The sequence below is a fragment of the Priestia megaterium genome (genome assembly GCF_046599315.1).
Lineage (GTDB): Bacteria > Bacillota > Bacilli > Bacillales > Bacillaceae_H > Priestia > Priestia megaterium_F.
The window spans coordinates 166262-222180 of record NZ_JBKIKC010000001.1 but is presented as its reverse complement, the minus strand read 5'-3'; the positions used below and the strand labels follow the sequence as shown (position 1 = coordinate 222180).

Below are 55919 nucleotides of genomic sequence, written 5' to 3'. Positions count from 1 at the left end.
TACGTATTTGTTCAGTAGAAGTATCTTTAGGCGCAAGGACTTCAACTGTCCCATACCCGTCTACTTTTATTGCAAAAGAGGTTCGGTTTTTATATCGTATTTCGTAATGGATTGTCTGATTTAAAAAGGTGTGTACCATTTTATCCTCTATATTGTACCGTTAAGCCTCTTAGGAATTTTCGTGCAAAATTCTCTTTGCACGCTTTATAATTTTTGTGGCCTTTTTTTCTTAACAAAGCGCCTAATTCTCCTTTAGACACACGTATTCCACCGTCGTCAAATATTTCTAACATCTCTTCACTTGTTAATGATAAAGCAATTTTTACTTTCTTTAACAAGACGTTATACATATTTTGATTGCTGTGAACCGGCGCTGGAGGTGCTTGGCCTGGTTTAGGGTCTTGTTTTCCTCTTTTAAAGGTAATAAAACCGTTTAAAAAAGAATCTAACATACTGTTCGTGCACGAGATATGTTCGTCGGCATGAACTGCATCCTCATCCTCCTCGTCAGGTGTTCTTGTAAGGATCTTTAATACGTCTTCTTTTGTTACTTCCACTCCTCCAAGATTAAAGATCTCTACTATTTCTGTATTTTTTAAATCAAGAGCATATCTTAATCTAATTAGAATATCGTTATTATCCATTCTTGCTCCTCCTATAACTTGCTTGCTATATGTAAAAATCGTGTTTGCCACAATCTGAACGGACTTTATGAATATCAGTACAACTGTAGGAACAGGTTCCGCTGAAATTCTAGGTTATTCCATTCACTTCTACAAACATATAACTTCTCATATTTATCAATCTTCGTCAACTCTTGAAAAAGAATACGTTGCTTGCAGTATGCCCAAACAGACTCTTCATCATAACAAAAATCAGGAGGTGCAGTCTGGTAGAAGAAGCTCTATGTGCTGCTAGAATTATATACCTTACTAAATAAATAGTTTTACATATTTATTTAGTATCTAAATAGGAGTATGATAATAGTAAAAAAAGAAAGAGGTCAACAGATGAATTCAACATACTCACCAAGAGAATCAACCAAAATCAAAGCTTTATCTATGCATGCACTTTTTATTGCATTGACGTTTGTAGCTACAATGTTTATTAACATAAAGCTTCCAATCATGGGTAACGGAGGCCTCATCCATTTAGGCAACGTTCCTCTTTTTATAGCAGCCTTTATTTACGGTAAAAAAACAGGAGCCATCGCGGGGGCTTTTGGAATGGGGTTATTCGATCTCATCTCCGGCTGGACAGCATGGGCGCCGTTTACGTTCATTATCGTAGGGGCAATGGGCTTTTTAGCAGGCCTTATATCCGAAAAAACACCTGGTAAAAGAGTACTTGTCAACACATTGGCAGTTGCCGCTGCGCTGATTGTAAAAATCGTAGGCTACTATTTTGCCGAAGTAATTCTTTACGGTAACTGGATAGTTCCGCTTGGCTCTATACCGGGAAATGTGATGCAAGTTGTCATAGCCGGTATCATCGTCGTTCCGCTTGTAGGTCGCTTAAAGAACAGAGCTGTACAAATTTAATCGCTCAATCGTAAGTCGTTTTATCACGATTTTATCCTTAAGTGATATACTTGATAAAGATTCATCAAGTGAAAGGAGCGGAACACACCATGAAATATCTAAAATCACAGATGAAACAGCTTATTAAAGAAAATCAAGAACTGCAAGGTAAGCTGAATGGATTGATGAAAGAGCACAGCCTTGAAAAGAACTTTGCTCTTAAAGCTCTGTACCATGCAGAAGTTGCTGAAGGCGGAAAATATCAGCTTGCCTATCAAGCATTGGACGCACCGAAAAAATAATGGCCTTATTGCTCATTCGTATATTTTTTCACCATAAAAAGGCAGCCAAATAGCATATTTGGCTGCCTTTTTTATCAAATAGAATGATATAGAATCATATTTGTGTTTGCATGACTTCTTTCTAACTGCTTAAATCTTGATAAATAGGGTATGTAAAAATAAATGCTAGCTATCGTTCTAATTATATAAGAAAAGAGGAAAATAGCGATGACCGTACCTGCTTTAGAACAAGCAAAAGTAGAATTATCAAATGGAGAAATAGTAAATTATCGAATGAAAAAGGGCGGAAAAGAGATACTTTTGTTAATTCACGGAAACATGAATTCTTCCCTTAACTGGGATGTATTAATGAATGAACTTCCAGAACATATTACAGCTTATGCAATCGATTTAAGAGGATTTGGAGACTCCACTTATCATACGCCTATCCACACAATCAAAGACTTATCAGATGATGTCAAGCTGTTTGCAGATGCTTTAAAGCTGTCTGCTTTTACAATAAGCGGCTGGTCACTAGGAGGAGCAGTCGCCATGCAGTATGTAATTGATTATCCCCATGATGCCAAAAATTTAATTCTTTTAAGCTCTGTCAACATCAAAGGCTATCCCATCCCAAGAAGAACTTTTCTAGAACTGCCTATTCCTAATAACTTTATACAAACTAAAGAAGAAGTAAAAGAAGCATTTAGAATGGTAGAAAACGCGAAAGAAACAAAAAACACGTGGTTTTTAAAAATGATGCTGCGTCAATTTCTATATACAAAAAATAAGCCGTCTGCTGATCAATTTGAAAAGTATTTACAAGAAACGATCAAGCAGCGAAATTTAATTGACATAAACTACGCACTCATGAGGTTTAATATTTCAAATGATTTTAACGGTGTTGTTCAAGGAACAGGAGAGGTAGATAAAATTACGATTCCTACTGTGGTTATTCAAGGAGATGAAGATAAGATGGTTTCTACAAGAGATGCATCTGACATCGCCGAAGGAATAGGGGAAAATGCAACGTTAAAAATTATGAAAGGTGTCGGTCACTGCCCATTGTTAGATGATTTCAGTAGTTTAATGGACTTATACAACTCTAATTTGAGCAGGGCGTAGTAAAAATCAAATTCCATGCTGAAATGCTGCCGAATAAAAAAGTTTTTTTATTTCTAAATACAGTATGTTCTAAATTAACACAAGAAAAATAGGCTGGTTACGATTTAGTTACTCTACTTTCTTTTGATGAAGCAGACAACCAGTAAGGAAAACAATCACAAAAAACGTAAGGTCTTTTTAAAAAGGCTTACGTTTTTTTGAGTGCACTTACTATATTTAATGTTGCTTTTCAAAATAAAGAAACAGATTAGTGATCCATTTCGATAGCAGCATCACGCTGATATAGAACACGAATAGATGGCCGTAAGTGACCCATTCATGCAGTTGAGAAAAGCCTAGCATTTCTAACAGCGGTTTAAAAATAAAAGCGAGAAAAAGGCAAAGAGCAGTTGTATATAAATAGTAATTTTTATGATGATTAATTATCCATTGATAAAGAAGCATAAAAGTAATGGGAATAAGCGAAGCATCTAGGCTAAAGCTTACGGGTATAACGGTATTCATTTGATAAGGGTATGTCCAAAGCCCGTTATAAACGCCGGCGGTATCACTATAGTAAAACCAAACGTGCACGTTAAAGTCGCAAAACCCTAACCCTAAATGAAAGGCTTTTTTTCGATCAATTAAAAAATAGAGAATAACTAAAGGTAAAATGAAAGCGCCAAAGGTAACCCAGAACTGCCAAGAGCCTGGGCTGAAGTAGTGATGCTAATATTCAGCCTGCGTTTTGGCTAACTTTTCCTGTTGAGTTATTATTATCTTTCTGATGAGAGATTGTGTTTATAACACATTGCACGTAAATCAATATATGTATTCGGGATTGTATGGATGCTTTCATCGATTTTGTTACTCGGAGCTGCCGTTTATCAGCTTATCATTTAAAGTTAAACTAACTGCTTTTTTCCATTTTTATGAAACTTCCAGCGGCATTTTTACGTATAAAAGGTATAAATAAAATGGCAGGAAAAAGGAGTGGTTTTTTGTCTGAAGGCAAGAAAGAGACAGATTATCTAGGAGTAGGGTTAGGTCTGGGCGTTGCAATGGGAGTTTCACTTGGAATGCTGACGGACAATCTTGGATTTGGTATTGCAATCGGGACATCATTAGGCGTTGTTTTTGGAACGACAATGAATCAAAGAAATAAAAAAGAATAAAGTTCTGAGAGAAGGAGTGTAGAATGAAATATTTTGAAGAAGCAAGAGAACTATGGTTAAAATATGTCCCGAGAAACGGGCAGTCGGATGTCGTAGAAGGAGAGGCCATTCGAGCCATTGAAAAGCTTCGCTGTGAAGCTCAAGGCAACGGAAATGCTAATTGGGATAAAGGATTTGAGATGCTAGTATTATATATGCTAGAAGTATTAAATGACCCAGCGGTATTTAGCCCAGATGTTTTAGCAGAAATAAAAGCAGATGTTCACACTTTGCTTACCTCTGCAGAAGATCCCTATTTAGAAGATGACGTATATGATCGTTTAACCGACCGTGTCATTGAGTGGCATATGGCCAAAGGTGGACCTATCAAACGAGAAAAAAATCCCCACTTATATAGATGAACATGAAAAAGGAGCTGTTTTAAAAGAGCTCTTCTTTTTTTTGTCTCTCAATTCCTTCCTTAACCAATAGATGTTTAATTGCATCATGTGCTAAATAAATATATATAAAGAAAATCAGCGGTTTACATCACAGCAGTGTAGCATAGACTTCATAAAAAATCGATTTCTAAATACTTGAACATCTGCTGACCTCCATAAAAAGTTCATAACTGACGCTGTTGCAAACACATACAGTATTGTATCTTTTACTCAATAAGGGATAAAGGAGAAATGCTGATGTATATTCCAAAGCATTTTAAAGTGAATGATGAACAAAGCATGTATGATTTTATTAAGGATAATGGATTTGCCACTCTGTTTTCGTATCATAACCAAAAGCCCTATGCTACTCATTTGCCTCTGATGTTAAACCGAAAAGAAGGAGCTTTATACGGGCATTTTGCTCGTCCGAATCAGCAGTGGAAAGATGCTGAAAGTCAAGAAATTCTGGTTGTATTTCAAGGACCTCACTGTTATATTTCACCGTCTTGGTATGAAACGAACCAGGCTGTACCTACGTGGAATTATGAAGCTGTTCACGTGTACGGAAGCATGAAATTGATTGAAGACCCCAAAGAGCTGTTTCGGCTGCTGAGTAAGATGGTGGAAAAATATGAAAGCCCGAATAGTACATATACAATGAATGACGTTGATCCCACTTATATAAATGGCCTAAGCAAAGGAATCATTGGTTTTAAAATCGATATCACCAAAATAGAAGGAAAACAAAAGCTAAGTCAAAATCATTCAGTAGAGAGACAGCAGTTAGTTATAGAAAAGCTAGAGCACACGTCTCGTGAAAATGAAAAGAAGATTGCCGAGCTGATGAAACAAAATGTGCAGCGTGTGCTTAAAAAGTAAGTGCTGTTTGAAAAGATAATCTATTCGTTAGGGCAAAGTAAAAAAGAAACTAACTATGTTTTTAGTTTCTTTTTTATGTTTATAATAATTTTCTTGTTATTGACAAATGCACTGTCTATCCGTTAAAATTATCTTTAATTAAAAATAATTTAATTAAAGATAATTTAATAGAATTTAAAAAGTGTATATATTATGAAAAGAGGCGAATCAGATGGAATTGTTAGGGTTGCACCATGTATCTATTTTGACGGGAAAAGCTGAGAAAAACTATCAGTTCTTCACCAAAGTTTTAGGCATGCGATTAGTAAAAAAAACGGTGAATCAAGATAATACCCAGTCTTATCACTTGTTTTATGCGGATGGAGAAGGGACACCAGGAACGGAAGTAACGTTTTTTGATATTCCAGGTCTTGCAAGAACGCATCAAGGTATATCCGACATTTCGACTGTGTCGCTTCGCGTTAAAAATACGGCTTCTCTCCATTTTTGGAAAGAGCGCTTCGAGCAGTACGGAGTGGAATATGAAGAAATAGCTAAAAGAGCTAATCGTGATACATTAGCATTTAAAGACTTTGAAGGTACACGCTTGCTTCTTGTCGCTGACAATGGTGAAAAAGGCGTAAGAGCAGGCGTGCCGTGGAAGCGTGAAGATATTCCATTAGAACATGCGATAGTTGGCTTAGGGCCAGTCACGCTAACGGTGGGCACGGCAGAACCGACTGTTGACGTACTGACAAACATTATGGGATTTCGCTACGTGAGTTCTTATCCCTCTCTTGCAGGAGATTATGAAGACGTTTTGGTTTATGCAACAGGTGAAGGCGGAAGCGGAGCAGAAGTGCATATTGAAACTAGACCTGATTTGCCAAGAGTTCGCTTAGGACGAGGTGGAGTTCATCACGTTGCATTCCGTGTTCCAAATGAAGAAGAATACAATAAGTGGGCAAGTCGGTTAAACGAAAACAACTTGCCGAATTCTGGTAAAGTAGAACGATATTATTTCAAAGCACTTTATTTCAGAGAACCAAACGGCATTTTATTTGAATTATCAACGGACACACCTGGGTTTGCGACCGATGAGCCGCTTGAAACGATGGGGCAAACATTAGCGCTTCCTCCATTTTTAGAGCCTAAGCGTAAAGAGATTGAAGAAAAGCTGAGACCGCTAGATTTGGACGAAACGCTATAGAATTTATAACGCGTTTGCTGACTATTAAGACATTAAAAACTCCAGTATTTATACTGGAGTTTTTAATGTCTAGATTAACAATCATCGTGACAGAAACCGAAACCACATGCACCAATAATAATGAGTAAAATAAACAGTACGATGATAATGGCAAAACCATTACATCTGTGGTGAGGAATCCCATATCCACATTCAGGAATCAAATATCCATAATCCGGCATTGCATATCCGCAATCTGGAATCATATGCCCATAAGCAGGGGCTGTATAGCCATGGTGAGACATAGCAGGTGAGAACGGCATATTCTCGTGAGAACTAAACGGTGCGTTTACATTATCATGCATTTCATATCTTCCCTTCGTGTATAAAACTTTTATAAAGCTTTGATAAATTATTCATATGTTCCAAGGCCCTTACGTGAAGCTTATTCACAGCCCAATTATGGTTGATTGACTATATTTTATGGTGAATGGAAATGACGTAATGAGTTTTACGATGGGGTTCATGTTAAAGCTTCACGCGGCTTGTGACTGCTTAAATTGTTTCGGAAGGGAAAAGGGAAGGCTGTTCAATCTTTTTTAGTATATAACCGATGCTTCTAGAAACGATTATTATGAACGTTTCAATTACGAAAGCAGCTTATATCCAAGAGGTAAAAATGCTACTGTAATGCCTGCAAGATTTTACATATTTGCGTATCAAACAAACGATCAATGTATTGTTGTTACAGCGACTCTTTTAAGAGCTAGGAGAGGTGTAATGAAAAAAGCAGGCATATGCCTGCTTTTATTCATTATATAGTATAGTTAATTACCAACTGGATACATGGTTGTTACACTGTAGTCGTAGTCCTTGCCTCTGTAGTCGGTATACACAACTCTGACGTACTGATTTAAAGAGCTAACATACTTTTCTTTGACGTAATTGCCAGATTTATTATTGGTACCTTCTTCACCTTCGTTGATGACTTCTTCGGCAATAGACATCGCTTGTTTTTCATTTAAATACTTGCTGAATTGACTTTTACCATGGTAATTGTCCGCGCCTGGTTTTTGCATATGAGCGAGAATGTGGCAATATCCGTATTTATCATTTCCTTCTTGTAAGACAAGTTCTTTGCCGGTAAATAACCTGTCGCTTTGAGTCTCGGCAGAGCATTGATTGCTTGATGTAGTGCCCGATGTATTACTCGATGTGCTGCTTGAATTTTCATGCTGTTGAATGAGGGAAATGGGCGAGTTGTTGGTAAATACAGCAATGAGGGCAATAACAAGTGCTACAATGGTGTATACTATTTTGCTGTTTTTAAAGAAATCCATTACTTCATGCGTCTCCTTTTTGAATCAAAGTTAAAATCAAATCCACTTTCTTTTCTAGCTGATCAATTAAGTTTTGTTTCACTTGTTCTGATTGTAATAAAGCGCTTCTTAGTTCATCCATATCTTTTTGCATATATGCTCGATTTTCTTTTTCTTGCTGCAGCTCTTTTTGAAGAGCGTGTATCGTGGACAGCAATTCTTTATCTTGGTTCATTTCTACGTTCACCGCCTCTGTGTTGATAAAAAGCAACTTATGCCCACTATATAAAATACCACTATCCCAGATGTAAATCGACTATTTGTATAGGAAATGAGTCCTCTTGGGGAATATTTTAGCAGGATATTGCTAGTTGAGAGGAGTATAGTATGGTTTATGATGTATATAGGAGCTAGACAGAAAAGAGGGAAAAGCATGTTTCCGGAATTAGAGACACGACGGTTGCGGTTAAGGGAAATTGTAGAAAACGATGTGGATGAGATTTTAAAGTGCTTTTCTGATGAAGACGTGCTGCGCTATTACGGGCAAAAAACTTTGGAATCGATTGTTCAAGTGAAGCAGATCATTAAGAATTTTTCCAGAGGCTACGAAGAAAAGCAATTGATTAAATGGGGAATTCAGCTAAAAGGAAAGGAAAAGCTGGTTGGAACAATAGGGTTTCAAGAGTGGTCTTCAGAGCATAAAAAAGCAAATGTGAGCTATGCTCTTTTTCCAGAGTACTGGAACAAAGGATACGCAACAGGAGCCGTTCATGAAGCGATCTCTTATGGGTTTAACGGGCTTCACCTGAAGCGAATAGGAGCGGTTGTGTTTACGCAAAATAGCGGATCTATTACACTGTTAAGCAAATTAGGATTTAAAAAGGAAGGGACGCTAAGAGAGTACATGTACCAAAACGGCATCCCGTTTGATACATATGTTTATTCGCTACTGCGAGGGGAAGCAAAGATATAATTGTAAGCATAAAAAAAGGAACATGGGGAGATGTTCCTTTTTGCATTTTCTTAGTTGTTATTAGAAAGTACGTGCAGCTTCTTTAGCGCGAGCAATACCGTCTTCTTTAATTTCTTGTGCTTTGTCTGGCATTGCAGCTTGTCCTTCTACAAATAGGCTTCCGATAGAAGGAACACCGAAGAAGTTCATCATAATGCGCATATAGCGGTGGCCCATTTCTAGTTCACCAGCAGGACCGCGAGAGTAGATACCGCCGTTTGCTTGAATATGATACGCTTTTTTATCTGTTAATAGACCAACAGAACCTTCTTCTGTATATTTAAATGATTTTCCAGCTACTGCTACAGCATCTAAATAAGCTTTCATTACTGGCGGGAATGAGAAGTTCCACATTGGCGTAACAAATACATATTTGTCTGCTTGAGCAAATTGGTCACTTAACTCGTTTAAGCGAGCAACTTTGCGCTGTTCTTCAGGAGTAAGCGCGTCAAATTCTGCGCCACTTCCAAGTTTACCCCATCCGCTGAATACATCGCCATCCATGTGAGGGATATACTCTTGATATAAATTAACGTGAACAATCTCATCCGTTGGGTTTACTTCTTTATACTCATTAATAAATGCATCTCCTGCAGCCATACTGAATGATTGCGTTGCATCGTTAGGGTTTGCTGTAATATATAAAACTTTTGCCATAATTCTTTTCACCTTTCTGTCTTCAATATATAAAGTGTTGCTTAATGAATTAAAGATAGTATGTTTAAAAACATCTACTACGTTATTAATAGTAACTTACGTAATGAATTTAGTCAAAGGTTTTTTATCGATTTTTATCATATTCACAATTTTTTAAGAGGATTACACTTTTTAGTTTTGTAATTAAAACCTTTATAAATAAGGAGATATTTGGTTTTGAAGCGTAATTTTAAACAATATATTTTTAGGGAAAGTAGATTATTAAAAGATAAAAAAACATACATTTACATAACCTACGTTATTAATAGTAACAAATAATAACAGGACTCTACCTTTCGTTTAAGGTGTATTTTCAGCATAAAACGAGCCGAAAGGTGATAATTATTTCAAGGGAAATATAAGGCAGGGAAGAGGAGAGAAAAGAAAAAGACCTCGGTCAGCTTCGAGGTCTTTTTGATTCTTATTGAATTTAAAACGTTTTGGCCATTGAATGGGCTTTTTGGATGGCGTCTTCTTTAATTTGCGGAATTTGATCGGGGAACTTTACTTGCCCTTCAATAATAATGCTTTCAAACGCTTCAATTCCAAAAAAGTCCATCATAATTTCTAAGTAGCGGTGACCCATTTCTCTTGCCATTTCAGGGCCTTCTGAATACACGTCTCCGCGGGATTGAATGTGAAGCGCTTTTTTTCCTTTGAGCAACCCCTGTGCGCCTTCTTTTGTATATGTAAAGGTTTTACCTGACACGGTAATCGCATCAATGTACGTTTTCATAATCGCAGGGACGGAGAAATTCCACATTGGCGTAACAAAAATATATTTGTCCGCGAGTACGAACTGTCCGCCTAGTTCGGCTAATCGTCCTACTTTTAATCGTTCATCCGTTGATAAATCCTGGATGGAAGAGTGAGAACGAAGCTTTTTCCATCCGTTAAATACGTCTGCATCTAAGTATGGAATATCTGCTTGATATAAATCTAAATGCACCACATCATCTTCCGGATGTGTTTGCTTATATACGTCAATAAATTCTTTCCCTACGGCCATGCTAAGCGATTCATCTTCAGCTAAAGGGTGCGCAGTAATATAAAGAACATTTGCCATGATGCTCATCCTTTCTATGGAGTAATTTTAATCCTAAACTTTAATCTTGGACCCAGCTTTCGGCCCACTGGCTAATCGGTCCTAATATTTTGCCTAACTCTGTTCCTTTTTGAGTCAGCGAATATTCAGAACGGATAGGGCGATCCGGGATGACATTTCGGACAACGATTCCGTGATCTTCAAGTTCTTTAATCCGTTCTGTCAACAGTCTTCTGCTTAGGGCTGGTATACTTTCGTTTAATTCACTAAAGCGTTTAGGACCGCTCATAAGCACATAAATGATAAGCCCTGTCCACTTCTTGCCAATGAGTTCGAAACTTTTTTCTACTTTAGGTTGAATATCTTTTGGTTCGTCCATATTACGTATCCTCCTTCAAACAATATGGATGAAAAATAACTTATGCATTTATTGTAACAGAAAAAGCGTAAAAACATGTGGAAACTTTGGATGAAGCAGGGTGAAATGAATAATTTCACTAATATTTCTACCGTGCTGCTAGCTTATTAAAAGTTTTTCACACATAGGCTTGTCACAACATACGATGTACGAATCCAGTTTAAGAAAAGGTGGTATGAGCATGGCAGGAGTTATTAACATCTGTAACACGAGAATTAATGGTATGGCGAGAAACGGATCAATGAATTTTGGGGAAGTTCTTCACAACGGACACACAGCAGATGTTAAATCTGTTGGAATCAACTCAACGTATGGAGATATTTCAGCTGCCTATGCCCGAATGAAAAATACGAATTTGGACCCTGATATACTTGATCAAACAGATTTGGCGAACATTGATAACGCGTATGGAAATCAGATATAAAGGTGAGCTGCTTATAACAATTGACGTTGTAGGCAGCTTTTTAGTGTCTCTTCTTTCTAAGCGCATACTGGACAAGCCTCTGCTTTTTTCCATTCTTATACGATAAAACTAATTCCTTTATCTTAACACCAATAAAATAGTAAGGTATGACATGTGCAAAAAAGAGGCGAGACTATAAAAAGAGGTGCTACAAGAACAGTATAGGGATGCGCCATCTGTGTGAATCTAATAAAAATTGGTAAATAATGAATCTTTTTTGCCACTGGCTCGTATTAGTAAGTAGATTAATTATTTTGATGAGGAAAAGAGGTAGTCCATTGAAAAACAAAGGTTTGATCGCTGCGATCATTGTGTTAGTGATTGTTGCAATTTACGGAGTGAGCTCTTACAATAGCTTCGTTAGCGCAGAGGAAAATGTAGATAATAAATTTTCCCAAGTAGATAATCAATTAAAAAGACGATCTGATTTAATTCCTAACTTAGTGGAAACCGTCAAAGGCTATGCTAAGCATGAACAGGAAGCGATTGATTCAGTAACTCAGGCAAGAGCTCAGTTAGCTGGAGCTAAAACTCCTGAGGCCAAAGCAGACGCTGATCAACAACTAAGCGGCGCATTAAACCGCTTGCTTGTAGTGGTTGAAAAGTACCCGGATTTAAAAGCTAATGAAAACTTCAGAAGCTTAATGGATAGTTTAGAAGGGACGGAAAACCGACTTGCTGTAGCACGTAAAGACTATAACGATGAAGTCACACAGTATAATAAATCCGTTAAGCGATTTCCTAAAAACATGTTAGCGCATACGTTTGGCTTTGATGAAAAACCATATTTTGAAGTAACAAATGAAGAAAAAGAAGCGCCGAAAGTAGATTTTGGGAGCGATAATTGATGAAATTTCTTGCTTCGTTTGCTTTATTATTGTCTCTTTTATGTAATACAGTAAGCGTTGCTTTTGCTGCACCTGATATTCCGAATCCGGTAGGCGATATTTACGTTCAAGATTTTGCTCATCTTTTAAATGATCAGGAAAAAGCTGATATAAATCAAATGGGCAGAAAGTTAGATGATGAAACCAAAGCTCAAGTAGCCATTCTTACCGTGAATTCATTAGGTGATTCGGATGTAGAAGAGTATGCAAATGAAGCTTTTCGAAAGTATCAACTTGGTGATAAAAAGCTGAATAATGGCGTTCTCATTTTGCTCGCTAAAAAGGAACGGAAAATCCGGATTGAAGTAGGGTACGGGCTAGAAGGAGCTATTACCGATATCAAGTCTGGAGAAATTTTAGATTCTTATGCCATTCCTAATTTAAAAAATGAAAAATACGATACGGCTCTAGAAAGTACATACAAAGCTGTTTATAACCAAGTCGTGAAAGAGTATGATTTAGGAACAGATTTTGAACAAAAAGTGCCAAAAGCATCCCCGCCTTCTGATAGCGGCGTTCATTTAACAACACTTCAAACGCTGCTAATTGCAGCTGTTATTGTAGGCTTGCTTATCGTCGACTTCGTCTTTTTTAAAGGAGCCATCACTCAATTTCTGCTAAACTTCCTTGTGATGTTTGGAGGAAGAGGCGGCGGTGGTGGCAGCGGCAGCGGTCCTCGCGGAGGTGGAGGAGGAAGCTCTGGAGGCGGCGGAGCGAGCCGAGGCTGGTAATAAAATAACATAAAAAAACCAAGCTGGTGATAGAATCTGCTTGGTTTTTTTGCTTTGCGTTGGCTATATCTTAAAAAAATAGATTTTTCCACTGTATAAGCATAATTAGAAAATTTAAGGGAACTAAGAAAAAAGTTAGAGATTTACAAATAAAAAGGAAGGTTTTGTATGAATATATTTAAATGGATAGCTGCAAGGAAACAGCTCTCTCCTCGTGCTTTTAAAGATGAGTTAACTAGTCAAATATGGTTTAGTCCCTTAATTTATGCTTTTTTTTCTGTTCTTTTAGCTGCATTGACGCTGTTTCTCGACTATTATTGCAAAGTAGGAGAGAAAGTTCCTTCATTTTTTTCAATCAACATGAGTTTAACCAATACGTTAGTGAGTACGATTATGCCGGGCATACTGTCAATTACGACGTTTACTTTTAATTTAATGCTTGTTGTGTTTACATCTTTTGCAGCTCAGTTTTCTCCTCGTGTGTTAAAAAACTTCGCTTCTTCTAAATCTACTCAGCGAATTCTGGGGATTTTTATAGGAAGTTTTTTATATACACTATTTGTCTTTCTCTTTTTAAACAGTTCGCAAGTAGACGGGTATTTTGCTATCCCATTTGTGACGACAGCGCTATCGGTTTTTAGTGCAGGCACTTTTGTCTACTTTATTAATCATTCTGTTAAGTGGCTGCAAGTAAATCACATGACTCAATCGATGAAAACAGCGTCTATAAAAGCAGTTAAGACGACGATCCGCGAAGAACTCGAGATTCATCGAACGCAGTCTAGTTATAATGAACAGTTTTCTTTTCCTGAAGGAGAGAAAAACCCGGTATATATTCAAACATCTGGATATATTCAAACGGTGAACTATAGCCGATTGATTCACTGTGCCAAAGAGCATAATTTAGTCATAAAAATGGAGCGTGAAGTAGGGGATTATGTGCTTAGCGGAACCGTATTGTTTTACTATTGGTATAGAGATTCTGTAGAGGATGACGAAATTGATCACACCATTTTTCATCAATATGTCCATGTAGGGAAATCTCAAACTGATATTCAAGACACTACGTATATTATTACAAAGTTTGTGGAGATGGCCATTAAATCATTAGGAAATGATGATTTCAAAACCGCGGTTAACTCCATTCATCAAATCAGTGATATTCTTCGGGAAATTTGTGACGCTAGTCAATTTTCTTCTTATTTAGTGGATGATAGCGGCATCATACGAATGGTAATACCGGAGAAGAAGTTTGAAGATTTTTTGTATGATGGGTTCGCTAATATCCGGCACTATGCTAGACGTAATATTATCATTACAATGGAACTGCTCAAAACGCTCGGAAATCTAGCTGAGGCCATTGGCCCAGCTTATTACGACGACATCTGGGAGTTTGCTGTATACATTTCTATAGGCTTTGAAGAAGAGCATCTATTTGTTCAAGATAAAAAATATTTTTTACATATTCTTTGCGATTTAGCGGTTTCTACAAAGAAGGAAAAGCAATATGAACAAATCGCTAAACAAATGAAGGAGTAAAAAAAAGCCGAAGTCAACGCGTGGCTTCGGCTTTTCTATTATTTATTTGAACGTTTTAAGATGCTTTTAGCATGTGAAAATGTATCAAAGCTTGCTTTTCCGTGATACGCACCCATTCCGCTGTCACCAACGCCTCCAAATGGAAGGTAGTGAGATGTCATATGGTTAATTGTATCGTTAATAGAACCGCCGCCGAATGAAACGCTGTTTAAAATGTGATCTTGGATCGCTTCATCTTCAGAGAAAAGATAAAGTGCTAATGGTTTTGGGCGCTTCACGATTGCCTCGATTACTTCTGAGATTTCATCGTATACGATTACTGGAAGAATAGGTCCAAAGATTTCATCTTGCATCACGTCGTCTTCCCATGAGATATTGTCAAGAACAGTTGGCTCAATAAACAGACGAGAACGGTCCGTTTTGCCTCCTATCACAACATTTCCATTCGTTAAGAAATTGCTAAGGCGATCAAAATGCTTTTCGCTCACCACGTGAGGGAAATCTAGATTTTGTGAAACATCTTCACCGTACGTGTTTGTTACCACTTCTTTTAATTTCGCTAGCAGCTTGTCTTTTACATTTCGTTGGACAAGAATGTAGTCTGGCGCTACACAAGTTTGGCCAGCATTTGCAAATTTTCCGCGCGCAATGCGTGTTGCTGCTTCTTCAATATTTGCATCTTCGTGTACAATTGTAGGACTTTTTCCGCCTAGTTCTAGCGTAACAGGAGTTAAATGTTTGGCTGCCGCTTCTGCCACAATTTTGCCGACCATTGTACTTCCTGTAAAGAAGATATAATCAAAGTTTTCTTTTAGTAAAGCAGTGCTTGTTTCCACTTCACCTTCGACTACAGTCATGTATTCTTCAGGGAAGTTCTCATTAATCATTGAAGCAAGAAGGCTTGACGTGTGAGGTGTTAATTCAGAAGGTTTTAACACCACGCAGTTTCCTGCAGCAATCGCGCCTACTAGCGGTGATACAGCAAGTTGGAAAGGATAGTTCCAAGGTGCAATCACTAGAGCTAAACCGTACGGATCTTGATAAATATAGCTTTTTGCTCCCGCGTGAGTAGATGGGGTTTCTACTTCTTTTGGCGCTGCCCATTCTACAAGATTAGTAAGCGCAAAGTCGATTTCGCTTAGCACAAGGCCAACTTCTGCACGTTTTGCTTCAAACTCTGGTTTATTAAGATCAGCTTTTACTGCTTTTAAAATGTCGTCTTCATGACGTACAACAAGTCCTCTTAATTTTTTTAGCGTCTCGATACGGAATGCAACGTCTTTTGTTTTACCGCTGCGAAAGAATGAAAGTTGTTTTTTTGTAAGTTCTTGATAGTTAGTCATCAGAGAGTCTCCTTTTAATTCACATTTTTACGCAACTTAATTTCTTTTTGCTTATTTCCAAGTTGTAACTGTATCGACCGGTAAACGGTAAGAAGCATGGCCTTCGCTTGCAGCTTTTCCGATTGAGATCAGCATAATTGGAATATAACGTTCTTTATCTAGACCGAACGCTTCTGCGATTACTTCTTTTTCGTATCCGCCGATTGGATTTGTATCATATCCGTGAGCGCGAGCAACAAGCATAAGCTGCATAGACACAAGACCTGAATCAATCAAAACGATGTCTTTCATATCTGCTTTTGGCATGTTTTCATAAATTGGCTTGAAGAAATTCAGCTGCTGTTCTTTAATGTCTTGAGGCATGTAGCCAAGCTCTACTGCTTTGCCGAAAATTTCGTCTGCATATTCGACGTTGTTCATATCACCAAACACGGCAATAACAGCTGAAGATGTATTAACTTGTTCGCTGTTAAACTTCGCAAGTTCAGCTAATTTTTCTTTTCCTTCCGGTGTTTCAATCACAACAAAGCGCCATGGCTGCATATTAACAGAAGAAGGAGCGCGCATAGCTTCTGTAAGGATCTCTTCCATTTCCTCACGGCTAATTTTTACTGAAGGGTCATATTTTTTAATTGAACGACGCTTTAAAGCAATTTCATTAAAATCTTTTATAGGCATAGTAATTATTCCTTTCTCCTGTGGGTTTAAAAACAGTTATTGTGCATTTTTATATTTTAATTGCGAACAATTGTTTGATATATCAATAATTGATACATCAACAATATAATACATTGATTTGAGAATTGCAAGGGAAAAAGTTTAACCTTTTTTAATAGAACAAAATAAAAGACCTCGGAATATTCCGGGGCTTTTTTGTAATAAATGCATGAGGTATTTACCAAATATTGAAACTTTTGTTGAAGTGTTACGTATATAAGCTAACAACTAATAAAGGGCGTGTTGATATGGTGCCAAAAACGATTCAACAAAAAGTAGATCAATTTAAAGATTTTTATATAAGCTTAAAAAATGAACTTAAATGGAAAGTGGCAGATCCAAAGCAGTTTATGGCTATCGCTTCCACATATGTAGTGAAAGGAAAATCGCTCCAGCTTCCACATTATATCGAGTTAAGTGACTATATTAAGAATCAAGTAGGGATGTTTTCTACATTAAAATCATCACAGCGTTTTACGATAGCAGCCATGTTAGATACTCGCTATGAGAATCCTAAAGAAACGTTTCATGAATTTCTTGACGTATATGATCAATTAGTACAAGGGGGGGTTAATAGAGGAGCATTTACGTATATTGCGGCTTCCGCTATGCTGTCGAATCAGTCTAGTCAAAATCATAAAGAAATGATTCGAAGGTCTGTAGAAATTTATCAAGGCATGAAAAAGAAGCATCTTTTCCTTACATCAAGCGGTGATGTACCTCTTGCTGTGTTATTAGCTGAAACGAGCGAGTCCGTTGATGATTTAATGCATGAAATTGAACACTTCTATACTACGTTAGGGCAGTATGGATTTAAAAAAGGAAATGACCTTCAATTTCTAAGTCATATTCTCTCAATTGATAAAACTTTAGATGCAGATGCACTTATTGAAAGATGCCTATCAGTAAAAGAAACCTGTGAATCCGTAGGTATTAAAGTAAAAGCAATGCATTACCCGGTTGTTGGATTATTAGCGCTGTTTGAGAAACCAGAAAATGAAATCGAAATTATCTATCAAGTGGTGAAACAGTTAAATGCAGACAAACTTTTTAAGTGGCATAAAGACATCAACGTTATGCTGGCAGTTAATTTGGTTATCAGTGAAAAACTAAACAATTCTAGACTGGTCGAAACGGGCATCTATACAACGATTGAAACGATTATTCAAGCTCAGCAAGCCGCTATGCTCGCAGTTATCGCGAGCACTTCAGCAGTTACTGCTACGACTACTACTTGATAAATTAAAAGGCTATAAAAAGAGGCTGGGACAAAAGTATGTTAGTTGAAGGAAGATCCAAACGATGAATCGTTCAGATCTTTTTATTGGTAAGGTGAAGGTAGGCTTACTCGATTTAGTTGATTCTAGCTGTTGATTGGAGGGCAAGGCGAAGACTCCTGCGGAAAAAGCGGAACAGGTGAGACCCCGCAGGAGCGGAGGCGACGAGGAGGCTCACCGGCCGCCCGCGGAAAGCGAAGCCTTGCACGGAAATCAACAAGCGGTGTCATAAACGATCCATACGAACTCATTTCTCCGTCTTTAGAATGGAATGATTTCGTTATGTCTGAATCTCTTTTACTTACAGAGTATAAACTTCGCCATCATCTGGAACAAAGACGTGAGACGACATGTCTTTTTCTTTAATAAAGCTTTTTAATTCTTCTCTTGATAACGTCCAGTGATTCACAGCTTCCATATGGATAGAAATAATGGTAGCTTGAGGAGCCGCTTTGTATACTTCGTAAATATCTTCTTTCCCCATCACAAGAGAACCGCCATCTAAAAATTGGTTATCTCCTCCGTTCACAACAATGACATCCGGTTTATGTGTGTTGATTTCTTCTCCAACAGCAGGATACCATACCGTATCGCCAGCTACATAGAGCGTTTTTTCGCTATCGTGTTTAAAAACAACTCCGCATACTAAACCGGCAAGTTTTAAAATTTCTCCTCTTCCGTGCTCGCCTTTTGTTTTGGTTAATTGGATGCCTTTAAAGACTGTATTCTTTGTTAGTATTTCTACATTTTTGAAACCAGCATCTCTTACTACTGCGGCATCTTCTTCATTTTGAACAAACATTTTGATGTCTTTTGGCAAAGCCTGCTTAGCCGCATCGTCAAAATGGTCTAAATGAAGGTGAGTGACAATAACTGCATCTACATTTTGAATAATCTCTTCAACGGATATCGGCAAACTTACTAAAGGGTTGTTTTGATCCTGTCTGATCGAATTTGGGAAAGGAGGGTACGTGCCTTTCTCAGCTAACATGGGATCAATTAAAAACGTTTTGCCTGCGTATTCGACAATTAAAGTGGCATTACGAATATGTGTAATCTTCATCTATATCTCTCCTTTTTTTAATCTACATCTAGTTTATAGGGTGAGCTATTTGCAAATACATAGATAAAATCAAGTCTTTTAGCACTTTTACTTGATAAATGAAAGAATGTTAGTTAAAAGCAAAAAGAACCAAAACAGTGCTGTTCAGGTTCTTTTTAGGATTTCTTTTTTCTCTTCATACACACGTACTTGGTTGCGTCCGTTTTGTTTGGCAGAGTACAGGGCGATATCTGCTTTATTTAAAAGGTCATCTAATGTTTCATTTTCTTGTTTTGCTGCTTGTGCTACTCCAAGACTGAGCGTAACAGAAATGGTTTCTTCATTAATTAGTAAAGGCTGAGTCTCAACGTGCCTGCGAAGCTGATTGGCAAGGACTTCAGCTTCTGGTGATGTATAGCCCTTTAGCGCGAGTACAAACTCTTCACCGCCGTACCGAGCAAAAAGCGCTACTTGCGGTAATATGGACTGACAGGCTTTTACGATATGTACAAGCACTTGATCGCCAGCAGAATGATCATACGTATCGTTCACTTTTTTAAAATAATCGATATCAATTAAAAGAAGCGTAAAAGAAGATGCGCACTTCTTTGCTTCATCGAATGCTTGCTTACTGTGCTGGAAAAAAGCTCTGCGATTATAAATTTGCGTCAGCTCATCGTAATAAGCTTGATTTTCAAGCTTCAGCTGAAGTCTTTTTAGCTCCGTAATAAAAATAAGCATCAAGCCGTGACTATTGTTAGCATACTGTAAAGGGGAGGTGCGAACTTGATACGTATACTGAGATTGATCCGCAGAAAAAAGCTGTAGTTCTTGACTGCTTATTGTATTTTCTAATGTAAAAGGAAACGAACTGCCCGATAACATTAGCCAAATATCAGAAAAACGTTTCCCGAACATCGATTTTTTCAGCTGCGGAAACATGTTCTTAGACGCTAAGTTAAATTCAATTAATCTGTAAGCTTCATCAAGCACGATAACACCATCATTGATGCTGTTAAATATCGCATCTTTAGCAATAGGCATGACCGTAAACATACGAGACGAGTTAATAGACCATAAATATAAGAAAGAAGAAACCCATAAAACCATAGGCACTGGATCAATTCCCTGCGGCGTAAAGCCCATTAAATAGATAAAAGCTGTGACCATAGGGAATAATTGCCCGACCATCAATGCGATTAGCTGCAGGCGGTAAGCTTTTGCTGTTTCTTTCCAACGGTAAACAGCAAGCAAAAAAGCAACAAACATAGATGAAAAGATGAACATTCCATGAATCATATACCATGTCCCAATTTCTTGATGAGTGTAAGGAGCACCTAAAACTGGATCAATTGCAAACACTCGGTAGTGAAGATGATGCCAGGCGTTTGTTGCGACCATAATCAAACTAATAAAAGGAATGATAAAAAGTGCCAAAATATGTTTTTTCCTTACCTTTATGCCTACATACTGCATAACAAACAGCAGTCCTGCAGGAGGTGAAAAAGGCATCCCTATGTATTGAATGACGGTCCAAAATTTCATTTCCTCGAGGTTAACCGATAGTAAGCTAAACGCCGCGCCAATACAATAAACGGTGGTGAAACCTGTATGAAGAATAAATAAATGCGCAATGTTGGCTTAGTGATGTCGCTTAATAAATACATAAAAGCACAAGTATAAATTAAGAACACCAGACGTGCAGATAAGCGTGATATAAGCGGTTAAATCTAAATTCACAATTGCATACCTCATTAAGAAAGCATTTTTACTTAAATGTAGCACAGTTGAAAATAAAAGTGGATGTTTTATTATTCAAACTAATTGTTATATGGAGTTATGAGGTATAACTAATTGTTTTCAAATCTATAGATAACCTAAGCGATAAAGAGTAAGAAGTTATGAGTACTAGCAAATTTAAAAAACTGTCCTTTTGATACTTTCTAGCGTCTAAAGTAGGGATTCTTAAGCAGTAAAATCACCTTTAACTTCTTTAGCTGTGTATCTTTCACAAAGATACCACCTGCATTTTTTTCTGTCTAAAAAAGACCCAATCTGTAAAACCTATTTCTTTAAGACGCTTTTTTACCAATTCAAAGTCGTCGCCAATACGCTCCGGGTCATGAGCATCAGAACCGAATGTAATGTGTACCCCGTAGTACAGTGCTCTTTCCAAAATATCGTCTGCAGGATACCAGCCTCCGCAGTCTTTGGTTTTGCCTGATGTATTCACTTCTATGGCAATATCATGTGCTGAAATCACTTTTAGCGTCTGATCAATTACATCCGTCTGGATAGAAGAAAAAGAAGGATAAAACCCTTTCATGGCATCGATATGTCCAAGAATCTGAAACATCTTACTCCGGGCGGATTCTTCGATCAATTGATAATACGTTTCTTTTGTGCGCTGCTTTTCTTGTTGAGAAAGACCTTCCCAACGTTTTTTGTGAAAGATGCTGATTTCATCAACTTGATGGACAGAGCCGATTATGTAATCAAATGGATATTTTTCATAGTTGCTTTGGTATATTCCCGCATGCTCGGGAAAGAAATCAGACTCCACACCTAACAGCACTTCAATTTTCTCTTTATATTCTTCTTTTAGTTTCAAAATCTCAGCTACATATCCGGAAAATGCGCTTTTTCCCATAGCAATGTGAGGATACGGCTGGTCTTCTTCGTTCGCAAAGTAAGGAGAATGGTCTGAAATCCCAATGATATCAAGGCCTTTATCAATAGATGCCTCTATATAATCTCGAATCGTTCCGCGAGCATGTCCGCATCGGTCATGATGGGTATGAAAATCAAATTTTAAATCAGCGTTCATGTATCATCACCTCTGTTATCTTTTTATATAGTTTATAGAATATTCTACAAAGAAACACAGTATCCCTCGTAGAAATGGATTAAAAGAATATTTCTTGGGCTTGCTGATGTTTCATCTAATAAAAAGATTGTACAGAAACAAGTTATTTTATTTAAGCTGCTGCAAAAATTGAAATGGAATCTATACCAAAAGTTACATTTGATTCGGTAAGCTAAAATGCATATACTATTAATACACGATCTGAAATAACGTTCAGGTAATCGCTGCATCATTTGATGTAGAGGAAAGTCCATGCTCGCACGGTGCTGAGATGCCCGTAGTGTTCGTGCCTAGTGAAAAAATAAGCTAGGGCAGCTTGGCTTATAGCTTAGCTGACGGCGGAAAAAACACCTAAGTCTTCGGATATGGTCGAGTATCCCTGAAAGTGCCACAGTGACGAAGCTTTGCTGGAAACAGCAAAGGTGGAACGCGGTAAACCCCACGAGCGAGAAACCCAAACAATGGTAGGGGAACTGTCTCTAAGGAATTAAACGGAGAGACGGACGGTTACATGTGTAATCGTAGATAGATGATTACCACCTGAGTACGAGATTAAAATCGTCTGCAGTACAAAGGTACAAAACATGGCTTATCGAACGTTGTTGAAACAGAGACTGACTATAAATAAGTACCCATAACAAACCAATGAGGTTTGTTTTTTTGTTTGTTATTTTTTCAAACCATAGCGCAGACTCATTGATAGAGTATTTGAATTTTCCTCACCGCAGTATGAGGACTTGCTATTCTTTCTTACCAGAAGGATTTAGGTTTAACTGAGATCCGCTTTTTCTTTACATAGAGAAAAAAGGTATATGCAGATACATATTGCCTAAATTGCTGTATAGTTTACTTGTACTTACTAATTATGGGGAAAGGGAGAATATCGATGATTAAGAAAATGGAACATACAGCGATTATTGTTGCGAATATGGATAAAACGATTCACTACTACTCAGATATGTTTGGCTTTAAAGTTCGCCTTCGAGGCTCTACAACAAAAAGAGAGATGGCTTTTTTGTATCTTGAAGAACAGCTGGGTATCGAAATTGAGCTCATTCGAGATATTGATCCTATTGGCGAGTATAACAAAAGCGGAGTTGTTAACCACCTTGCGTTTACGGTAGAGGATATAAATAAGGCTATTAAACATTATAAGAACAAAGGAATTAAATTTTTATCATCTGAGCCTCAGCCAACACTTGAGGGTGGACGTATGATTTTGTTTCACGGACCTAATGATGAATTGCTGCAGTTAGTAGAACGGGTTAAAATCTAAAAAAGTTTACTTTAAAGGGGTACATACAAGAAAAAATGCGTTTTACATTGAGGTGTTTAATGAAAATAGCCTTGCTATGATACATTTGTAGCTAACACGAGCGCTATTGTTAGCAAGTATACAGTACACTTAGGTAATGGATTGGCATCAGTTAGTTTCGCGGTATCGTTATATGAAAACGGCTTGTATTAATCTAGAAATCTACCACTTTTAACTTGGTTTCGAGTATGTGCTATGAGATAAAAAAACTGTCCCTCTAATTATAATGTCTGATAACTAGAGGGGCAGTTTTGCATGCAAAACAAATTTAATTTATTTTTATCGAGTCCTTGTCTATACAGACTGTAGGGTTAGCTCGATAAATTTTTCAACAGCAGGAGATTGCCACTTTTTTGCCTTGACGAGTAGATGCGAGTAGAAAGGCTCAAATTGTTCATTGTGTTCAAGAATATTCAATAACCCTTTTTCAACCTCATTTTTTACGGTGATATAAGGGAGTACAGAAAATCCTAATCCGCTCATTACCGACTGTTTGATTGCTTCTAAACTCCATAGCTCCATTGTTTGAAATTTAGGTAGTTTATGAGCAGCCAAATATTTTTCAAACATCGAACGATAACTGCATCCCTCTTCGTTTGTTATAAAGAAGTCAGTAGTTCCATTGGTTTTATAATCGTCAAAGTGCTGATTTTTATCTGGGCTTGTAATTAAAACAATTTCTTCTTTATGCCACTGATGATGAATGTAATTATCTGCTTCTAATTTTGGCCAGACCATAAACGCAACATCAACATCGCCGCTCAATAGCAGCATCCTCTATTTATAATGTATAATTTATTATAATTACATTTTCTATGTATCTGTGTAATGAGTGAAGTAGCTTGATAAGGAGATGGTACGAAGTGGAATGGCAGCAGTTTAAATATTTTCAAACGCTAGCACGTACGCAGCATATGACGCGCGCAGCAGAAGAGCTATTAATTACTCAGCCTGCGCTCAGTCGTTCAATCGCTCGTTTTGAAGAGGAAGTAGGGGCGCCGTTATTTGATCGGCAAGGGCGTTCCATTCGATTAAATCAATATGGTAAAGTTTTTTTGAAGCGTGTAGATAATATGATGAAAGAATTTAATAAAGGACAAGAGGAGATTCAGGCGCTGCTAGATCCTGAAAAAGGGCAGGTGTCACTTGGATTCTTACATACGCTCAGCACAGATTTGATTCCAGATTTAATTGCTTCGTTCCGCTGTGCATATCCTAAGGTGAATTTTCAGCTGAGACAAAGCCCTTCTCACGTTCTTCTTGAGCAGCTGCAGCTGGGCGAACTAGATCTTTGTTTGATTGCGCCAATGGAAGAGAAATCGTTCATTAAGTGGCAGCATCTTTGGAGTGAAGAGCTGTTTGTGATTGTGCCGAAAAATCATCGGTATGCTGATCGTAAAAGTATCGCACTAGAAGAAATTGCCGAGGAATCGTTTATTCACTTAAAAGAAGGTTTTTCCCTTCGTCTCACTTTTGAGCAGTTATTTGAAGAGACGGGGAGAATGCCTAACATCATGTTTGAAGGAGAAGAAGCTGATACCGTAGCAGGACTTGTAGGAGCCGGCTTAGGAATTTCTATTCTTCCAGATTTACACGGAATAGATCAAAGTAAAATAGTGAAAATCTCATTAGCTAAAGCCAATTGCCACCGAGTAATTGGACTAGCATGGATTGAAGGAAGATATCTATCACCGGCTGCTAAACAGTTCAGAAAATTTGTTTTACATAAATTTAATGACCAGAAATAAAGGTGTTTCATAGTCTAGGCTTGTTTACAAACCTAGTGCTTTTTTCTTTTAAATAACCTTTTTAAAATCGATCGTTTTTTACCTACTACGCTGCTTTCTTTTGAAGCTTCTACTAATTCTGAAATGGCCTGCTGTTCACGCAAGCTTTTACGCAAGGATTGAATAAGCTGCTTATCTTTTTCCTGAAGAATTTGTTTGGTATCAGGCTCTTGTTGGGGTGCAGGCTGTGTAGGAAGTTCGGGAGATGTCTGCTGCTGGTCGGCTTCTTCTGCTGTGTCTTCATCTGCTTCTAGAGAAACAGCAGCCTGGTCTTTGCTTATAGTTAAAGAGAATTCTTTTTGCAGCGATTCATAGATGTTTTCTGCTTGATAGCCATCATCATAAAGCTGCTTGATTTTCAGTAAAACGGTCGTAGCCGCAGCTTCGTATTGTTTTGGTCGATGATCTTCTCTTTGTATAAAGAAATATTGGAATTTATCTATATATCTTCTGATGGTTGAAGTAGAAATATTCGTTTCTTCAGATAACTCTTTTACACTAAGCCATTTTGTCATTTTCTCACCACTTTTTAAATGATTACTTATTCGTCAGCATCAATTTGAAATCATACTAGTATCTACTTTTTATCTTATCATGTAATGCTTCTAAGTACCTTGCTGTGTTGATTTCTGTAACGTTTTTATAATCACAGTGTCATAAATGAGGTATAAGCTGCCACTCGCACAAAGATTTGTTAGTTGAAGAATAGGAAATGATCAGCAAGCATTTATCCGAGGTATATTGAACAATGATGAACGTACTGCTTATATATTATCTTATAATGTCGCTGAAGAAAAATCGAGTGATTACTTCATTGTTTATTGATTATGGTAATGTTGTACTAAAGAAGAGAAAAAAGGAGAGATGACGTGAGTTTTACAGAACGAGCAGTAGCTATCATTAAACAAATCCCCCGTGGAAAAGTAATGACATATGGACAAATTGCCTGCTTGGCTGGAAGTCCGCGAGGTGCAAGACAAGTTGTAAGAGTTTTGCACTCGATGAGTAAAAAACACAAACTGCCTTGGCACCGAGTCATTAATTCCAAAGGAGAAATTGGATTGAAAGACGAAGAAATGCATCTTGTTCAAAAACTTTCCCTTGAAGCGGAAGGAATACTCGTTTCTTCGGAAGGAAAACTTGATCTTAAACTCTATCTGTATGAACCTGACTTGCATAAATAACAAACGAAATTGAGGCAGAATGAAACCCATCCAAACTACAGACGAACAAATGAGATAAATGATCTAGTATGAATCGCTTGTGACACCGCTGTTGATTTCCGGGCAAGACTTCGCTTTCCGCGGGCAGCCGGTGAGCCTCCTCGTCGCTTGCGCTCCTGCGGGGTCTCACCACTTCCGCTTTTCCCGTAGGAGTCTTCGTCTTGCTCTCTAATCAACAGCTAGAAGTACCTACATTTACCCTACCAATAAAAAAATCCGAACGAGTTTGATTCTCCATTAAGAATCAAACTCGTTCGGAACTTCCTTCAACTAAAATACTTTTGTTATTTATGTTTTTCAAAAGCGAGCTTTAATCCAAACCCGATTAAAACGACTCCTGTTGCTTTATCCATAAAGCGCTGAACGCTAGGGGTTGTGAGCCATTTTCGTAAATAGTTTATAAAAAAGACGAATACGAAAAACCACGTTATAGCAAAAATTGTATACGCCATACCCATAAGAAGTAATTGAATCGTTACATTTTGATCAGTTTGAACAAATTGAGGTAAAAAAGTTAAGAAAAACACCGCCACTTTTGGGTTAAGGATGTTTGAGACAAGACCCTGACGAAAAGCGGATGTTTCTTTTGATTTTTCCTCTTTTGCAGAAGAAACTGTATCGCTTTTTTTAGAAAGTAAAGCAGAGATTCCTAAGTACATTAAGTAGAGGGCTCCTGCGTATTTTACCGTTTCAAATGCAAGGGCTGACTGAAGGAGAAGAGCAGACAAGCCAAACGCGGCGGCAAGTGTATGAACTAAAGAGCCGCTTGCCAATCCTAATGCCATTTTATAGCCGCCCGTTTGTCCATCTGCCATCGTTCGTTTGGTGATAAGAGCAGTATCGATACCAGGGCTCATAATAACAAATAATGTGAGAACCAAAAAGGTCAAGATGTCATTCATTTTTTTCTTCCTCCTTGCTGTGATAAAATCAAACTACATTTTATTTATTAAATATAATTTAACATAATTAACTCAATTTATTAATTATTATTTAATAAAATTAAATACAATTAAATACCCTTATGGAGGAATCATAATGGAAAATATAAATATTGGAAAAAAAGTAGAGAAATTTCGAAAAGAAAAGGGACTAAGCAGTCGAGAATTAGCAAAATTGGCAAATATCACGCCGTCTATGTTAAGTCAAATTGAACGTGGATTAGCTAACCCGTCTATTTCAACGCTGAAAATTTTAGCTAAATGCCTCGACGTTCCTACTTTTAGCTTTTTGCTTGAAGAAATAAATACATCTCATTTAGTTGTACGGTCGACTGAGCGTAAAACGATGAAGATAAAAGAGTTAACGTATTCATTATTATCACCGGACTTTACGGGAAATCTAGCTACAGCGATTATGGAAGTACCACCGATGATGGCTTCATCAGAATTTCCTTTAGCACATAAAGGGGAAGAAGTAGCGTACGTCTTGGAAGGGAAAATTAAAGTGTATTTGGAAGAGGAAGTATACGTGTTAGAAAAAGGAGACAGCGTCAAGATCCCTTCACATCTGAAGCACAAATGGGAAAATACGTTTGATGAGAAAGCCGTTATTTTATTTTCCGTTACGCCGCCTGTTTTTTAAACATATTTACCGTTTTCATGCTAGTCGTCTTCATTGTTAGACACTTTTATTATATAAATGTGATAAAACTATCATGTTTATATATGTAAACAATTGATAAAATAGCATTGTTGGTAATCTCTACCTAAGAGAATACATACTAAATATTTTTTGAAAGGTGTTGGCTGGTAATGAAAGTATGGAAAAACATGTTGCGTACCTCAAAGCTCAAAAAAATGATGCCCGCATTCCTTCTGTCTTGCGCGGCGGTTGTAGGCTTTTCAAGCAGCGGGGTACAGGCTGAAACGATGAAATGTAAAAAACAAGAAACTATGAGTGATCGAGAGTTTGCTAAGCTTGAAGAAAAATATGATGCTAACCTTGGTGTTTTTGCTTTAGATACTGGCACAAATAAAACGGTAACGTATCACTCGGACGAGCGTTTTGCTTATGCGTCTACTCATAAGGCTCTGGCTGTCGGTGCACTTTTACAGCAAAAGTCAATTGAAGATCTTAACGAGCGAATTTTTTATACGCGTGATGACCTTGTGAACTACAATCCAATCACAGAAAAATATGTTGATACAGGCATGACGCTTGGAGAACTCGCGGATGCATCGCTTCGCTACAGTGACAATACGGCAGGGAATTTGATTCTGCAGCAGCTGGGAGGACCGGACGGATTTAAAGAAGCTTTAGAAAAAATAGGAGATGATGTGACGCTGCCTGAGCGATTCGAACCTGATTTAAATGAAGTGAATCCAGGAGAAATCCACGATACAAGTACACCAAGAGCATTAGCTACAAGTCTTCAAACATATGTACTTGGACAGGTACTTCCTGCAGAAAAACGTGAACTTCTAACGGATTGGATGAAGCGAAATACAACAGGTGATGCGTTAATACGAGCTGGTGTGCCGAAAAGCTGGGAAGTAGCGGATAAGACAGGCGCAGGCTCATACGCGACACGAAATGATATTGCCATCCTGTGGCCGCCAAACGGAGATCCAATTGTTCTAGCGATCCTTTCTAATCGCGCGGAAAAAGACGCGGAGTATAATGATAAACTGATTGCAGAAGCAGCTAAACAAGCAGTAAAGGCTCTAAAAGTCACTCGTAAATAGAAAGTAAAAATGGATAATAGTAGTATAAATGTAAAAAGTAAATACTAGCTGATTTATCCAAGCGCTTATTCTAAGTGCTTGGATTTTTTTGTTGCTATCAACTCTTTTATTCTCCGCCATGATGAATGGAAGACTCTTAAAATTAGTTAAATCGCACAAATTAATATCAGAAAATTCACATTAATTATGATGAACTTGCAGCGGAATTCGTATACACTATGTACATGTTAAGTTAACTTACATTAAGTGTTAGGTTTTAACGTGGAAATATCATAAATAAGGAGTTGAGTGTATAGTGTCTACAAATGCAACAAGTTCTGTTATAGAAGAGGTGCATGTTTATCAAGATACAGGCTTTGATCCGTCACTGAAGCCAAAAGCGGAAAGTGATCGAAAGCTAACTCCCGTCTCTTATATGTTTATGTGGATTGGAGACGGCGTTAATTTAGGAAATATGACGCTTGGTGCTAGCTTGGTAATCGCAGGTACGGCTGTATTAAATCTTTTTCAAACATTTGTGGCGGCGATTATTGCGATTGGTATTATTTCTACTTTTTTTGTGTTAAACGATCGAATTGGCTACAAGACGGGCATACCATATGTAATGCAGCTTCGAATGTCGTTTGGAGTAAGAGGATCCGTTATATCGTCTCTGTTACGAGGTATTCCAGCTATCATTTGGTATGGTTTTCAAAGCTGGACAGGCGGTACAGCTTTAAACGAAATTGGAAAAATTGTGAGCAAAGGGTCGTTTGACAATCTTGTTCTTTGCTTTATTATCATTCAGCTGCTGCAAATTGTACTATCACTGTACAGCTTCCATGCGGTTAAATGGGTAGAGATGCTCGCTTCTATCATCATATTGCTTGGTCTTGTGTATGTATTTGGTGTTCTTTTAACTTCTCATAGTGAGGTAGTAGCAGAGAAGTGGGTACATACAAAAGGGTCATGGGGACTGCCGTTCTTTTCTTTCATTATGATGTTTATGGGGAATTATGCAGCGATTTTTCTAAGCGCAGCCGATTACTCTAGAGAACTGAAGCCGGGAATTAGCGATACAAAGCGCGGATTTTTATATTTTACACCTATTTTGGTAGCCTACGGCTTCGTTCTTACAATTGGGGTAATGCTTGCTTCTGCTACGGGTATTTCCAATCCTGTCAAAGCATTCGCGGTTGTAGTGGATAATTCGTATATCACTGTTGCTGTATCAGCTTTTATTGTAATGGGCGTTATTGCTGTAAATATGGTAGCGAATATTATTCCGCCTACGTATGTTATCACGCTGCTGACAAAAGCAAATTATAAAGTAGCGGTTACCATTACCGGACTGCTTGCCTTTTGTTCATTCCCTTGGGTGCTTGTTCAAGATTCATCAGCTGCAGGTCTTGGGTTGTTCATTTTGATTTACTCAGCTTTTTTAGGTCCGATTGTTTCTATTTTATTGGTTGATTACTATATTTTACGGAAACAAAGGGTAAATGTAGAGGAACTGTATCAAGAAAAAGGGTCGTTTTCCGGTTATAATCCATGTGCCTTGCTTGCCATGCTCATCGGTGCAGGTGCTGCGTTTATCAAAGTCGATTTAGGTTGGATTATAGGAGTGGTAGTTACAGGAGTCGCGTATATTCTTTTGACAAAGTTTACTTTTAAACATTCAAAATTTAAAAAAGGAACGATCTTTGAACAATAACATTTCATCGATAAAAGTCTTTGCTTGCCGCAAAGGCTTTTTGTATATTCAAGAACGTGATTGAATCTCTGTGTCTAGTTCTTAAAAGAAGTGGGTAAAGTAAATAAGAGTAAAAAAGTTAGTTACCTCTATAGGTTGCTTTTAACAGGAGCGCATCTAATGTATCGCATCAATCATATCTTAAAGGAGAGGGCAGAGTATGTATGAATTTAGAGTGTATACTCTTCGGGATGGAAGCGAAAAGATAATCAAAACGCTGAAACATGAATCGTTTGCTGATGAAATTCAACGAGCGGGAATTAAGCAAACAGAAATTGCTCAAACACAGCTAGTAGATAAACCAAGATAAGGTATTTGCATTTATTTTTACACGTTTCTAAAAAAGCCGGGTTCCTGTGTCTTCACGCAGGAACCCGGCTTTTCTGATTTCTTATAGTTCTTCACCGTTTGTTTCAATCACATGTTTGTACCAGTTAAAGGAATCTTTTTTGGAGCGCTTCATCGATCCGTTTCCTTCGTTATCACGGTCCACATAAATCATGCCGTATCGCTTTTTCATTTCGCCTGTTGTAAAGGAAACAATATCAATAATTCCCCACGGCGTATAGCCCATTAAATCAACACCATCGTACGTCACGGATTTTTCTAACGCTTCGATGTGCGATTTTAAATATTCAATTCGCGATGCGTCATGAATGGAACCATCTTCTTCAACCGTATCAATGGCGCCAAATCCGTTTTCTACGATGAACAACGGAATTTGATAGCGGTCGTAGAAGCGATTTAACGTATAGCGCAAGCCCGTTGGATCAATAGACCAGCCCCAATCGCTTGATTTGATATAAGGGTTTGCTACGCCGTTTGGCAATCCGCCGTTTACGATATCACCCGTGTTATCAGCTTCAACGTCGCTTTTAACGGTTGTTGACATGTAATAGCTGAAGCCTAAATAGTCCACTTTTCCGTTTCGTAAAATTTCTTCGTCGCCTTCTTCAAATGGAATATGATAGCCTTCTCGTTCAAACTCTTTTAACGCATAGCTTGGGTAATAGCCGCGAACTTGAACGTCAGGGAAGAAGTAGCGCTGTCTCATTGTTTCTTCCGCTAACATTACATCTTCAGGGTTTGAGGAATACGGATAAATTGGTACATGTGATACCATCGCTCCGATTTGGAAATTTGGATTAATTTCTTTTCCTTTTGATACGGCAAGAGCGCTTGCCAGAAGTTCATGATGTCCTGCTTGATACATCACTTCTTTTGCGTTTTCACCCGGTTTTACAGAAACGCCGGAGTTCGTCCACAAGAAAAGAGGGTTGTTTACATCCATTTTGTTATTAATTTCATTAAATGTCATCCAGTACGTTACTTTGTCTTTATAACGGTCGAAGCAAACTTCAGCGAACTTCACAAAGCAATCCACTGTTTTTCGGCTTCTGAATCCGCCGTATTCTCGAGCTAAATGCAGGGGCATTTCAAAGTGAGAAAGCGTAATAACCGGCTCAATTCCATGCTTTAATAGTTCATCAAATACATCGTCGTAGAATTTTAGTCCTTCTTCGTTTGGCTCAGCTTCATCGCCTTTAGGGAAAATACGGCTCCAGCCGATAGACGTTCGCAAACATTTTAAGCCCATTTCTGCAAACAGCGCGATATCTTCTTTATAGCGGTGATAAAAATCAATCGCTTCGTGATTTGGGTAAAATTTATCACCTTCCACTGTTTCAGTGATTTCCCGCGGTACGCCGTGCGCACCAGCAGTCATGACGTCCACTACGCTCGGTCCTTTTCCGCCTTGGTTCCATCCGCCTTCAAATTGATGGGCTGCTAATGCGCCGCCCCATAAGAAATTCTTTGGCATTTTTGTCATTGTTAGTTCCTCCTTATTTCACTACGGTAAATAATGTCTGATCCAGCCCGCTATTTTCAACATCTTCAACGATTACTTCTCGATAAGCGCTTGAATTTGTGATAATAACCGGCGTGATTGTTCTTAATCCTTGTGCTTCAATAAATTCTTTATCAAATTGAATAAGCAAATCGCCTTTTTTAAACTTTGTACCGTCTTCTACATGCAGCGTAAACGGCTTGCCGTCTAATGTAACCGTATCTAATCCAATGTGAACAAGCAGTTCAACACCGTATTCTGAACGAAGGCCAATGGCGTGCTTGGTTAGTGCTACCATGACTACCGTTCCGTCGAAAGGTGCATAAAGCTTATTATCTGAAGGATCAATGGCTAATCCTTTTCCCATAGCGCCTGAGCTGAATACTTCGTCTGGTACGTTGGAAAGAGGGATGAGTTTCCCGCTAAACGGTGCGCTGATTGTTTCTTCATTTTCGTTCGGGTTGCTTACAGCTACCTCTTCTATAGGAGAAGTAGCTGCGTCTTTTGCTGCATCTTCTCCGTAACCGAACAGTTGAATGAGCACGACTGGAAGAATAATCGCAATGGCACATCCAATTAAAATTCCCCAGATCGACATCGGGTAGTCTTGGCTGATACCGTTTACAACAGTCAGCGGTCCAGGCAATCCTGCGTAAGCAAAGTAATACGGGTGAAAGAAACTTGCTACAACGGCACCAATAGCGCCTGAAATGCAGCCAAAGATAAACGGCTTTTTAAAACGTAGGTTCACGCCGTAAATAGCTGGTTCTGTAATACCAAATAATCCTGTTATCCCAGCTGAGACGCTCACTTTGCGTGCTTCTTGACTTTTTGCTTTTAAAATAACCCCAAGCACTGCTCCGACTTGAGCCACTACGGCAATTGTTTGATAGGCTTGAAATGAATCTCTGCCGTTTAAGTCAAAGTTGGCAAGTACCATCGGTGTAATTCCCCAATGTACCCCAAAGATAACAACAATCTGCCAGAAGCCGCCGATGATGGCTCCCGCTAAGGCAGGGACATTTTCAGCTAAAAAGTTATAGCCGTGAGCGATTCCATTAGCTCCCATTGTTGTAACAGGACCAATGAGTAAAATTGTTACAGGAACCATAATTACCATACATAAAAATGGGACAAACAGCGGTCTAACCACTTCATGAATGCGCTTATTTAGGAACCTTTCAAGGTAAGATAAAATCCATACTAAAAATAAAGGCGGTAAAACAGAAGAAGTATAAACCGTTTCGGATAGGGAAAGACCTAAAAACGTAATGCTGCTTCCGTCTGCAATTTTGGCCGCCATTTCTGCCCATGTTGGACTGACTAATGCCGCACAGCACGCTACTGCGATGTAGGTGTTAGTTTTAAAATGCTTGGATGCTGTAATGGCAATAAAAATAGGTAAAAAAACAAATGGTGCCCATGAAATGAAGCTCAATACTTGATACGTACCCGTTTTTGCAAAGCTACTAGAAACTAAGTTAATTAAAATTAACGAGCCCTGTAAAATTCCTGCTGCTGCTAAGATGTATACAAACGGCGCGAACACCGCTGACATTGTAGCAATCACACGGTTTAAGACTGTCCCTTTGTTTTCAGCTTGCTCCTCTGTGGTATCCAAGTTTACTAAACTAGCAAACTCTTCATAAACGTCTCCTACGTGCTGTCCAATAACAACTTGAAACTGTCCGCTGTTTTCAACAACCGTAATGACACCAGGTAGAGAAGATACCGTGCGTTTGGCTTCTGGATTCGAACACTTTAACACAATTCGCAGCCTCGTGGCACAGCGTGTAGCGCTCACGATATTTTCTTCGCCGCCTACCGCATCTAAAATGTCTGCCGCAAGCTTGTGATAATCTCTAATTTTACCTCCCATACGTTTAACCCCCTTGTTGAGTATACGCTTACATTATAATTGTATCGATACAATTTATCAATACACAAATAAAATAATAATACATAAATAATTTAAGTTAATAGCTTGTAGTTAGATTATGGTATAATTATGTCATTCTTGATACAAATTCAGTAAAGAGGTATAGCTATGATCAAATACCAACAAATTGCAATTGAAATTGAAAACTATATTGAAGACCACGAGCTTCAGCAAGGAGACAAGCTGCCCGTATTAGAAACGTTGATGGCACAATTTAAGGCGAGTAAAAGTACGGTAACAAAGGCCTTAGATCTGCTGGAGAAAAAAGGCGTTGTTTTTCAAGTCAGGGGAAGCGGCATTTTTGTCCGTCGTCATAAACGAAAAGGATATATCGGGTTGCTTTCTAACCAAGGATTTACAAGTGAACTTGAAGATTTTCATTTAACATCGGAAGTGATTGAGCTAGATGTACGAAAGCCTACGCAAGAAGCAGCGTTAAATTTAAACATAGCAGAAGATAGCGACGCGTATTATGTGAAGAGAGTACGGTACATTAACGGCCAGACGCTATGCCTAGAAGAATCGTTTTACGATAAATCCATCGTTACATACTTAAATAATGAAATTGTTTCGGAGTCTATTTTTCATTACATTAAAGAAGGACTGGGCTTAAAAATTGGCTTTTCCGACTTATACCTTCACGTCGGCAAGCTGAATGGAGAAGAAGCGAAGTACTTAGGATTAAAAGAAGGCGATCCTAAATTATTTATTGAAACACTCTTTCACTTAGCTAACGGACAGCCGTTTGACTTTTCAAAAGTAACGTACAACTATGAACAATCTCAGTTCTTTTTACAAGCAACAAGTCATGTTTTATAAAAAAAGTGCCCATCTCTCAATTAGTAAGGAACGAGAGACAGGCACTTTTTTCTTTATTTTTCTAATGAAGATACGAAAAAAGATAAAGATTGTACTAAATAGGAAGTTGATATGCGATAAAATGGTTACAAGGTTTATGGAGATAGGGGAAAGAGGTGCTAAGTTGAAAAAGGTGCTGAGTTATCTTATTCCAATGCTTTTTATGTTTGGGTTGCTTTCTGTGAATTTATTCCAGCCTACTAGAGGCGATTTTATCGCTGTAGGTGTGATATCGATTCTTTCAGGTGCTGTGATTGGTTTTGCAGGTAACATAGGTTGTACAATATTAAAGTTAGTTAAAAATAAAGTGGAATAAACTTATTCGGGGCGGTGGAGTGTTTTGAGTGAAAGTATCATTATTAAGCCATATGCTAACAAGTATCAACAAGAAGTAGTGGATTTAATTCTTCATATTCAGCAGCAAGAATACCAAATTCCAATAACGGAAAAAGATCAGCCTGATTTGTTTGAAATCGAAAGCTTTTATCAACAGGGCAACGGAAACTTCTGGGTTGCTGTTTGCAACGAAAAAGTAGTAGGAAGCATAGCTTTAATAGACATTGGCAGCCGTCAAGTAGCGTTACGGAAAATGTTTGTAGCAAAGCCTTATAGAGGAGCGACCTTCAAAACAGCTCACCGTTTATTGCATACGGCCATCGCGTGGGCAAAAGAGCAAGAAGTGGAAAGAATATACTTAGGAACCACATTACAATATAGGGCTGCTCATCGATTTTATGAGAAAAATGGGTTTCAAAATATAGTGAAAGACAAGCTGCCTGCGAATTTCCCGGTGATGAACGTAGATAAAAAGTTTTATACATATAAGGTATAGGTCGAATCGCTTATGATCATAAAGAAACTCGTTTGATTTAGAAACAAAAGCCGCTAGAGTCATTATTCTAGCGGCTTTTACTTTGGCGATGCCTCCTGATAGCGAACTCTTTTTTTCAAAAGTAAATCGTCTAACTGAGCAATTAAAATTCCCGTAATCACAATAATAGAACCAAGCAATTCTTTAAGCGTAAACAGTTCATGCAAAAAGAGAACGGCAAACAGTGCGGCAAAAATAGGCTCTGTTGCAAAAATAAGACCTGTGTGAGTAGGACTTGTGTAGCGCTGCGCAATGGCTTGACAAATGAATCCAATCGCGCTGCAAAGAACGCCAAGACCTAAAATCGCAATCCACGATGACACGGTAGTTGGGATGCTAGGGTGTTCAAATAAAAAGCTGCAAAATAGTGCAAATAATCCAGCAAATCCTAGCTGTAGAATGCCGAGAGCAATTGGGTTTTCGTTTTTAGTAAACGTGCCGGTCAATGTAATATGAACGGCATAACATAGTGCAGTTCCAATACAGAGTAAATCACCGGCATTCATATGAAATGATTGTTTTAAGGTTAAAACACCTATACCGGTTAGGGTAGTGATAACTCCAAGTGCAATCGGCCAAGGAGGAAGCTTCTTCACTAGCAAACAGTTAATCAAAGGAATAAAAATGACCGTTAAACTGACAAGAAATCCGGCATTTGAAGCAGAGGTCATGCTGACGCCAAACGTGACAAATGTAAAAACAGAAAACAGTAAAAAGCCTAAAATTGCTGATGACAAAATCGTTTTGCGCGTGATTTGTCGTAATGGTTTATAGAAAAATAGTCCGGCAATCAAAAAAGCAATCAAACATCTAAGCGCAATAATGGTAAATGACCCAAGCGAACTAAGCCCCATTTTCATAAACACATACGACATACCCCAAAATACATTCACACCAACCATCATCATATTTGCTCGTGTACGGTAACTCACGTTCAACCCTCCGTTTTTTAATGGTGTACTCACAGTATACAAAGGAATTTGATATTAATAAAATGAATCTTTATAATAATGAACTTGAATTAAATTCATGTTAAGGGGGATAAAATGAGCTTAGTGAAATATGAAATCTTAAACAAAGTAGCTGAAGTTAAAAGCTTTACAAAAGCGGCAGATTTGCTGGCGCTCACGCAGTCAGCGGTCAGTCATGCCATTACAAATCTTGAATCAGAGTTTGGATTCTCGCTTGTGAATCGAAACAGATCAGGTATTACTTTAACAACAGAAGGCGAAGCGATGCTTCTTGCCATTCGCAAGGTGCTGCAAGAAAATGAAAAAGTCCATCAAGAAGCAGCCAGTCTGTTAGGTCTAGCAAAAGGAACGATTAAAATTGGGATTTTTAAAAGCGTGTCGACCAAGTGGCTTCCTGAAATTATTCAGCTGATGGAAAAAAACTATCCGGCTATTCAAATTCAGCTTAAAGAAGGCGATTATCTTGAAATTGAACAGTGGCTGTTAAGCGGAGAAATAGACTGCGGTTTTATTAACATTACGCATTCAAATCAATTCCACATTATCTCTTTAAAACAAGATCGGCTGCTGTGTGTCGTATCGAATCAAAGTGCTTTATACCATCAAAAAACCGTTCGCTTTGAAGATTTAGAGAAAGAACCGTTTATTATGCCGACATACGGCGGATATCATGATATCAAACAATTGTTTGAAGAACGCGGCATTCAGCCTGAAATTCGCTTTGAATTAATGGATGAAAGTGCTATTTTATCGATGATTACGCATCACTTAGGGATTAGCATTTTGCCTGAAATGCTTTTGGATTCTCTTCCACCAGAGCTGCGTGCGATTCCGTTTCAAGTGGACAGCTACCGTTCAATTGGACTAGCTACTCGTTATCATCTCTCACCTGCAGCCAAAAAATTTGCTGAAACGACACAAGCATGGCTGCAGAATTCGAACAGATAAGAGGTCATTTATAAATGAAAAACGGATAATTCATAAGACCTTTAGGAACTAAGAGCATCTTTGTGCTATAATAAAGCTATACAATTACCTATTAGTCATCATCGATGACTAATTTTTTTTGGAGGATAATATGGAAGATTTATTACAATTAAAGAACAAGAACATTGTTATTATGGGAGTTGCCAACGACAGAAGTATTGCTTGGGGTGTTGCAAAAGCCCTTCATCAAGTAGGAGCAAACTTAATTTTTACATACCGTAAAGAACGTTCACTAGGAAAATTGAACAAGCTGCTAGAAAAAAATGAAATTCAAGCAACATTAATCGCAGAATGTGACGTAAACAGCGACGAAAGCATTGAAGCAGCTTTCAAAAAAATCGGAGAAGAAGCAGGTACAGTTCATGGAGTCATCCACTCTGTTGCGTTTGCTCATTCAGAAGATTTAAACGGCGAGTTTATTAATACATCAAGAAGCGGATATGCATTTGCTCAAGATACAAGCGCTTATTCATTTATCGCGGTAGCAAAAGCAGTAAAACCTCTTATGACAGAAGGCGGTTCTCTTGTAGCGATGAGCTATCTTGGTGCAGAGCGCGCAGTTGAAGGCTATAACGTAATGGGCGTAGCGAAAGCGGCGCTTGAGTCTTCAGTGAAATACTTAGCATTAGACTTAGGGAAAGACAATATCCGCGTAAATGCGATTTCAGCAGGTCCAATTCGTACGCTTGCAGCGAAAGGCATTTCTGATTTTAACCAAATTCTTCACAAAGTTGAAGAAACAGCACCTCTTAAACGAAACGTAACGCAAGCAGAAGTGGGCGACATGACGGTTGTATTACTGAGCCATCTTTCACGCGGCGTAACGGGAGAAATCGTACACGTAGACGCTGGTTACAACATTGTAGGTTAATAAGTAAACACCTTCTCGAACGAGGGGGTGTTTTTTTGTGCCAAGTTCAGAAATTTAATGCCTTTTACTCTATTAAAATAATCAGTTCTTTCTATTTACACTTGAACTATATAGATATAAAGCGTACCTTCTTTTATAACTGTCAAGATCAATACATAAGAAATCAAAACGCCCATATTTAAAAGAAGATAAGCTCTAAATCAAAGAATGAACATATGATGTGGCAAAGGAAAAGGAGTTGAGGAAACATGCATCAAGGACAGCATCATTATGTTCCATGGGAACAATGGCATCATCAGCATCCGCACGGCACGTGGAATCAATGGCATCAACAACATCCACACGTACCTTGGGAGCAGTGGCACAAACAGTATCCGCACGGTACATGGAATCAATGGCATCAACAACATCCATACACACCTTGGAATCAGTGGCATCAGCAGTATCCACACGGCACGTGGAATCAGTGGCACCAGCAAAATCCATATGTGCCTTGGAATCAATGGCACCAGCAGCATCCACACGGTACGTGGAATCAATGGCATAATATTTATCATCAAAGCTAATCAGTTTTTCACCATAGAAGGTCCAGTTCTTCTCGGGGAATGGACCTTTTATGTGTAGACGGCGAATGGCGCAGCAAACTTTGTTTTCTTTATAGGGGAGGGGGTACACAAAATAAAGCAGGTTAAGGTGAAACATTTGCGATCTCTAAGCTGTATAAAATGCACTAGTTCATGGTAAAACGTCCATATAGATAAACAAAATTAAATATAGTTTCTTCGCTTGACAATATACCTATAGGGGTATAATATAAAGCGTGTAAACAACATTAATTCGATAGCAAGGCGGTAGTTGTTATGCTATATATAGCAGTGTTATTACTTGCTATTTTATTTCGTGCATACAGGCGTTATTATACTGTTAAAGGAATACAGTGCATGCATGAATCTGAAGCAAAAGAACTTGGGCGAACAGTGGTGGATATTCGCCATTACCATGAAATTCATGATTCTATAGGTTTAGTTATTCCGTATGCGTATCTCAAACGTTTTTATTCAGAAATTCCATAAGGTAGCGTTCATGTCATTGCCGGAGATAGAGTGGAATTAAATTTAAGCGTACGGTTTTTACGAAAAAGAAGCTTTCAAGTGCGTAGCTATGAGTTAGCAGCGTGTAAGTGTCAAAATAAAGGGAAGAAGGAAGTATTCGATTATGGAGTATGATCAACAAATGAAAAATCGCCTGCGCCGAATCGAAGGACAGCTAAAAGGTGTGCTTAGCATGATGGAGCAAGGAAAAGATTGCCGAGACGTTGTGACTCAATTATCTGCTGCAAGAAGCGCCATTGATCGCACGATGGGAGTAATCGTGAGCAGCAATCTTGAACAGTGCGTGAGGGAGAGCCTGCAGCAAGGAAAGTAAACGGACGTGTTAGTGAAAGAAGCTGTACAGCTATTAGTGAAAAATCGGTAATTGTTATCACCTTAGTTAAAGTTGACCAATATAATCACTTAATATAATATACCCTTACGAGTATAAATATATAAAAAGGAGAGATAGATAATATGAAAATTGATCACGTTTTAGATGCAAAAGGTTTAGCTTGTCCAATGCCAATTGTAAAAACAAAAAAAGCAATGGACACTTTAACAACAGGTCAAGTATTAGAAGTGCAGACAACGGACAAAGGTGCCAAAAGTGATTTAACAGCGTGGACAAAATCAACAGGACACAAGCTCATTGATTTTAAAGAAGAAGGTAATACATTCATCTTTTACGTCCAAAAAGGATAATTTTTTTAAAAGTAATTATACCCCGTGGGGTAAGGGAGGAACAACATGGCTGAACAAAAGAAACGAACAACGATTGTATTATTTAGCGGTGACTATGATAAAGCAATGGCAGCTTATATTATTGCTAACGGAGCAGCTGCTTATGACCATGAAGTGACGATATTCCATACGTTTTGGGGATTAAATGCGCTTCGTAAAGAAGAAATGGTGCCGGTGAAAAAAGGATTTTTAGAAAAGATGTTCGGCAAAATGATGCCGCGCGGTGCGGATAAAATGGGCTTATCTAAAATGAACTTTGCAGGTGTGGGACCTAAAATGATTAAAAACGTGATGAAAAAGCATAATGCTTTAACGCTGCCGCAGCTTATTGAAATGGCGCAAGAACAAGACGTGAAGTTAGTGGGTTGTACGATGACGATGGATCTTCTAGGATTACAGGAAAAAGAGCTGTTAGACAATATTGAATATGCAGGCGTAGCGGCGTATTTAGCCGATGCAGAAGACGGAATCGTAAACTTATTCATTTAGACAAAACAAAGAACTATATTGGCGTCTGTCGTCCTGAAGGCAGAAGCGGCGTGGCAACTCGTTTTCTTGAGCAACAAGGTTATAGCGTTACTAATATGACCAGTGGAATGATGGAGTAGAAAGGGAAAACGATCTAATTTTTTAAGAAAAAATATACCCCTACTAGTATTTAAAATGAGGAGGAAAAAGAAATGATGCAAGCTAGCTTCGTACTAGATGCAAAAGGACTAGCGTGTCCAATGCCAATCGTAAGAACAAAGAAGAAAATGAATAACTTGGAAGCAGGTCAAGTGCTAGAAATTCAAGCAACGGATAAAGGGTCTACGGCTGACTTACAGGCGTGGGCAAAAAGCACAGGTCATGAGTATTTAGGAACTGAAACAGAAGGTGACGTTCTTCATCACTTTCTTCGTAAAGGCGGAGCTGAAGAAAACGTAACGCCAATTCCTGAAATTTCATTAGAAGAATTTGCGAAAAAAGTAGAAAATGATGAACACCTTCATATCTTAGACGTTCGTGAAGTAGAAGAATATGATGAAGCACATATTCCAGGCGTTGTTCATATCCCGCTTGGTGAAGTAGAAAAACGTTCGAATGAATTAAATAAAGAAAATGAAATTTATATTATTTGCCACTCTGGAAGACGAAGTGAAATGGCAGGGCAAACGATGAAAAAGCAAGGATTTAAAAACTTAATTAACGTGGTTCCTGGTATGCGTGACTGGACGGGTAAAGTAGAATAACCAATCGATCATAAGAGATTAAAAAAACTTGATATTTTATATACCCAAGGAGGTATTTTGATATGACAGTACATGTACTTACTGCAAAAGAAGTTACATCTAAAATTATTAATAAAGAACAGTTATTTATTCTAGACGTTCGTAATGAAAGTGATTTTAGCGATTGGAAAATTGAAGGTCATTACTTTGATCATTTAAATGTTCCATACTTCGATCTTTTAGACGGAGTAGAAGAAATCTTAGAGAAAATTCCTTCTGATAAAGAAGTAGTAGTAGTTTGTGCCAAAGAAGGTTCATCAGTGATGGTAGCTGAAATGCTTTCAGAAGCTGGTCTTACAGTTTCATACTTTAAAGGAGGTATGAAAGCATGGGGTGAACACTTAGAGCCCGTTAAAGTCGGCCATTTGAAAGACGGCGGAGAAATCTATCAGTTTGTTCGTATCGGTAAAGGGTGTTTATCTTATATGATCGTATCGAACGGTGAAGCTGCTATTATTGATGCGACGCGTATGGCGGATGTGTACATCAACTTTGCCACAGAACGTGGTGTAACAGTTAAGCATGTGTTTGATACCCATCTTCACGCAGATCACATTTCAGGAGGAAGAGTCATTGCTGAACAAACAAAGGCAGCGTACTGGCTGCCTCCAAAAGATGCAAAAGAAGTGGTTTTTGACTACAAGGCTTTAGAAGAAGGCAACGATGTCGTAATTGGTAACACAACAATTACGATTCAGCCTCTTTATTCACCGGGTCATACGATTGGGTCGACTTCTTTTATTGTAGATGATCAATACTTGCTTTCAGGTGATATTTTGTTCATTGATTCAATTGGACGTCCTGATTTAGCTGGTATGGCAGAAGACTGGGTAGGCGATTTGCGCGAGACGCTTTATAAACGCTATAAAGCATTATCAGATGATTTAACTGTATTGCCAGCTCATTTTATGATTATTGATGAGCTAAATGACAGCGGCAGCGTAGCTGAAACGTTAGGTACATTATTTGCAAAAAATCATGGATTAAATATTGAAGACGAAGCGGAGTTCAGACACTTAGTAACAGATAATTTACCGCCCCAGCCAAATGCCTATCAAGAAATTCGTGAAACCAATATGGGGAAAGTAAGCCCCGATGAAGAAAAACAGCGTGAAATGGAAATCGGTCCAAACCGCTGTGCCATTCGCTAAGTGAAAAATTCAACTTAAACAAAGGAGAAAGAGAAATGGAATCAAATAAAGTACTAGATGCAAAAGGGCTGGCGTGTCCAATGCCGATTGTTAAAACAAAAAAGCAATGAATGAACTAGAAGCAGGTCAAGTGTTAGAAATCCACGCAACGGATAAAGGGGCAAAAATGACCTTGCAGCCTGGGCGAAATCTGGAGATCACGAGCTTTTTCATACAGAAGAAGGCGACATTCTAAAATTTTGGATTAAAAAAGGCTAAGGAACCACGGATGAAAAGGGCATCTCTTGTAAAAGGTACCCTTTCCTTGTATGAAACGGAGCGACTATAATGGATCTTACATTTATCATCACGCTTTTTCTTATTGGATTTAGTGGGTCGTTTATTTCCGGTATGGTCGGCATTGGCGGGTCTGTTATTAATTATCCGATGCTGTTATATATTCCTCCATTAGTAGGAGTAGGAGCATTAACGGCTCATCAAGTCTCAGGTGCAGGAGCCATTCAAGTATTCTTTGCGACAATAGGCGGCGTATGGGCGTATCGAAAAAGCGGATTTCTAAATAAATCATTGATTTTATATATGGGCAGCAATATTCTAATTGGCAGTATGCTTGGAAGCTACAGTTCTCATTATATGAGTGAACAAGGATTAAATGTTGTATATGGAGTTTTAGCTCTTATTGCGGTTATTTTGATGTTTGTTCCAAAGAAGAATTCAGGTGGGATAAAAGAAGGCGAACTTCAATTTAATAAAGGCGTAGCTTCTATTTTATCACTTCTTATCGGAGCTGTAGCAGGAGTATTAGGAGCAGGAGGAGCGTTTATTTTAGTTCCTGTGATGCTTGTGGTGCTTAAAATTTCAACTCGAATGACCATCGCGACTTCACTAGCCGTTACCTTTATTTCTTCGATTGGCTCGACGGCTGGAAAGCTGCTGACGAATCAAGTTCCATTTATACCGGCACTCATTTTAGTTGCTGCAAGCCTGATTGCTTCTCCGATTGGTGCAAAAGTTGGTCAGAAAATGAATACAAAAGTGCTTCAGTGGATCCTTGCCGGTTTGATTTTGGCAACGGCGATTAAGATTTGGTGGGGGCTACTATAAAAAGCTATGGATTCCCATAGCTCTTTTTATAGTACTTCATCACTTTCCACAAACGTTTCAAGCGCGGGATGAAATTCTTTTTGATAGTGGTTAGACAGACATACTTTCACAACAGTAGAGCGAAGCGCATTGGATTTAGATGTATTTAACACTTGCTTGCATTTAGGGCAGCGCTCATTAAATAAGAAATGAAACCATTTCACCTTTTATCACTCCTGTATTAAAACCTTTAAATCTTATCAAGTTAATAAGGATTATAACGAGTTTTATATGGAAGGTCAATGAAAAGGAAGGAAACTTACAAAATAGTTTAGTGAGATAAATATATTTGCATAAAAAATTAAGAATTTATAGAATTTATTGTTTATTTATTTGATTTTTATGTTATCCTTTTTAACATACATTAAATACAAGGCCATAATTATCGTACGACCTTTGATTTGTATTATAAGCAGTGAACAAGAAAAAACGGATAGAAAGGAGAAAGCGGCATAAAGTAGGAATGAGGAGTCAGATAGTGGATTCGACGAGTTGTAAACAGTTGCTAGTTGTCTGTTAAAAAGTCATCTTGCAGGATGTAAAAGCTGCTTGATTTCATAGAGAAAAGCATCCGCATTAATTTTTCTGACTATTCGAATAATTACCTTTAACATTGAAAGTTTGAGTCTTCGTAAAAAAGTTTAAAATCTAAAAAAGGAATGATCATCAATGAAGAATAAATTTGCCCAACGAGCTAGTCTTGTAAAATCCTCTGAAACTCGCGAAATTTTAAAAGTAACAGAACGACCAGAAGTGATTTCATTTGCAGGAGGACTCCCGGCGCCTGAACTATTTCCCGTTGAAGCAATGAACGATGCGTGCCGAGCCGTATTAAATGAAGACGGAGCCGCTTCGCTTCAATACAGTACAACAGAAGGGTATATTCCTTTACGAGAAGCAATTTCTAAACGAATGCAGCATATCGGCATCGAATCCGCTGTTTCTAACATTTTAATTACTTCCGGATCTCAACAGGCAATCGATCTTACGGGAAGACTGTTTCTTAACGATGGAGATGTGGTAATCTGTGAAAGCCCAACGTATCTAGCGGCCATTAACGTATTCAAATCTTACAATGCGACTTTTGTAGAAGTAGACATGGACGAAGACGGAATGATCATGGAAGAACTAGAGAAAAAGCTTCAGGAAAATCCCCATGCTAAATTCATTTATACGATTCCGGACTTTCAAAATCCTACAGGCCGCACATTAACGCGAGAAAGACGTCAGCGAATGATTGAGCTTGCGAACGCCTACGACGTGCTAATTGTAGAAGATAACCCGTACGGAGGCGTACGATTTGCAGGGGAAATGCTGCCGCCGGTTAAACATTTTGATACAGAAGGCAGAGTTATTTACATCAGCACATTTTCTAAAATTTTTGCACCAGGTCTTCGAATCGGCTGGGTGTGTGCGGATGAAGCTTTCATTGATAAGTACGTGGCGTTTAAGCAAGTGGCTGATTTACATACGGACAGCTTTGCTCAGCGCGTAACGGCTAAGTACATGGAGCTTTACAATATCGAAGAGCACATTCAAAAAATTAAAGCCGTATACAAAGAGCGATGTACACAAATGTTATCGTGCATCGAAGAATTTTTTCCGGGAAATTTGTCTTACAGTAAGCCAGAAGGCGGATTGTTTATTTGGGTAGAGCTGCCTGAAGGAATCGATTCAGCACATATCTTTTCAGAATGTCTAAAAAATAACGTGGCCTGTGTACCTGGAACGCCATTCTTTCCGAACGGCACAAGAAACAATGCACTGCGCTTGAATTATTCCAATATGTCTGCTGAACAAATCGTTGAAGGCATGAAGCGTATGGGAGAAGTATTGCATCGTGAACTGGCAAGAGAAACGACTGTTTTATAAAAGGCATGGGAAAACCAAATAAAGCGATTTTATTAATTCATGAAATATACGGTTTGAATGACCATATGAAGTTTATGAAACAGAAATTGTCTAAGTTAGAGGCAGATATTACCTGCCCTAACTTATTATCTAGAGACATTCCTTATAGTTATGAAGAAGAAGGAAGGGCTTATCAAAACTTTATTCAAAACATTGGTATTGACGAGAGTTCAAAACAAATTAATAACATGTTAATTCAACTAAAACAAGAATATGAAAGAGTAGGAGTCATAGGCTTCAGTGTAGGAGCCACGATATCGTGGCTATGCAGTGAAAACAATTTGTGTGACTTTGTGATTGGCTGTTACGGATCGCGTATTAGAGATGATCTAAATAGACGTCCTGTTTGTCCAACGCTTCTTATTTTTCCTGCAGAAGAGAAAACATTTGACGTGGACTATTTAGTAAACTCATTAAAGCAAAAAAGAGAGCCGCTTTTGGAAATTAAAACGTTTCACGGCTTTCATGGTTTTATGAATCCTTTTTCACACGCCTTTAATAAAGAATCAGCGGACGAAGCCTTCCAAACCATAAATGATTTTCTCGAAAGACACTTAGCTGATTACTAGCTATATATACTGAAAGTGATACCCTCCAATAAGCAGAAACTGACCCTTTTTCAGTACATATACATGTATTAACATTTCCTTTAGATATATAGAAAAGGAGTGAGGTTATGCTAAAGTCAGTTGAACTTATAGGAACAGCAGTAAAGCTAGTACCGCTCGAAAAAATGCATGAGCAAGAATTATATGAAGCTGCAAAGTCTAAAGAAATTTGGGAGCACCTCCCGGTCAAAGTTCATAGTCTAAGTGATATTAAACAGCTGATAGAAAATGCTTTAACAGCCAAGCAAGAAGGAAGAGAGCTGCCTTTCGCTGTGTTTGATGTAGCATCAAATTCGATTGTAGGAAGCACGCGGTTTTTAGATGTATCCCTTCCCAACAAAAGCGTAGAAATAGGGTGGACGTGGTATCATCCATCTGTTTGGCGCACGCGAGTCAATACGGAGTGCAAGTATTTATTACTAAGACATTGTTTTGAAGAACTAAAGTTTCACCGCGTTCAATTCAAAACGGATGTAAGAAACAAGCGGTCCAGAGCGGCTATTAAACGGTTAGGTGCTACTCAAGAAGGCGTCAGCAGAAAACATATGGTTCTATCTGACGGATACGTACGAGATTCGGTTATCTTTAGTATAATTGATGAAGAATGGCCGTTTGTAAAAAAGCGATTAGAAGGGTTTTTGCACGTATCCAGTGAGGCGAATAAAGAGAATGTAAGCAATTAATTGCATGTAACGATAAAAGGCACAAGCTGCAGCTTGTGCCTTTTATCGTTACAGAGCCTTCTTAATAATTTTTTTATAGTAAAGAACGGATAAAATACCAAAGATAGAGTACAGAGCAGTATAGACAATCATCACGATGATCATAGGTGTCCAAAGTTCAGTTCCAAACAAGAACCATCCGGATTGAACGGCAAAATAGCTGTGAAGCAAGCCAATGACTAACGGAATACCGAAGTTAAAAAGCTGCTTTATTTTTATTCCTTTTAATAAATCTTTTTCGGTGAAGCCGAGTTTTCTAAGAATCGTATAGTTTGGTTTTTCATCTTCACTTTCGTCCATTTGTTTAAAATAAAGAATGCAGCCTGATGTGATTAAAAATGCCAGCCCTAGAAAAGCAACAATGAACATGATTAGACCCATATTTTGTTTTTGACTCGCTGTCATTTCTATACGTGAGTCATTTAAGCTATCATCGCTAAATTTCATCTCTTCGAAAAGCTCATTTGCTTTTAGTAAGTCATCTTCTTTTGATATGTCTATTCCAGTGTAGAGAGAAAATTCTTTTTGAATAGAAGGATCTGCATCCTTTTTTAGCTCATTAAATATGCGGTCGTCTACAATCGCAGTAGGCAAACCGCCCCCTGTAAAATAAATGGATAGAAGAAACTTTCGATTTAATCCTACATACTCTTGTGAAATTACTTTTTTCTTTCCTTTTAACTCAATTTGCCCTGAATCTTTAAAGGCCATTGCTTGTTGAAGCATATTGTTATAGCCGGTAAATAAAGTTTCGTTTTGAGCTACGTTTACGTCATTAATTGATTTTTCACTGATCACCGGAATCGTCATAGCGGACGAGTCCACCATTGGACTTTCCAAATCGTTTTCTAAGATGTTTTTTACGTTTGCTTTTACTTGGATAACGCCGATCTTTTTTTCTGTGTATGCTATTTTCTTTCGATCCAGCGCGGCTTTAAACGAAGCAGCGTCTTTTGGATTATTAATAGCAAAATCGTTAGGTACATAGTCTTCAGCCGACTTTCCAGCAGAATAATAGGAAATGTAGCTCAAGCACAAAAAACCGATAGCAAGAGCGGATACCGTTGTAATAACCGTCAGTAATAATGCGTTTGATTTCATCCGAAACATAATGGAAGAAAGAGATAATACGTCGTTAATCGACAAATAGCCGTTTTTGCTTTTCCGCAGGAGGTTTAATAAAAAACGAACAGAGCCTTTGTAAAATAAGTAAGTTCCTATGATAACTGAAGCTAAAATAGATACCATCGCAATTGCTAAAGCATTCATGCTGGTAAAAGAGCCGTCGAATAATTTGGCGGAAATATAATAGCCTGAAGCGATAAAGGTAATGCCGAGAATCCCCATAATAATTTCAGCTATACTGATCTTTTTTATCTTGCCTTCCGTTGATGAAGTGACTCGAAATAAAGCTAAAATGGTCTGTCTTTTAATAAAAAGATAGTTCATCGTCATAATCAGCAAATAGATAACTCCGAACACAATCAGCGTTTGAATCAGGGCTTCTTCGGAAAAATGAAGCTTGGCAATGCCTTTTGTATCGGTGATTTTAAATAAAATCATAATGACCGCTTTTGAAAACGAAAACCCGATTAAAATGCCGATAATCAGTGAGCCAAAATACAGCATAAAATTTTCAGCGGTCAAAATACGGAAAATTTTTGTTTTAGTCATGCCGATTAGCTGAAATAAACCAATTTCTTTACTGCGCCGCTTAATAAAAATCGTATTTGCATATAAAAGAAAGATAGAGACAATAGCTACAAGTAAAACAGAAGCGGCTCGAACTGCTGCGCCTCCTTTAATCGAACCTTTGGTTGCATCAAGAGCAGGGTCATACTGCAGCGTTACAAAAGCAAAATATAAAGCTGCGCTGAACACCAGTGCAAAAACATATAAATAATAGTTTTTTAAATTCTTTTTTAAGTTGCGAAAAATTAGCTGATTAATATTCATCTTGAACTCCGCCAAGTACGCCTTGGGTTTTCATAATATCGTCAAAAAAGTCTTTTCGCTTTTGGTCGCCTTTGTACAGCTGCGTATAAATTTGTCCATCTTTTATAAAAATGACTTTGCTGCAGTAGCTGGCAGCAACCGGGTCGTGCGTTACCATCACAATACTTGCGCTTCTTTTGTCATTAAGTTCGGTTAGTTTATGTAATAAACCGCTTGCTGCTTTTGAATCAAGAGCACCGGTTGGTTCATCAGCAAAAATCATGCTTGGCTCATGAATAAAGGCTCTTGCAGCAGAAGTACGCTGTTTTTGTCCGCCCGAAATTTCACTTGGATATTTATCTTTCAGCTCATAGATGCCAAGCTGTTTAGCCAGCGCGTCAAATTTCTTATGAGCTATTGCTGAAGGGGTTTTTGCAACAGAAAGAGGCAAGAGAATATTTTCTTTTACGGTAAGCGTGTCGAGCAAGTTATAGTCTTGAAAAATAAAACCCAAATGTGTTTTTCGGAAGTTTGCTAACTGCTTTTCTTTCATTTTGCTAATTTCATTTCCTTCAATTTTGATGATTCCGCCGTTGATTTTATCAATGGAGGAAAGCACATTAAGAAGCGTCGTTTTACCTGAGCCTGAAGCGCCCATAATTCCTACAAATTCTCCTTTCATAATGGTAATATCTACGCCTTTTAATACTTCTTGTCTATTGAATTTATTTCCATAGCTTTTATGAATATTAGTTGCTTCTAATATGTTCATATGTATTCACTCCTTTAATCTGATACGTTTATTATAGAAAAAGGGCTTTAGCTTTTCCTTTGATTCACCGAACAAATAACGAAAGCATGTGACATTTTTGTCACATGCTTTTCATATCCACAAAATCATTTGATTTAGGAAAGGCAAGTGTAAACGTTGAGCCTTCGTTAAGAGCAGACTGCACGCCAATGTGAATAGAAAGAGCATGCGCCGCTTTTTTAGCCAGATACAAGCCCATGCCTGTAGCCCGGCTGTCTTCATGCTGAGTGGTCGATGTAAAACCTTTATCAAAAATGCGCGGCATATCTTGAGGAGAGATTCCGCGTCCATTGTCTTTCACCTCTATGTAGACTTGACCGTGCTGCTCGTAGCTTCTAATCATCACGTCAGATTCTTCACTGTACTTGACTGCGTTTGTTAACAGCTGTCTCATAATAAACGCAAGCCATTTTGAGTCACTCAGTACACGTTCTGTTTGTAGGTCTAAATCAAAGCCGATATTTTTTCTCATACACCAAGCTTGCAGTGTTTTTATCTCGGTAAAGATGAGTGGCTCTAATTCCACATGTTCAATATACATATCATTTTCAATAAAGAAAATGCGCTTTTGATGCAGTTGTTGATCAAGTAAAAAGTGAATACGGAGCCATTCAAACGTTAAGTTTGCTTTTAATTCTTGATTTTCTAAACGTTCAATCATTAAATTCATCGCAGTTAACGGAGTTTTAATTTCGTGAATCCAAGCCAACAGTTCATCTTTTTCCTGCGTCACGTGCAGCTGTGTTTGCATTGTATCTTTTTTAGCTTGTTCTAATTGATGCATCAAGTTTCGCTGAACAATCTTTTCAAAAGGACGCAGGGGATGAGAAAGAGTAGAGGAATCAAAGAAATCCTCTTCATCTTTTAGTTTCTGGTAAAATTTCGTTTCTTTCTGATAGCGAAAGGTGCAAAAAACAAGAAAAATAATCCATGATAAAAACACGATATAGAAAATAGAAGACAGGGGGATAGATTCATCAATATAAGCGATAAAAAGCATAAAAAGATGAATCGTAAAAAAGAAAAGTATCCAGCTTATACGCTCTCGGATAAAGGTTTTAATCATAGCGTTCCTCTTCAATCGCTACGTAGCCTTGACCAACCTTTGTTTCAATAAAGGTGCCCAGGCCAATTTCATCTAACTTTTTTCGCAGACGATTGACGTTTACGGTCAGCGTATTATCACTAATAAAGCGTTTATCTTCCCATAGGCTATTAATCAGTTCATCCCGGCTTACAATCGTATTCTTTTTATGGATTAAGCATTTTAAAATAAAGATTTCATTTTTGGTTAAATCGATAGTTTTAGATTTGTTTGATACTTTATTTTTTTCGTAATCAATCGTTGCTCCTTGCCATGAAAGAAGGCTTACTTGCTCAACGCTGTAATTATACACACGGCGGAGAAGAGCCTGTATTTTTGCTACAAGCACATCAAAATGAAACGGCTTTTGTACAAAGTCGTCAGCTCCAAATTGCATAGACATCACCATATCCGAAGGGTGGTCACGTGAAGATAAAAAGATGATAGGGATTTTTGAGTGAGAGCGAATCATTCTGCACCAGTGAAAGCCGTCATACTTCGGGAGTTGAATATCCATAATAACTAAATCAGGTTTTGCCTCGCTGAACTCCTGCATCACGCTGCTGAAATCATGAATTCCATACACATCATAAGACCACTGCTCCAACCGCTCTTTCAGTTCATTAAACAGCGTTATATCATCTTCAATTAAAAGAAGTTTAAACAATAGCTACCACACTTTCTGTTTTTATACTAATTTTATAGCAATATCCTTTTATTTACCATATATGTTAGTGGATTCAGAGCTATCCTTTTTAAAGTGTGAAAGAATAGCCCTCGCTGAGCATAGTTTATAAATATATATCGAACTCTCGTGAGAAAAGGAGAGCTGTTATGAAAGCAATGGTGTGTACAAAGTATGGTAAACCAGATGTTCTTCAGCTTAAAGAAGTAGAAAAGCCTGCTCCAAAAGAGCATGAAATACTCGTGAAGATTCATGCAACCACGGTCACATCAGGCGACTGCAGGGTAAGAAGCTTTAATAGCCCACTATTATTGTGGCTTCCTATGCGACTGGTCTTAGGGTTACGAAAGCCTAGAAAACCGATACTAGGAGTAGAACTGGCTGGAGAAGTAGTGGAAGTCGGAAAGAACGTGACACAGTTCAAAAAAGGAGATCAGCTTTTTGCGATGACGGGCATGAAATTCGGTGGATATGCGGAATATATTTGCTTATCAGAAAAGGGAACAATGACCATAAAGCCAGAGAATATAACCTATGAAGAAGCCGCTTCAATTTCTTTTGGCGGTACAACAGCTTTGCATTTTTTTAGAAAAGGAAGAATACAAGCAGGCCAGAAAGTTCTTATCTACGGCGCTTCAGGCGCGGTGGGGACTGCCGCTGTACAGCTTGCTAGCTATTACGGAGCCGAAGTGACAGGTGTATGCAGTGCTGAAAATAGCGAACTAGTAAAGTCTTTAGGAGCAGATCACGTCATCAATTATAAAAACGAAGATTTTACTAAAAGAAAAGAAAGGTACGATCTTATTTTTGATGCCGTTGGAAAACTCACAAAAAACGACTGCAAAGAAGCGTTAGCTCTAAATGGGCGGTTTGTTTCGGTCGAAGGGCAAGGAATTGCCAAAGTACAGACGGAAGATTTATTCTTTCTTAAAAAGCTGATGGAAGAAGGCCAGATTAAATCAGTGATTGATAGACGCTACTCTTTAGAACAAGTTCCAGCAGCTCATGAATATGTAGAAACTGGACGTAAAATAGGGAATGTAGTTGTTACATTAAAGAATTAAAAAAGAGAATCCTATAAAAGATTCTCTTTTTTACGATGTTAAATTTTACTCTCCGCCTTTAATCCAAAGTTCAAGCGGAAGCCCTACAAGGTCCTTTCCGATCCATTCTCTGGCAATGTTATTAGAAGGGCCCATAGCAATGCCCGCTCTGGCATCTCGGAACAAGCGTTCAATAGGGCCTTTTTTATAGCCGTATCCACCGCTTACATCCAAGGCGATTCGCGTCGCTTTGCTGGCTACTTCTGAAGCATGAACTTTAAATTCAGTCAATGGGAGGGGAAGAACACCTTGTGCTTTTTGTTCAGCTTGTAAAATATCAAGCTGTTCTGCCAAGTCAATTTGCCATGGTTTTGTGCTTTCAATGAGGACTTTTGCTTCGGCAATCTGCTGGCGAATGACTTGATAATCGCTAAGCTGGTTATTAAAATCACGGTGAATTGTTCGCGTTGCATGGTTAACTGCAAGCTCTAACGCATGTTCGGCTACTCCAAGCCAAGCAGAAGCAAGGCCAATTAAATAAATAGGGGAAACGCCGTTTAAGACAATTTCTTTCCCTGTTTCTTCACTGCCTAGAAGGTCTCGTTTTGGCACGTTTACATTTTTATAAGAAATCGGACCGCTGTGATTACCGCGAACGCCCAGCGCTTCCCATGGACTTGCAGTAATGCCGTCTGATTTTCCGTCTACAATAAAAAAGCTAATATCAGTTGCTTCTTGTGCTTCAGGACTGCGTGTTTGGACGATATAAAAAATCAGCTTGCCCGGCGCTTGTAGTAAATGATTTGTCAGCATTAACTACATAATCTTCGTCATTCCGCTGCGCTTGACTGAAGTTGTACCACCAGTGTCCTCCTGAGGCTTTTTCACTTGTAGAATACGTACCAATCAGCCCTTGGTCAATCGGTTTTAACCAACGTGTCTTTTGATCATCATTTCCGTACAGCGTAATAGTTTGAATCGCTCCGACATGCATCACGTAAACTAAAGCAGTAGAGGCACAAGCTTTTGCAATTTCTTCAGCCACAATCGCAAAAGCCACGTGATCAAGCTCTAAGCCGCCGTATGCTTTTGGTACAAGAATATTTCCCCAGCCTGCTTTAATAAGCGCTTCTAAATTTTCTCGTGGAAAAGCGCCTTCTTCATCTGTGCGAGCTGCATTAGGGCGAATGATTTCATCTACGAGACAAGCAATTTTCTCGCGGATGGACGCGTAATAACGCGCGTAGATTGATTGTATACAGGATGTGCAGAAATTTCGATTGACATAACATACCTCCAAAGATTTTAATGTTCATTACGATAAACTATTTACAATGCACCCGCTTTTTCTTTTAGTCCCTGTTCTTTTTGTCTTACGAGCGGAATAATGGTTTCGCCAAACATTTTGATTTCTTCTTTATAATGTAAAAAGCCTGTCAAAATAATATCCACACCAATTTTTTTCAGTTCGATAATTTGATTGGCGACTTGTTCTGCTGTGCCGATAAGGCCAGTTCGGAAACCATCATTATACTGAACTAAGTTTTCAAATGAAGAGTTTGCCCACATGCCTTCACCTTGAGGAGAAGCTTTGCCCGCAAATTTTACTTGGCTTTCAAATCCTTCAACGGCTTCTTTATCTGCTTGTAGAACAATTTCTTTTAGCACTTGTTTTGCTTCTTCTTCTGTTTCACGGGCAATGACAAACCCATTTACGCCAAATTGAATATCACGGCCGTTTGCGGTTGTCTTTACATCTTCAATTTGGTTTTTTAAGTTTTCAATCGAGTTACCGTTCATGAAATAAACGTCTGATACTCGGCCTGCCATTTCACGGGCGGCTTTAGAGTTTCCTCCTTGAAATACTTTTGGCGGCTGAAGGGGCTTTGGTTTTAACGGTGCGTCATTTAATCGGTAAAAGTCTCCCTTGAACGTAGTCGTTTCGTTTTTCCATAGTTCTCGAAGCACGTTAATAAATTCTTCAGAACGGCGGTAGCGCTCATCATGATCTAGCCATGGTTCACCGTAGCCGTTAAATTCACCTTTAAACCAGCCGCTTACAACGTTCACAGAGACGCGTCCGCTGCTGATATGATCAATAGTCGAAATGATTTTAGCAAATACGCCGGGATGCCATAACCCCGGAAGAACCGCTGTAATAATGTTGATTTTTTTAGTAGTGACGGCCAAAGCAGAAGCAAGAGTCGCAGCTTCTAGTTGATTTTCAGCTCCGTAGCTTGCAAAAAACCTAGTTTGCAAGAGAACATAATCAAAGCCTACCTGTTCGGCAATTTGCGCGTAACGGCTGTTTGCTTCAAATGACCACTCTGTTTTTTGAGGAATGTTGGAAATGACAAGGCCTCCGCTTACGTTCGGGGCCCAATAAGCAAATTGCAAACTCATATGTAACGCCTCCTTAGTTAAGTAGTGAAAATAAATAAGTTAGGTAAAAAATTCACCTCCTTAAATGCCAAAGGCTCTTATCCTGCTTCAAGTTGAAGAGAAGATAAAAGCCTTCAATAGCCTGACAGGCAGTATGGATGCGGAATGTACATATAGTTATATCACCGGTTATTCCGATAGTCAAAGTGAGTTTTAAGAAATTTAAAAAGAATGAAATCGTAATTAAGTTTAACTAAAGAAGTAAGAGTTACATCCATTTTAACTAAAAACAAACTTGACTTATAGTAATAGTAAGTATACTATTCAAGTATGCTAAATAAATG

General features: G+C 38.3%; 63 protein-coding genes, 1 other RNA gene and 4 pseudogenes (1 of these 68 cut by a window edge). 40 read left to right on the top strand and 28 right to left on the bottom strand.

From position 1 onward, the window contains the following. Positions 1–139 carry the 5' end (the start) of a M48 family metallopeptidase gene (locus ACLHDF_RS01360; protein WP_413917253.1) on the bottom strand. 569 nt of this gene lie to the left of the window's left edge, so only the first 139 of its 708 coding nucleotides appear in the window; its start codon is at positions 137–139; the stop codon falls past the left edge of the window. A 1-nt stretch (position 140) separates the two neighbouring features. Next, on the bottom strand, positions 141–644 hold the full coding sequence (locus ACLHDF_RS01355; protein ID WP_413917252.1) for a DUF1456 family protein: 504 nt from the start codon (positions 642–644) through the stop codon (positions 141–143). Between the two features lie 366 nt (positions 645–1010). On the opposite strand from ACLHDF_RS01355, the gene ACLHDF_RS01350 reads away from it, so the two are divergent. The 3 genes from ACLHDF_RS01350 (at position 1011) to ACLHDF_RS01340 (ending at position 2926) form a co-directional block, all read left to right on the top strand. After that, a complete protein-coding gene (locus tag ACLHDF_RS01350) occupies positions 1011–1541 on the top strand; it encodes an ECF transporter S component (protein ID WP_413917251.1) in 531 nt (176 codons plus the stop codon). Positions 1542–1630: 89 nt separating this feature from the next. Further along, the gene (locus ACLHDF_RS01345; RefSeq protein ID WP_413917250.1) at positions 1631–1822 is read left to right on the top strand and encodes a hypothetical protein; all 192 of its coding nucleotides are present in this window, start codon (positions 1631–1633) and stop codon (positions 1820–1822) included. Positions 1823–2029: 207 nt separating this feature from the next. Next, a complete protein-coding gene (locus ACLHDF_RS01340; RefSeq protein WP_413917249.1) occupies positions 2030–2926 on the top strand; it encodes an alpha/beta fold hydrolase in 897 nt (298 codons plus the stop codon). A gap of 216 nt (positions 2927–3142) precedes the next feature. On the opposite strand, the gene ACLHDF_RS01335 is transcribed toward ACLHDF_RS01340, so the two are convergent. Continuing rightward, complete coding sequence (locus ACLHDF_RS01335; protein ID WP_413917248.1) at positions 3143–3499, bottom strand: CBO0543 family protein; 357 nt, start codon at positions 3497–3499, stop codon at positions 3143–3145. A 407-nt stretch (positions 3500–3906) separates the two neighbouring features. Between ACLHDF_RS01335 and ACLHDF_RS01330 the strand changes: the two genes are divergently transcribed. From ACLHDF_RS01330 to ACLHDF_RS01315, 4 genes are all read left to right on the top strand, one after another. After that, positions 3907–4080: a hypothetical protein gene (locus ACLHDF_RS01330; RefSeq protein ID WP_413917247.1), complete on the top strand. Its 174-nt coding sequence runs from the start codon at positions 3907–3909 to the stop codon at positions 4078–4080. A gap of 23 nt (positions 4081–4103) precedes the next feature. Continuing rightward, a complete protein-coding gene (locus ACLHDF_RS01325) occupies positions 4104–4481 on the top strand; it encodes a hypothetical protein (protein WP_413917246.1) in 378 nt (125 codons plus the stop codon). A gap of 276 nt (positions 4482–4757) precedes the next feature. Continuing rightward, positions 4758–5381, top strand: coding sequence for an FMN-binding negative transcriptional regulator (locus ACLHDF_RS01320; RefSeq protein ID WP_413917245.1), 624 nt, complete (start codon positions 4758–4760; stop codon positions 5379–5381). Between the two features lie 211 nt (positions 5382–5592). Beyond that, positions 5593–6570 carry a ring-cleaving dioxygenase gene (locus ACLHDF_RS01315; RefSeq protein ID WP_413917244.1) on the top strand — a complete coding sequence of 326 codons (978 nt, stop codon included), beginning with the start codon at positions 5593–5595 and terminating at the stop codon, positions 6568–6570. 74 nt (positions 6571–6644) lie between these two features. Here the strand turns inward: ACLHDF_RS01315 and ACLHDF_RS01310 are convergent, their stop codons facing one another. The 3 genes from ACLHDF_RS01310 to ACLHDF_RS01300 form a co-directional block, all read right to left on the bottom strand. Further along, positions 6645–6914, bottom strand: coding sequence for a YjcZ family sporulation protein (locus tag ACLHDF_RS01310; RefSeq protein WP_413917243.1), 270 nt, complete (start codon positions 6912–6914; stop codon positions 6645–6647). Between the two features lie 462 nt (positions 6915–7376). Continuing rightward, positions 7377–7889: a hypothetical protein gene (locus ACLHDF_RS01305; RefSeq protein ID WP_413917242.1), complete on the bottom strand. Its 513-nt coding sequence runs from the start codon at positions 7887–7889 to the stop codon at positions 7377–7379. A 4-nt stretch (positions 7890–7893) separates the two neighbouring features. Further along, positions 7894–8103 carry a hypothetical protein gene (locus ACLHDF_RS01300; RefSeq protein ID WP_014459119.1) on the bottom strand — a complete coding sequence of 70 codons (210 nt, stop codon included), beginning with the start codon at positions 8101–8103 and terminating at the stop codon, positions 7894–7896. A 198-nt stretch (positions 8104–8301) separates the two neighbouring features. Between ACLHDF_RS01300 and ACLHDF_RS01295 the strand changes: the two genes are divergently transcribed. Next, positions 8302–8841 (top strand): GNAT family N-acetyltransferase, encoded by a 540-nt coding sequence (locus tag ACLHDF_RS01295; protein ID WP_413917241.1) that lies wholly within the window; start codon positions 8302–8304, stop codon positions 8839–8841. A 60-nt stretch (positions 8842–8901) separates the two neighbouring features. Here ACLHDF_RS01295 and ACLHDF_RS01290 read toward each other — a convergent pair whose 3' ends face one another. The 3 genes from ACLHDF_RS01290 to ACLHDF_RS01280 all read right to left on the bottom strand — a co-directional run bounded on the left by ACLHDF_RS01290 (position 8902) and on the right by ACLHDF_RS01280 (position 11000). Next, positions 8902–9537 carry an FMN-dependent NADH-azoreductase gene (locus tag ACLHDF_RS01290; RefSeq protein WP_413917240.1) on the bottom strand — a complete coding sequence of 212 codons (636 nt, stop codon included), beginning with the start codon at positions 9535–9537 and terminating at the stop codon, positions 8902–8904. Positions 9538–10006: 469 nt separating this feature from the next. Further along, positions 10007–10642, bottom strand: coding sequence for an FMN-dependent NADH-azoreductase (locus tag ACLHDF_RS01285; RefSeq protein ID WP_413917239.1), 636 nt, complete (start codon positions 10640–10642; stop codon positions 10007–10009). Between the two features lie 40 nt (positions 10643–10682). Next, a complete protein-coding gene (locus ACLHDF_RS01280; protein ID WP_013058076.1) occupies positions 10683–11000 on the bottom strand; it encodes a winged helix-turn-helix transcriptional regulator in 318 nt (105 codons plus the stop codon). Positions 11001–11220: 220 nt separating this feature from the next. Here ACLHDF_RS01280 and ACLHDF_RS01275 point away from each other — a divergent pair, with 220 nt between their 5' ends. From ACLHDF_RS01275 to ACLHDF_RS01260, 4 genes are all read left to right on the top strand, one after another. Beyond that, positions 11221–11463, top strand: a complete 243-nt coding sequence (locus tag ACLHDF_RS01275; RefSeq protein WP_413917238.1) for a spore germination protein — start codon at positions 11221–11223, stop codon at positions 11461–11463. Positions 11464–11780: 317 nt separating this feature from the next. Continuing rightward, positions 11781–12350: a LemA family protein gene (locus tag ACLHDF_RS01270; protein WP_413917237.1), complete on the top strand. Its 570-nt coding sequence runs from the start codon at positions 11781–11783 to the stop codon at positions 12348–12350. Further along, positions 12350–13120: a TPM domain-containing protein gene (locus tag ACLHDF_RS01265; protein WP_413917236.1), complete on the top strand. Its 771-nt coding sequence runs from the start codon at positions 12350–12352 to the stop codon at positions 13118–13120. Before ACLHDF_RS01270 ends, ACLHDF_RS01265 begins: the two co-directional genes overlap by 1 nt. A 168-nt stretch (positions 13121–13288) precedes the next feature. Further along, a complete protein-coding gene (locus tag ACLHDF_RS01260) occupies positions 13289–14659 on the top strand; it encodes a DUF2254 domain-containing protein (protein WP_413917235.1) in 1371 nt (456 codons plus the stop codon). Positions 14660–14697: 38 nt separating this feature from the next. Here the strand turns inward: ACLHDF_RS01260 and ACLHDF_RS01255 are convergent, their stop codons facing one another. Both ACLHDF_RS01255 and ACLHDF_RS01250 read right to left on the bottom strand, forming a co-directional pair. Continuing rightward, positions 14698–16002 (bottom strand): aldehyde dehydrogenase, encoded by a 1305-nt coding sequence (locus ACLHDF_RS01255; RefSeq protein WP_413917234.1) that lies wholly within the window; start codon positions 16000–16002, stop codon positions 14698–14700. Positions 16003–16053: 51 nt separating this feature from the next. Next, positions 16054–16680 carry a nitroreductase family protein gene (locus ACLHDF_RS01250; protein WP_413917233.1) on the bottom strand — a complete coding sequence of 209 codons (627 nt, stop codon included), beginning with the start codon at positions 16678–16680 and terminating at the stop codon, positions 16054–16056. 287 nt (positions 16681–16967) lie between these two features. Between ACLHDF_RS01250 and ACLHDF_RS01245 the strand changes: the two genes are divergently transcribed. Then, complete coding sequence (locus ACLHDF_RS01245) at positions 16968–17957, top strand: DUF4003 family protein (protein ID WP_413917232.1); 990 nt, start codon at positions 16968–16970, stop codon at positions 17955–17957. A gap of 132 nt (positions 17958–18089) precedes the next feature. Further along, positions 18090–18362, top strand: coding sequence for a hypothetical protein (locus ACLHDF_RS01240; RefSeq protein WP_413917231.1), 273 nt, complete (start codon positions 18090–18092; stop codon positions 18360–18362). Here the strand turns inward: ACLHDF_RS01240 and ACLHDF_RS01235 are convergent. The 3 genes from ACLHDF_RS01235 to ACLHDF_RS01225 form a co-directional block, all read right to left on the bottom strand. Continuing rightward, a complete protein-coding gene (locus ACLHDF_RS01235; RefSeq protein ID WP_413917230.1) occupies positions 18298–19059 on the bottom strand; it encodes an MBL fold metallo-hydrolase in 762 nt (253 codons plus the stop codon). The genes ACLHDF_RS01240 and ACLHDF_RS01235 overlap by 65 nt on opposite strands. Positions 19060–19203: 144 nt before the next feature. Beyond that, positions 19204–20658: a diguanylate cyclase gene (locus ACLHDF_RS01230; RefSeq protein ID WP_413918240.1), complete on the bottom strand. Its 1455-nt coding sequence runs from the start codon at positions 20656–20658 to the stop codon at positions 19204–19206. Positions 20659–21046: 388 nt separating this feature from the next. Next, entirely contained in the window at positions 21047–21865 is an 819-nt protein-coding gene (locus tag ACLHDF_RS01225) for a histidinol-phosphatase (RefSeq protein ID WP_413917229.1), read from the bottom strand. 248 nt (positions 21866–22113) lie between these two features. On the opposite strand from ACLHDF_RS01225, the gene rnpB reads away from it, so the two are divergent. Continuing rightward, an RNA gene (gene rnpB, locus ACLHDF_RS01220) (RNase P RNA component class B) lies at positions 22114–22501 on the top strand. 289 nt (positions 22502–22790) lie between these two features. Next, the gene (locus ACLHDF_RS01215; protein ID WP_413917228.1) at positions 22791–23180 is read left to right on the top strand and encodes a VOC family protein; all 390 of its coding nucleotides are present in this window, start codon (positions 22791–22793) and stop codon (positions 23178–23180) included. A gap of 333 nt (positions 23181–23513) precedes the next feature. Here the strand turns inward: ACLHDF_RS01215 and ACLHDF_RS01210 are convergent. Then, a pseudogene (locus ACLHDF_RS01210) lies at positions 23514–23987 on the bottom strand (LysR substrate-binding domain-containing protein); the annotation flags it as partial. Between the two features lie 95 nt (positions 23988–24082). Here ACLHDF_RS01210 and ACLHDF_RS01205 point away from each other — a divergent pair. After that, positions 24083–24967: a LysR family transcriptional regulator gene (locus ACLHDF_RS01205; protein ID WP_413917227.1), complete on the top strand. Its 885-nt coding sequence runs from the start codon at positions 24083–24085 to the stop codon at positions 24965–24967. Between the two features lie 32 nt (positions 24968–24999). Here ACLHDF_RS01205 and ACLHDF_RS01200 read toward each other — a convergent pair whose 3' ends face one another. Next, complete coding sequence (locus tag ACLHDF_RS01200; protein WP_413917226.1) at positions 25000–25521, bottom strand: MerR family transcriptional regulator; 522 nt, start codon at positions 25519–25521, stop codon at positions 25000–25002. Between the two features lie 354 nt (positions 25522–25875). Here ACLHDF_RS01200 and ACLHDF_RS01195 point away from each other — a divergent pair, with 354 nt between their 5' ends. After that, positions 25876–26190, top strand: a complete 315-nt coding sequence (locus tag ACLHDF_RS01195; RefSeq protein WP_413917225.1) for an MGMT family protein — start codon at positions 25876–25878, stop codon at positions 26188–26190. Between the two features lie 35 nt (positions 26191–26225). Here the strand turns inward: ACLHDF_RS01195 and ACLHDF_RS01190 are convergent, their stop codons facing one another. Beyond that, on the bottom strand, positions 26226–26405 hold the full coding sequence (locus ACLHDF_RS01190; protein ID WP_413917224.1) for a hypothetical protein: 180 nt from the start codon (positions 26403–26405) through the stop codon (positions 26226–26228). A 108-nt stretch (positions 26406–26513) separates the two neighbouring features. Then, positions 26514–27131 (bottom strand): LysE family translocator, encoded by a 618-nt coding sequence (locus tag ACLHDF_RS01185; protein ID WP_413917223.1) that lies wholly within the window; start codon positions 27129–27131, stop codon positions 26514–26516. Positions 27132–27267: 136 nt separating this feature from the next. Between ACLHDF_RS01185 and ACLHDF_RS01180 the strand changes: the two genes are divergently transcribed. From ACLHDF_RS01180 to ACLHDF_RS01165, 4 genes are all read left to right on the top strand, one after another. Beyond that, the gene (locus ACLHDF_RS01180; protein WP_413917222.1) at positions 27268–27813 is read left to right on the top strand and encodes a cupin domain-containing protein; all 546 of its coding nucleotides are present in this window, start codon (positions 27268–27270) and stop codon (positions 27811–27813) included. A 170-nt stretch (positions 27814–27983) separates the two neighbouring features. Beyond that, complete coding sequence (gene bla / locus ACLHDF_RS01175) at positions 27984–28916, top strand: class A beta-lactamase (protein WP_413917221.1); 933 nt, start codon at positions 27984–27986, stop codon at positions 28914–28916. A 295-nt stretch (positions 28917–29211) separates the two neighbouring features. Next, positions 29212–30609 (top strand): NCS1 family transporter, encoded by a 1398-nt coding sequence (locus tag ACLHDF_RS01170; RefSeq protein WP_413917220.1) that lies wholly within the window; start codon positions 29212–29214, stop codon positions 30607–30609. Positions 30610–30808: 199 nt separating this feature from the next. Continuing rightward, complete coding sequence (locus tag ACLHDF_RS01165) at positions 30809–30958, top strand: hypothetical protein (RefSeq protein ID WP_014459151.1); 150 nt, start codon at positions 30809–30811, stop codon at positions 30956–30958. Positions 30959–31039: 81 nt separating this feature from the next. Here the strand turns inward: ACLHDF_RS01165 and bglA are convergent, their stop codons facing one another. Together bglA and ACLHDF_RS01155 are read right to left on the bottom strand one after the other, a co-directional pair. Then, a complete protein-coding gene (bglA, locus tag ACLHDF_RS01160; protein ID WP_413917219.1) occupies positions 31040–32479 on the bottom strand; it encodes a 6-phospho-beta-glucosidase BglA in 1440 nt (479 codons plus the stop codon). 13 nt (positions 32480–32492) lie between these two features. After that, on the bottom strand, positions 32493–34376 hold the full coding sequence (locus ACLHDF_RS01155) for a beta-glucoside-specific PTS transporter subunit IIABC (RefSeq protein ID WP_413917218.1): 1884 nt from the start codon (positions 34374–34376) through the stop codon (positions 32493–32495). 168 nt (positions 34377–34544) lie between these two features. On the opposite strand from ACLHDF_RS01155, the gene ACLHDF_RS01150 reads away from it, so the two are divergent. From ACLHDF_RS01150 to ACLHDF_RS01140, 3 genes are all read left to right on the top strand, one after another. Further along, complete coding sequence (locus tag ACLHDF_RS01150) at positions 34545–35255, top strand: GntR family transcriptional regulator (RefSeq protein ID WP_413917217.1); 711 nt, start codon at positions 34545–34547, stop codon at positions 35253–35255. 172 nt (positions 35256–35427) lie between these two features. Beyond that, positions 35428–35610: a hypothetical protein gene (locus ACLHDF_RS01145; protein ID WP_413918239.1), complete on the top strand. Its 183-nt coding sequence runs from the start codon at positions 35428–35430 to the stop codon at positions 35608–35610. Positions 35611–35634: 24 nt separating this feature from the next. Continuing rightward, complete coding sequence (locus tag ACLHDF_RS01140; protein ID WP_413917216.1) at positions 35635–36126, top strand: GNAT family N-acetyltransferase; 492 nt, start codon at positions 35635–35637, stop codon at positions 36124–36126. 77 nt (positions 36127–36203) lie between these two features. On the opposite strand, the gene ACLHDF_RS01135 is transcribed toward ACLHDF_RS01140, so the two are convergent. Continuing rightward, positions 36204–37097 (bottom strand): DMT family transporter, encoded by an 894-nt coding sequence (locus tag ACLHDF_RS01135; RefSeq protein WP_413917215.1) that lies wholly within the window; start codon positions 37095–37097, stop codon positions 36204–36206. A 114-nt stretch (positions 37098–37211) separates the two neighbouring features. Here ACLHDF_RS01135 and ACLHDF_RS01130 point away from each other — a divergent pair, with 114 nt between their 5' ends. The 11 genes and pseudogenes from ACLHDF_RS01130 to ACLHDF_RS01080 all read left to right on the top strand — a co-directional run bounded on the left by ACLHDF_RS01130 (position 37212) and on the right by ACLHDF_RS01080 (position 44355). Then, entirely contained in the window at positions 37212–38084 is an 873-nt protein-coding gene (locus ACLHDF_RS01130; protein ID WP_413917214.1) for a LysR family transcriptional regulator, read from the top strand. A gap of 130 nt (positions 38085–38214) precedes the next feature. Beyond that, positions 38215–38994, top strand: a complete 780-nt coding sequence (gene fabI, locus ACLHDF_RS01125) for an enoyl-ACP reductase FabI (RefSeq protein WP_413917213.1) — start codon at positions 38215–38217, stop codon at positions 38992–38994. A 248-nt stretch (positions 38995–39242) separates the two neighbouring features. Then, entirely contained in the window at positions 39243–39560 is a 318-nt protein-coding gene (locus ACLHDF_RS01120) for a hypothetical protein (RefSeq protein ID WP_413917212.1), read from the top strand. Positions 39561–39854: 294 nt separating this feature from the next. Further along, positions 39855–40220: pseudogene (locus ACLHDF_RS01115) on the top strand (sulfurtransferase). Then, complete coding sequence (locus tag ACLHDF_RS01110; protein ID WP_413917211.1) at positions 40210–40419, top strand: metal-sensitive transcriptional regulator; 210 nt, start codon at positions 40210–40212, stop codon at positions 40417–40419. Before ACLHDF_RS01115 ends, ACLHDF_RS01110 begins: the two are co-directional and overlap by 11 nt. A gap of 143 nt (positions 40420–40562) precedes the next feature. Continuing rightward, entirely contained in the window at positions 40563–40790 is a 228-nt protein-coding gene (locus tag ACLHDF_RS01105; protein ID WP_413917210.1) for a sulfurtransferase TusA family protein, read from the top strand. Between the two features lie 45 nt (positions 40791–40835). Next, positions 40836–41318: a DsrE/DsrF/DrsH-like family protein gene (locus tag ACLHDF_RS01100; protein ID WP_413917209.1), complete on the top strand. Its 483-nt coding sequence runs from the start codon at positions 40836–40838 to the stop codon at positions 41316–41318. A 191-nt stretch (positions 41319–41509) separates the two neighbouring features. Next, complete coding sequence (locus tag ACLHDF_RS01095) at positions 41510–42061, top strand: sulfurtransferase TusA family protein (RefSeq protein ID WP_413917208.1); 552 nt, start codon at positions 41510–41512, stop codon at positions 42059–42061. 62 nt (positions 42062–42123) lie between these two features. Beyond that, positions 42124–43251, top strand: a complete 1128-nt coding sequence (locus ACLHDF_RS01090) for an MBL fold metallo-hydrolase (protein WP_413917207.1) — start codon at positions 42124–42126, stop codon at positions 43249–43251. Positions 43252–43286: 35 nt separating this feature from the next. Further along, a pseudogene (locus ACLHDF_RS01085) lies at positions 43287–43509 on the top strand (sulfurtransferase TusA family protein). A gap of 69 nt (positions 43510–43578) precedes the next feature. Next, complete coding sequence (locus ACLHDF_RS01080) at positions 43579–44355, top strand: sulfite exporter TauE/SafE family protein (RefSeq protein WP_413917206.1); 777 nt, start codon at positions 43579–43581, stop codon at positions 44353–44355. A gap of 26 nt (positions 44356–44381) precedes the next feature. Here ACLHDF_RS01080 and ACLHDF_RS01075 read toward each other — a convergent pair whose 3' ends face one another. Next, positions 44382–44558 carry a hypothetical protein gene (locus tag ACLHDF_RS01075; protein ID WP_413917205.1) on the bottom strand — a complete coding sequence of 59 codons (177 nt, stop codon included), beginning with the start codon at positions 44556–44558 and terminating at the stop codon, positions 44382–44384. Between the two features lie 505 nt (positions 44559–45063). Here ACLHDF_RS01075 and ACLHDF_RS01070 point away from each other — a divergent pair. From ACLHDF_RS01070 to ACLHDF_RS01060, 3 genes are all read left to right on the top strand, one after another. After that, complete coding sequence (locus ACLHDF_RS01070) at positions 45064–46266, top strand: PLP-dependent aminotransferase family protein (RefSeq protein WP_413917204.1); 1203 nt, start codon at positions 45064–45066, stop codon at positions 46264–46266. Positions 46267–46271: 5 nt separating this feature from the next. Then, positions 46272–46874, top strand: coding sequence for a dienelactone hydrolase family protein (locus ACLHDF_RS01065; protein ID WP_413917203.1), 603 nt, complete (start codon positions 46272–46274; stop codon positions 46872–46874). 107 nt (positions 46875–46981) lie between these two features. Then, a complete protein-coding gene (locus tag ACLHDF_RS01060; protein WP_413917202.1) occupies positions 46982–47596 on the top strand; it encodes a GNAT family N-acetyltransferase in 615 nt (204 codons plus the stop codon). 48 nt (positions 47597–47644) lie between these two features. Here ACLHDF_RS01060 and ACLHDF_RS01055 read toward each other — a convergent pair whose 3' ends face one another. The 4 genes from ACLHDF_RS01055 to ACLHDF_RS01040 all read right to left on the bottom strand — a co-directional run bounded on the left by ACLHDF_RS01055 (position 47645) and on the right by ACLHDF_RS01040 (position 52132). After that, a complete protein-coding gene (locus tag ACLHDF_RS01055; RefSeq protein ID WP_413917201.1) occupies positions 47645–49591 on the bottom strand; it encodes an FtsX-like permease family protein in 1947 nt (648 codons plus the stop codon). After that, entirely contained in the window at positions 49581–50342 is a 762-nt protein-coding gene (locus ACLHDF_RS01050; protein ID WP_413917200.1) for an ABC transporter ATP-binding protein, read from the bottom strand. Before ACLHDF_RS01050 ends, ACLHDF_RS01055 begins: the two co-directional genes overlap by 11 nt. Before the next feature lie 100 nt (positions 50343–50442). Then, on the bottom strand, positions 50443–51447 hold the full coding sequence (locus tag ACLHDF_RS01045) for a sensor histidine kinase (RefSeq protein WP_413917199.1): 1005 nt from the start codon (positions 51445–51447) through the stop codon (positions 50443–50445). Further along, positions 51440–52132, bottom strand: coding sequence for a response regulator (locus tag ACLHDF_RS01040; RefSeq protein WP_413917198.1), 693 nt, complete (start codon positions 52130–52132; stop codon positions 51440–51442). The genes ACLHDF_RS01045 and ACLHDF_RS01040 overlap by 8 nt, the downstream gene beginning before the upstream one ends. Positions 52133–52299: 167 nt before the next feature. Between ACLHDF_RS01040 and ACLHDF_RS01035 the strand changes: the two genes are divergently transcribed. Beyond that, entirely contained in the window at positions 52300–53214 is a 915-nt protein-coding gene (locus tag ACLHDF_RS01035; RefSeq protein WP_413917197.1) for an NAD(P)-dependent alcohol dehydrogenase, read from the top strand. 45 nt (positions 53215–53259) lie between these two features. On the opposite strand, the pseudogene ACLHDF_RS01030 reads toward ACLHDF_RS01035, so the two are convergent. Beyond that, a pseudogene (locus ACLHDF_RS01030) lies at positions 53260–54480 on the bottom strand (acyl-CoA dehydrogenase family protein). A gap of 42 nt (positions 54481–54522) precedes the next feature. Next, entirely contained in the window at positions 54523–55596 is a 1074-nt protein-coding gene (gene sfnG / locus ACLHDF_RS01025; RefSeq protein ID WP_413917196.1) for a dimethylsulfone monooxygenase SfnG, read from the bottom strand. Positions 55597–55919: the final 323 nt, after the last annotated feature.

What these genes read in the sequence shown, in the direction of transcription:
- ACLHDF_RS01065 (WP_413917203.1), top strand. Translation starts at nt 46,272, where the DNA reads ATGGGAAAACCAAATAAAGCGATTTTATTAATTCATGAAATATACGGT.
- ACLHDF_RS01275 (WP_413917238.1), top strand. Translation starts at nt 11,221, where the DNA reads ATGGCAGGAGTTATTAACATCTGTAACACGAGAATTAATGGTATGGCG.
- ACLHDF_RS01180 (WP_413917222.1), top strand. Translation starts at nt 27,268, where the DNA reads ATGGAAAATATAAATATTGGAAAAAAAGTAGAGAAATTTCGAAAAGAA.
- ACLHDF_RS01090 (WP_413917207.1), top strand. Translation starts at nt 42,124, where the DNA reads ATGACAGTACATGTACTTACTGCAAAAGAAGTTACATCTAAAATTATT.
- bglA (WP_413917219.1), bottom strand. Translation starts at nt 32,479, where the DNA reads ATGACAAAAATGCCAAAGAATTTCTTATGGGGCGGCGCATTAGCAGCC.
- ACLHDF_RS01055 (WP_413917201.1), bottom strand. Translation starts at nt 49,591, where the DNA reads ATGAATATTAATCAGCTAATTTTTCGCAACTTAAAAAAGAATTTAAAA.
- ACLHDF_RS01345 (WP_413917250.1), top strand. Translation starts at nt 1,631, where the DNA reads ATGAAATATCTAAAATCACAGATGAAACAGCTTATTAAAGAAAATCAA.
- ACLHDF_RS01310 (WP_413917243.1), bottom strand. Translation starts at nt 6,914, where the DNA reads ATGCATGATAATGTAAACGCACCGTTTAGTTCTCACGAGAATATGCCG.
- ACLHDF_RS01290 (WP_413917240.1), bottom strand. Translation starts at nt 9,537, where the DNA reads ATGGCAAAAGTTTTATATATTACAGCAAACCCTAACGATGCAACGCAA.
- ACLHDF_RS01200 (WP_413917226.1), bottom strand. Translation starts at nt 25,521, where the DNA reads ATGACAAAATGGCTTAGTGTAAAAGAGTTATCTGAAGAAACGAATATT.
- ACLHDF_RS01130 (WP_413917214.1), top strand. Translation starts at nt 37,212, where the DNA reads ATGAGCTTAGTGAAATATGAAATCTTAAACAAAGTAGCTGAAGTTAAA.
- ACLHDF_RS01355 (WP_413917252.1), bottom strand. Translation starts at nt 644, where the DNA reads ATGGATAATAACGATATTCTAATTAGATTAAGATATGCTCTTGATTTA.
- ACLHDF_RS01250 (WP_413917233.1), bottom strand. Translation starts at nt 16,680, where the DNA reads ATGCCTATAAAAGATTTTAATGAAATTGCTTTAAAGCGTCGTTCAATT.
- ACLHDF_RS01340 (WP_413917249.1), top strand. Translation starts at nt 2,030, where the DNA reads ATGACCGTACCTGCTTTAGAACAAGCAAAAGTAGAATTATCAAATGGA.
- ACLHDF_RS01050 (WP_413917200.1), bottom strand. Translation starts at nt 50,342, where the DNA reads ATGAACATATTAGAAGCAACTAATATTCATAAAAGCTATGGAAATAAA.
- ACLHDF_RS01035 (WP_413917197.1), top strand. Translation starts at nt 52,300, where the DNA reads ATGAAAGCAATGGTGTGTACAAAGTATGGTAAACCAGATGTTCTTCAG.
- ACLHDF_RS01280 (WP_013058076.1), bottom strand. Translation starts at nt 11,000, where the DNA reads ATGGACGAACCAAAAGATATTCAACCTAAAGTAGAAAAAAGTTTCGAA.
- ACLHDF_RS01070 (WP_413917204.1), top strand. Translation starts at nt 45,064, where the DNA reads ATGAAGAATAAATTTGCCCAACGAGCTAGTCTTGTAAAATCCTCTGAA.
- ACLHDF_RS01300 (WP_014459119.1), bottom strand. Translation starts at nt 8,103, where the DNA reads ATGAACCAAGATAAAGAATTGCTGTCCACGATACACGCTCTTCAAAAA.
- ACLHDF_RS01320 (WP_413917245.1), top strand. Translation starts at nt 4,758, where the DNA reads ATGTATATTCCAAAGCATTTTAAAGTGAATGATGAACAAAGCATGTAT.
- ACLHDF_RS01255 (WP_413917234.1), bottom strand. Translation starts at nt 16,002, where the DNA reads ATGACTAACTATCAAGAACTTACAAAAAAACAACTTTCATTCTTTCGC.
- ACLHDF_RS01095 (WP_413917208.1), top strand. Translation starts at nt 41,510, where the DNA reads ATGATGCAAGCTAGCTTCGTACTAGATGCAAAAGGACTAGCGTGTCCA.
- ACLHDF_RS01315 (WP_413917244.1), top strand. Translation starts at nt 5,593, where the DNA reads ATGGAATTGTTAGGGTTGCACCATGTATCTATTTTGACGGGAAAAGCT.
- ACLHDF_RS01225 (WP_413917229.1), bottom strand. Translation starts at nt 21,865, where the DNA reads ATGAACGCTGATTTAAAATTTGATTTTCATACCCATCATGACCGATGC.
- ACLHDF_RS01110 (WP_413917211.1), top strand. Translation starts at nt 40,210, where the DNA reads ATGGAGTATGATCAACAAATGAAAAATCGCCTGCGCCGAATCGAAGGA.
- fabI (WP_413917213.1), top strand. Translation starts at nt 38,215, where the DNA reads ATGGAAGATTTATTACAATTAAAGAACAAGAACATTGTTATTATGGGA.
- ACLHDF_RS01100 (WP_413917209.1), top strand. Translation starts at nt 40,836, where the DNA reads ATGGCTGAACAAAAGAAACGAACAACGATTGTATTATTTAGCGGTGAC.
- ACLHDF_RS01265 (WP_413917236.1), top strand. Translation starts at nt 12,350, where the DNA reads ATGAAATTTCTTGCTTCGTTTGCTTTATTATTGTCTCTTTTATGTAAT.
- ACLHDF_RS01185 (WP_413917223.1), bottom strand. Translation starts at nt 27,131, where the DNA reads ATGAATGACATCTTGACCTTTTTGGTTCTCACATTATTTGTTATTATG.
- ACLHDF_RS01325 (WP_413917246.1), top strand. Translation starts at nt 4,104, where the DNA reads ATGAAATATTTTGAAGAAGCAAGAGAACTATGGTTAAAATATGTCCCG.
- ACLHDF_RS01245 (WP_413917232.1), top strand. Translation starts at nt 16,968, where the DNA reads ATGGTGCCAAAAACGATTCAACAAAAAGTAGATCAATTTAAAGATTTT.
- sfnG (WP_413917196.1), bottom strand. Translation starts at nt 55,596, where the DNA reads ATGAGTTTGCAATTTGCTTATTGGGCCCCGAACGTAAGCGGAGGCCTT.
- bla (WP_413917221.1), top strand. Translation starts at nt 27,984, where the DNA reads ATGAAAGTATGGAAAAACATGTTGCGTACCTCAAAGCTCAAAAAAATG.
- ACLHDF_RS01080 (WP_413917206.1), top strand. Translation starts at nt 43,579, where the DNA reads ATGGATCTTACATTTATCATCACGCTTTTTCTTATTGGATTTAGTGGG.
- ACLHDF_RS01350 (WP_413917251.1), top strand. Translation starts at nt 1,011, where the DNA reads ATGAATTCAACATACTCACCAAGAGAATCAACCAAAATCAAAGCTTTA.
- ACLHDF_RS01235 (WP_413917230.1), bottom strand. Translation starts at nt 19,059, where the DNA reads ATGAAGATTACACATATTCGTAATGCCACTTTAATTGTCGAATACGCA.
- ACLHDF_RS01305 (WP_413917242.1), bottom strand. Translation starts at nt 7,889, where the DNA reads ATGGATTTCTTTAAAAACAGCAAAATAGTATACACCATTGTAGCACTT.
- ACLHDF_RS01105 (WP_413917210.1), top strand. Translation starts at nt 40,563, where the DNA reads ATGAAAATTGATCACGTTTTAGATGCAAAAGGTTTAGCTTGTCCAATG.
- ACLHDF_RS01150 (WP_413917217.1), top strand. Translation starts at nt 34,545, where the DNA reads ATGATCAAATACCAACAAATTGCAATTGAAATTGAAAACTATATTGAA.
- ACLHDF_RS01260 (WP_413917235.1), top strand. Translation starts at nt 13,289, where the DNA reads ATGAATATATTTAAATGGATAGCTGCAAGGAAACAGCTCTCTCCTCGT.
- ACLHDF_RS01285 (WP_413917239.1), bottom strand. Translation starts at nt 10,642, where the DNA reads ATGGCAAATGTTCTTTATATTACTGCGCACCCTTTAGCTGAAGATGAA.
- ACLHDF_RS01120 (WP_413917212.1), top strand. Translation starts at nt 39,243, where the DNA reads ATGCATCAAGGACAGCATCATTATGTTCCATGGGAACAATGGCATCAT.
- ACLHDF_RS01215 (WP_413917228.1), top strand. Translation starts at nt 22,791, where the DNA reads ATGATTAAGAAAATGGAACATACAGCGATTATTGTTGCGAATATGGAT.
- ACLHDF_RS01045 (WP_413917199.1), bottom strand. Translation starts at nt 51,447, where the DNA reads ATGATTAAAACCTTTATCCGAGAGCGTATAAGCTGGATACTTTTCTTT.
- ACLHDF_RS01155 (WP_413917218.1), bottom strand. Translation starts at nt 34,376, where the DNA reads ATGGGAGGTAAAATTAGAGATTATCACAAGCTTGCGGCAGACATTTTA.
- ACLHDF_RS01165 (WP_014459151.1), top strand. Translation starts at nt 30,809, where the DNA reads ATGTATGAATTTAGAGTGTATACTCTTCGGGATGGAAGCGAAAAGATA.
- ACLHDF_RS01060 (WP_413917202.1), top strand. Translation starts at nt 46,982, where the DNA reads ATGCTAAAGTCAGTTGAACTTATAGGAACAGCAGTAAAGCTAGTACCG.
- ACLHDF_RS01295 (WP_413917241.1), top strand. Translation starts at nt 8,302, where the DNA reads ATGTTTCCGGAATTAGAGACACGACGGTTGCGGTTAAGGGAAATTGTA.